Below are 55,942 nucleotides of genomic sequence, written 5' to 3'. Positions count from 1 at the left end.
CCATCTTCGGCTCACGACCACCCAGCGAGGTCAGCACCATCTGACGATTCCGCAGCATACACCGCTCCGTATCGGGACGCTTTCAGCAATTCTCACTGATGTTGCTAGCCACTTTGAACTGACCCGTGATGAATTGCTCGACAAGCTGTTTGCCTGAGGGCTGGTTTTGCTGTAGTACACCGGGAACAACTATTTCAGACAAAAACGGCCTTGGCTCCTTTCGAAGCCAAGGCCGTTTTTGTGAATGCGTTGGTTGCGGGGGCTCGATTCAGCATTTATTTCGCACGCCCCTGCTGCGCGTGCCCCTGCTACCGGGCTCGTCTTCAGGCCCGCAGTAGCGTAGCATAGCACCGTCGGGGCTTGAAGCCGGCTGGCCGGCCGGCTTGACACGTCCACCCTGAGACGTGGCCCCGACTTCCTTCGATTCAGGGGACCGTCTGCAGGGGGCGGATGTCGACGGAGATTCCTCTAGCAACCGGCGCTGTTGTTCATTGGACAACCGATGTCCGGGGCCGAATCCGCGTCGAGAGTCGGCTCCACTGTCTGGGAGACCGGCCGCCCCCATATGGCCGGATCGCGCTCAGCTTCAAGCCGAAGCCCTTCCTTCGTCGTTTTCGGCTCGCGGCGCGATGGGAAGTCCTGTTCGATCTCTGTGCACGAGAACTGCTCGGTCCGCTTTCCGTCCGTGAGCGGACGCTGATCGCACGGTATCGCACCCGGCTGGAACAGACCGGGGCTGTTCCATACCGAACCACACAACTGCTCTCCCTGTGGCAGACACAGGCCATCGCGCTGGTCTGGAGAGATGCTGAGGCGCTCAGTTGCTCTCGGCTGCCGCGGCTCTTTCAATGGCGATCCGCTCCATTGCGACTGCGTCTTCACGGCATCTTTCGTATTCCCGGCGAAAATGAAGTACTCGACTACGACATTGAGGTCCACCGGGAAGATCTCCGTGCCGTGGGGAGACTTCTCGATCGCGGGCACGGTTTGCCGGGTGCGCTTGGAACGCTTGGCATCTATGAGGGTTTGCCGTTAAGCGACACGATGGCTCGCTTCTTTCAGGACGTCAGGTGGCTTTTGCCCGCGGACCTCATTGACTCGGCTGTTCGCGGCATCCCAAGACAGGCCCAGCACAAGCGTCAGGATTGGTTGAAGCCCTTGCTGAGCCGGGCCCTGCTCGCGGCCGAGATTTTGCTGGAGCGAGAAGCGGACTGGCCGCTCGTGCACGAGATAATCACGAAAGATGTAAGCGACGAAGCTAAGCATTTGCGAGAGGAGCTTGACGACCAGACTCGGTGGCCCACCGATGCGGAGCTTCGCCGACACATAGCCCTCTTTCTTGTGGACAGGGCTTTCCGGCCACTACTCGCGCGCTACATGCAGCCGTTGACGCATCTCGATCGTGACATGCATCTAACATACAAAGATCTACTGCCGCCCCAGGCACGATATCACTTTACGATCGAGATGTGCTGCCCATACCTGCCTGACTATCCTGACTGGGGTGCCAGCTGGGTCCGGGCCCTACTCGGGCCGCCAGGCGCCCTTGCCGAATCTATCCCAAGCCCGCCAATTCGTTAGCACTTTCTCGAAATTCCGCGTTTACGGCGTTGTGCTCTTTCCGGGCATGCGTATGCTCCGCAGGTGACGTCAATGGATACCAGGACATTTGAAGGAGAGCACCCATGATGAGGCGTCATGCCGATGATGGCGTACTGGCGGTAAACGAGATCGAGGCCGCACGTCGTCTCGGCCTCTCCCGCAAGACGATACGAAGGTTGGTGGAGGCGGGCGAGCTAAAGGTGATGCGCGTCGGGCGAAGGATTCTCTTCCCAGTCGCGGCGCTTGAGTACTGGGTGCGGTCAAGTTCGGGGCTGGACGACTAAACATTAAGCCTACGATGACCTCATCTCGCCGAATATTCAACTCCGCCCTGCACCATAAGGCGACACTCGACCTGCGTCGCCTCGGCCGTCCGCTGACCGATGAAGAGAAGGATCTCATCAAACTCCTCGCAGCCGTCGCGGTCGACGAGTTCATCCTGGCCGAAACATCCCCCGAGTCGGAGCCGGTCGTGCGTGATCGGCCGGTAATGCCCTTCGGAAAATTCAAACACGTTGACTTTGCTGATCTGCCCGATTGGTATCTCAGATGGTTGGTTGATCGCGAGCACGAGTGGCGCGAGCCGTTGAAGAGTTATGTGCGCGACGAAGCGCAAGCGCGAGGGTGGGATGTCGACGACGAGAACGACATCACGCCGACCTTGCCGCCCCTTCCCGATCGCGGGATGGCCCAGGCCCTCGTCGACATTGGCTTCCGCCGCTTAGCGATGGCGGAACACCCGGATCACGGCGGCGACACCCGCCGGATGCAGACCGTGAACCTCGTCGCGGAATGGCTCAGGCACCTCATCGACGGAGCAAGCACGTAAATGACTAGGGACAACATCGCCGGAGCCTTCGGGTTGCGGGACCGTCGCAGGGTGGCTGCATGATTCATGCGCCGTCCCCGCTGACCATCCCAAGCGCGCTGACCGAGCGGCGGCGTTGGGTCTTGTGGAACCTTGAGCAGCGGAACGGCAAAGCGACGAAGCCGCCGTTTCAGGTCTCAGGGGCCTACGCGAGCACGACAGATCCGTCAACCTGGACTCTCTTTCCAGAAGTTGTCCACGCCTACCAGCGTGGCGGCTGGGCTGGGCTTGGCCTGGTCGTGACGGAGGAGGACGATCTCGTCGCCATTGATCTAGATCACTGCGTGGATCCCGATGGGACGATCCAGCCGTGGGCGCGCGAGATTCTCGACATCCTGGACAGCTATGCCGAGTACTCCCCAACCGACGGCGTGCACGTCTGGTGTCGCGGCTCGCTGCCAGATGCTGCGCCGTGCCGTAAGGGGCGGATCGAGTGCTACCGGACGGCACGCTACCTCACGGTGACTGGTCGGCATGTGCCCGGGGCGCCGTACGAGGTGCACGAGCGGACGGAAGCCTTAGCGCGATTCGCGGAGCGCTATCTTCGCGATGATCCCCCTCCTGCCGCTTCAGCCACTGTCTCCACCGGCGAAGTCTGGCAGGACCTCGATGACGACGTGCTTCTCGAGACAATCCGGCAGGCGCGCAATGGGGGGGACGTGCTGCGGCTTTTTCAAGGCGATACGTCACGCTATCCCTCGCATAGTGAAGCGGACGCAGCCTTCTGTGCGCACCTCGCCTTCTATACCAATCGCAACGAGCAGCAAATGGACCGGATCTTTCGACGCTCCGCCCTGATGCGGCCGAAATGGGATGAGCGCCACTACGCGGATGGCCGGACGTATGGCCAGGCGACCATTCAACGTGCAATCGCCCGGTGCTCGGAGGTTTATCACGGGAACGGACATCACGTGCGTTGCGAGGGGCAGCACGACGAGCCGGCGGGTGATCAGGTGGCGCCGCCGCATGATGAAAATGGAGAGAAGCGATCGGATCCGGGCGAGGCGCAAGCCTCGGGTGGCTCGAGCAGCGCCACGGATCTGCTCGGCGAGGGACTCGGCCAATTTCTTAGCCGTGACTATCCGGAGCCTGAGCCGCTCATCGAAGGCGTCTTGAGCTCGAACGGCGGGGGCTGGATCGGCGGCGAGGAGAAGCTGTTCAAGACGATCTGGGCGCTTGAGGAAGCGCTGTGTCTCGCAATCGGGCAGCCAGTCGCCGGACGCTTCACCGTTCCCTCTCGGCAGCGCGTCTCCTTCATCGAAGAAGAGGACCCGCCCGCTCGGACGCAGGGGAGACTTGCCGCCCTGCTCCGTGCACACGGCCTTGATCCCGACGACCCTGCGATCCGCGAGGACCTCGACCAGTGGTTCCTGGTCGCCAACTGGACGGGCTTCACGCTGGATGACGAGCGCTGGATCGATAAGCTGAAGTACACCCTCGCCGTCTTCCAACCGGCGGTCGTCTACCTCGACGTGCTTCGTAAAGTGACAAAGCGCAACCTCAACAAATCGGAAGACGTGGGGCCTATGCTCGACGTGTTGGATAGCCTGCGTCGGGAGCATGGCACGATCTTCCGCGTCATTCATCACAATCGCAAGGTCCAGGGGACGCATCGGGCCGGACGGGGGTCACAGGAGTTGAACGGATCATATCAACTCGGCGCCTGGGGCGAGAACTCGCTCTTCTTCGAACCGATCGGCCGGAAGCAAGGCGTCGTGAAGATTGAGGTCCAGCGAAAGGATGGTGCCCCGGTTCCGCCCTTCAGCATCCGAGTAGAGTCGGATGGGCCGGAGAATGCCGTAACACACCTCCGCGTGATTGCCGAGGAGCTCAAGCCCACGTCGGCGGCGGAGATGCGTAAGGAGCAAGTGTACGAGGTCATGGCAAAACTGCCCCCTGAAACGGCCACGAACGGAAAGCAGGGAGTCTCGATCAAGGCCATTGCGGAGGCGTTGGAGTGCTCGGACAAGACCGTCCGGAAGGCGGTCGACCTGCTCGAGGACGAGGGGCGGTGCTTGGAAATTGGAAAACTTTCCAAGGGAGCGAAGCTGTACGCGGTAAAGACACCATGAATCGCAAGGTTATGGTTGGAAACGCGGTCATTTTCCAATCTCTTCCAGGCTTTCACCCTCCGATGGTCAGTGGTTGGAAAGGATGGTTGGAAAATGCTCCCTATATAAAGGGAAGCATTTCCAAGCTTCCAACCACGCCATCGTGTCGGCATCAGGCTGCTGTGGTCCGACTTTTGCCGGCGGGCCCCCCAGCCGATGGGGTCGAGCAGAGAGACGCCGGGGTGCCGTTGGGTCGGCGTATGAAAACAAACCGGCGCTTAATGTGGAGAATCAAGACGTTCGGCGATTCCGACAAAATCGGGGACCCGATTTTCGCACCGGCGAGCAGGTTCTAGGCCGGCTCATAGCCTTGGAGGGATAGGGCGAGCATATGGCGGGAAAGCGTGGTGCGAAGCCGAAAGGTCTAACGGAGACGCCGAACCGGTACTCTGAGCGCCCCTTCCTCGACCAGATGGACGGCCGGTTCCTGGCTGCGCGCGTCTTGAAGGGGCGCGTGCGGGCACTCGAGGAGTCGTTGGGCGGCCCGGAGGTCCTGAGCTATCAGCAACGGTCCCTGGTCGCGCGGTTCGTATGCCTTGAAGCGTGGCTTGAGAGACAGGAGGCGGGCTTGGCGACGGGGAAGCCGGTCGATGAAGGAACGTACATGCAGGCGCTGAACGTCTTCGGCGGCCTGCTCACGCGTCTGGGCCTCGCGCGGCGCGCGAAACCGGTCGAGACGACGTTGGCGGCGCGGCTGCACGCCTTGCCCCCGCTATAGCAGGAGGGCATGAACCCATGAAGCTGACGCGGGAGTTAATCCTGTCACGCCTTCCGAACGAACGGGGCAAACCGATCGTCCGTCTGCCCTGGTATGCCGAGGCGCAGCAAGCGATCGATGATCCCGATGTGCTGGCGCTCGTCATCCTGGCCGTGCGCCAGTCCGGCAAGACCGAGTTCCTGAAAAGCGAAGCCGTCGTCCACCTGCTCACGGCGCGGGATGCGTACATCGTCTACTTGTCGGCGTCGAAGGCGCAGGCGGAAGCGATCTTCACGCGCAAGTTCCGCCGGCCGGTCGAGAAGCTGATGGCCCGCCTGGGCCTGCGGGAGGTCGTCCGCTTCACGCGCAACAGCATGGAATGTCCGGAAACCGGCGGCTTCATGGAAGTCGTCGCGCCGAACGAAGCCACGGTGCCGGGCCGGAGCGTGAGCCTGCTGATCGCCGACGAGGGGCGCGACATTCCCGATGAAACCTTCTTGACGGTGGCCCCGAGCGTCATTGCCTCCAAAGGCAAGATGCTCATCGCCTCCTCGGCTGGCGCGCCGCGCGGCTGGTTTTACGAACTGGCCACCAAACCCTCCCCGCAGATGCGCGTGATTCGGGTCGACACCAACGAAAACCCGCACGCCTCCGGCACCACGATTGCCTGGTTGAAGCAGGCGCTCGGCATGCTGAGCCCGTCGCAGATGCAGCGGGACTTGGAAAATATCTTTGCCGAGACGGCCGACCTCTTCCTGCCGACGGCCGTCATTGATACCTGTGTCGACCCGGCGCTGACCGAGATTCCGGCGGACGAGGCCGTTGCCTTCGGGATGTATGACCTCTCCACGCGGCGCGATTTGACCTCGCGGGTCATCGTCCTCCGCCGCCCGACGCGGCGCACCGACGCCCGGGATCATCTCGACGTCGCCTCCATCCGCGTCTGGGATCCTCAGCAGTCGCCGACCGGCGAGGTGAGCTTCGAAGAGGTGCGCGCCGACCTGCTGACGCTCCCGACGCGCTTCCCTGGGTTGCGTCGCGTCCTGATCGACGAAGGTCACGAAGCCGGCGCGCTGCTGCAGTGGGCGCGGGGGCAAGCGAGCCTCACCGGACGCGTGGAAGGCATTCGCCTGACGATGGACCGCAACATGGAACTGTGGAGCGCGTTGCGCAGTCGGCTGTACGGGCAGACGCTCTCGCTGCCGCGCCATCCGCGCCTGCTGGCCGAGCTGAAGAACCTGCGGCAGGAAACCGTCTCGAACACGGCCTGGCGCATCGTCGACGCGAGCAAGAAGCTGCATCGCGATGTCAGCGTGTCGCTCGCGGGTGCGTGCTTTGCTGCCCAGCAGCATCCGATCAACGAAGGCATGTGGTTTTATCGAGGCGGTGTGTTGATCGGTGGGATCGGCGACCAACTGCCAGAAGCGGCGGCGGCGGCATCGGCATCGGAAGAAGATCTCGCCCTCGAACATGCACTCGCGACCCCGCCGTGCGACAGATCGCCCGAAGAGTGGGAGCGTGTGCGCGCGCAGCGGCTCGTTGTGGTCGATCCGGCGATGCAGCGCGGCCTGGAGCAGTTTGGTTGTTTTTTCCCTGAGGATCGTTAAAACGAAGGAGGACGACGATGAGCAACAAGTTACTCGAGCGCATTAAGAAAAGTCAGCCTGAGCAGGAGCCGATCGGGAGCATTGACACCGCAACGCCGCTGCAGGAACGGGCCGCCGTGCGGGCCGCCCGCCAGCCGTTAATGGCTGCGGAGAAGGCCGTGCGGGAAGCCGAGGCGCGGGCCGCCGCGCTCCGCGACATCATCGCACTGCGTGCCGATCCGCTCGCTGTGGTTGATGCGCGCGACGAGCTCGCGCAGCTGACCGAGAAAGAGTTTCCCCGACTGTGGGCAACCGCGCAGAGCGCCCGCGCGCATTTCGAGAGCGTCGTTCAAGCCGAGCGAGCGGCAATGCAGGCGGCCTTCCAATCCCAAATCGACGAGGCCGGCCGCGCCTACTGGAGGGCGCTTGCGGAGTTCCGCCGGGAACATCATGAGCCGTTGGAGCGACTGGAAGCGCTGGCGAGCGTAAAAGCAGAGAGCTCAACGCTCCGACGCGCCAGCCTGTACGAACTGGACAGCGCGAATTTCGCGTTCCGCCGAGATATCGCACAAGGGAACCGCCCGGATGGAACGGTCTAACGGAGACATTCAACCATGGAGCGCCAGTTGCGGGAGGGGCCCTTCTTCGCGTGTCGGGGGCGCCGCGCGACACAAGCCGACCCCTGTCCCCTCCCGCTTTACTCGTCACCAGCGGTCGGCACGCCCCCATTTTTCAAACGATGAGGTGAATCGAATGCGAAACACGAAAGTGAATGTCCGCGCACTCGCGGACCTGGCGCTGCAAGAGGAACGCGTGACAAATAAAGAACGCGTTATGGATTCGAAGGGCATTTGCGTGACAGTGACGACGCAGCGACGGCAGGCGCGGTTTTTGGACGACATGGTGCTGAAATATGGAGGCCCAAAGTGATTTATAAGAATCGCGAGCGCACCCAGATCGTGAAGAGCGGTCCCCGCTCGTTTGAATGTCGACTCTCCGATCAGTCCCCCGATCGAGAGGGCGACAGCATCGATCCGGCCGGGTGGCGGCTCGACAACTACAAAAGAAATCCAATCATCTTATGGGCGCACGACCATAAGCAATTGCCAATCGCGCGAGCGGAGAATATTCGGGTCGAAGGCGGCGCGCTGCGAGCCAGAGCGGTTTTTCCTGATCCAGGTCTTTACCCATTCGCGGATCAGGTGCACGACTTGCTCAAAACCGGATTCCTGAATTCGGTCTCGGTGGGCTTCCGCCCGATTAGTAAGGCGCCCAACGCGCGCGGCGGATACGACTTTTATGAGCAGGAATTGCTCGAATTTTCGATCGTGCCGATCCCCTGCCATCCCGGAGCCGGGTTAGAGCGCTCAGTACGTGAGGCGGCGGCGAATCACGCTGCGGTGCACAAATGGCTGCGCGAGCACGCTCCCGCGGATTATTCCCCTGTGTACCGGTTCCAGACGGACGACGACGTGATCGTGTTTCAAACCGAAGACGAGCAGCCGCACATCGATCGTGCGCTCCTCCGCGCAGTTTTCGCGCAAGAACTGTCGTCGTTCATCCAGCAGCGCGCCGCGTCGGCAGCCAGCAGACTGACCGCACGCATGCGATGATTGAACAAGGAGTCCAACGATGGCCCTCACCATCGGCGATCAGGCGTTCGGGGATGGAATCTGTGGTGGCACGGACTCGTGCGCTAAGTCATTGGCCTCACCGGCGCGTCCGGTAAGCAAAGCGTTGAGAAAGAATCCGCTCGACGCGTCGCTGCACCTCGCGGCACTGAGCGCGGGCCTCAAGACATAGGATTGCGCCCGCCTCTGCCAACATACGGGAGGTTTCAACGTGCACGCGGTGCGCTCGCCGGTCGAGCTCGGCTATTAGGTCAAACGCCATTGATCATCTACAGGGCTGAGAAAGTAAAGGGGGCGCGGAGCAATCGGATTGACGCTATCCTTGCATGGGGCAAGACGGCAATCGCTCCTTCCATGATTTTGGTGTAGCGCGGATGAGGATAGATGACACGTTTAGGACGAGTTGCGCATGAGAAAAATTCGGGAAGAGTCACAGACTGTGCCTTTCGCAAGCGCTTGGAACGGCGGTCTCTAGGAACCGGAGGTCCACCGGGCTCCGAAAAGCGAGGTTGCCTCACCCCGCCTGAGCCGCTATTTAAGGACCAGTCAGCGGGGATCGATCCCCGGGCAGCATGGGAGGCACATGGCGCGATGAAGCATCGCGGAGGTGCTGGAAAACAGGAGGAAGAGGCCATGAGACCGTCGTACCTTCTTATCATTCTTATCATTGCGCTGCTCCCCGGCTGCGCAACGCTGGCCAACGGCCCGACGCAGGAGATCGACATCGAATCGACGCCGCCCGGCGCGCGCGTGCTCATCGATGACCAGGATCGAGGCGTGACGCCGACCAAGGTCGCCCTGGAGCGGCAGCACGACCATCACGTCGTGCTTTCATTGCCCGGCTATCAAACCAAGACCGTACGCTTGGAGGCGACCAATCAGATACTGAGCAGTGTGGTCTTCGGCGGACTTCTCGGTGGTCTGACCGATCTCGGCAGCGGGGCGCACTATGAGCTGTATCCGCAGTGGATCGAGGAGACCCTGGAGCCCGAGCAGCACAGGCGCTGAGCGCGAGGATCGCCTGTCACGTTTCCCTGCCCGAAAGCGCTGGATCATGCCCGGTGCACGGCGCCAGGGCGGTGGGTTGCCCGTGAGCCTTACATTCGCCTTGACTCGGCCGTTTGGGTTTACGTATTATCAGCAAGGCTATTGGTCTATGAGACCAGTGGCGTGCAGTTCAACATACAGGCTCTTTGGTAGGCAAGGTCCTATCGAAGGCAGGAGGGCTTTCAATGGAAACTCATGTCCAAATCCCACCTTCCGTATCCGCTTCCGAATTAATCGAAAATCCTCCAAATCCCAGACGAACAATCGAAGCCCTTCGAGAGATGGGCTACGACAGTTATGCCTCTATTTTGGACCTTGTCGACAACTCTATTGATGCCCAAGCAACAGAAGTAAGGATTACGATCTCCGAATCGAAGAACGACATCCTTATTACAATTTTCGACAATGGCATTGGAATGGACGAGCACACTCTCAGCGAAGCCTTGCGATTGGGTTCCGATACTGAACGAGAATCCGGCGACCTGGGAAAATTTGGAATGGGGCTCGTAACTGCCTCTATCGGACTCTCCAAGCACTTGGCTGTCTTTACAAAAGAGGAGGGAGGTCCGGCAATCTACGGAGGTTTTGACCTCGACTGGATTTCAGAGCAAAACCGATTCGTAAAATGGGTAGGGCCTTACAAAGGTGAAGACGTTGGTTTGGGGGTAAAGGGTACTGTCGTGCGTCTGTCAAAGACCGACAGGATAAGCAATCGAGATCCGAGCACATTCGCCAATACCCTTCGAAAGCGAGTCGGGCAAACGTTTCGGAAATTTTTGAAGGCGGGAATACGCATCATCGTGAATGGCAGAAGCGCAGACCCGATCGACCCATTGATGCTGAACGATCCTCGCACGAAACTGATGTTGGAAACGGAAATTCCCGTTGATGGAGGAGCAGCAACGCTTCGGGTCGTCGATCTGCCTGATCTCGGCCCAGCGGGAAATAAGGCCGCTGGCATCATTCCACAGAACTCAGGTTTTTACATCCTTAGAAACAATCGGGAGATCATCGAGGCAGTCACTTTCGAATTCTACAAGAAACATCCTGACTTTTCGCATTTCCGAGCTGAAATATCGTTCGATGGCACACTGGACGCCACGTTTCATACAGACGTCAAGAAGATGTCGATTAATCCACCTCAAAGCTTCATGGATCGACTTAGGCAAGTCACGCAGAGCCTGATTACTGAATCAGGAAGAGAAGGGCGGAAAAGGGCAAACGTAGATAAAGGCGAGATAGATCATTCACTAGCGGAGGCAAATATTACTCGCCGTGCCCCACTTATTCCAAAGCCTAAGGCATTGGTCGAGAAGCGAGCGCCCGCGAAGGCGAAGGGCTCACATTCCAAGGGGAATGGAGATCGTCCCAGAACCCCGCATCTGACAAACCTCAAAACGATATCCGGTATTAAAGTCGTATTTAATGAGGGAGATTACGGCGATCAGTCTCCCTTCTACCATGTCAAACAGGAAGGTAAGACCATCATTGTTACCTACAACCGCGAGCACCCATTCTGGAGAGAATTGGTTGAGCACGCAACTGATCCAAAATTTGTTGCTACGGTAGATTACCTCGTTTTTGCTCTGGCGAATGCAGAGCTGCTTGTTCCCGAGCAAGCAACAATTGTCAAAGCAAACATAAATTCGACGCTAGTTGGATTGCTCGTTTGAGCCACGGGAGTGCGAGAAATAGTCGCTGAAGGTCAGGCGACACGGCGGGCGCGGTGCCGCTTGAACATGTATTAGAATGCTAATACAATATGGCACGGGACCAGCACGGTAAAGGAAAACGTGAAGCGGCTGCGGATCGCCATCGGACTGACACAGGTGGAGCTGGCGAAAAAGGCTCGGGTCACCCAAGGATTCGTTTCACAAGTCGAATCCGGCCTTATCAAAGACCCCGGCATTCTCGCCATGACCCGAATTGCGAAGGTGCTCGGCGTGGACGTCGAGACGCTCGTGGACGGCCTCCCGCAGAGGAGACGGACCGTCGGCGTGCAGCGCCCTGCGATGCCGAAGACCAAACAACGGTTGAAAGAATGACGCCGAGTAGGCGGATAACACTTGATACCAACGTCATCAATCACATCACAGACACGCCTGGTCTTTTCGATGAAATCCGTCTCGCCATCACCAGGAGAGGCTTTATTTTCGTATGCCCGATGATGGTGCGAATCGAGCTGGAGAAGACCAATGACGCTAGGCGGCGAGCGGCGCTACTAGCTGTCTATGACGCTCTGCCAAAGGAAGAGGCAGTCGATGCCGTTGGCGTCTGGGGGCTCTCTCGATGGGGTCAATCCCGTTGGAGTGATGGCGGCCCGGTTCACGGTCTGACATTCGAGGCAACGAAGACAACGCAACGCGGCGCTGCCGGGGATGGTGTGATTGGAATGACTGCGAATGCCGAGGCCGACGTTTTCGTTACGGGCGATGGGAAGCTCGCCGTCGCGTTACAAGAGCAGTCGGCTCAGTGTGAAATCTGGACGCTGCAACAGTTCACTGGTTTCATCAACCAATGCCTTCGAGAAACAGGCCCACACTGAGGTTGTGACGAACTGGCCGCAGGTGCGCGGACGAGATCGGACGTCACCATAATCGTAAGCCGGGAGCTCGCGGTCTGGCTGCACGATGTCACGGCCTGCGAGTGCTGTCGCCATACCGGCCTACCGATGGTTGAGTTCAAGCGGCATGACGATACACGGCAGCTCCTGTATGGGCATGCCGCAGACGCGTGGGAGTATCGGATGAGCACTCGGGCCTTCCGTAATGCCTGCTGGAGGCGAGACGCCGATGTGACGAGAGGAGGCAGCGGCTGAATCGCGTAAAGGCCGACGAGTGCTGAAGCAGGGCGAACGGTTCGTGACCGCGGCGGTTTTGTAGGGCAGCAGACCCGACCATTGGAGGCAGGCCATCATCGCCGCGTACATGGCCTTGGCGGCAAACGCGCCGGGCGCCGATGAGCGGGCGCAAACTCAACTAGAGGTGTATCGGCTTGGCCAAGCCTATGCCTTGATTCGCGCGTTGGAGCAGCTGGAGCCAACCGAGACGCCCTGGGAGTCCGTGAGGGATATTCCAGCCACCGCGATGCAGGAGGCATTTGCCTCGGTGCGTGGCCCGAGCGGGGACATCGAACCATCGGACGAGGATCTGGCGGCCGCGCGGCGGGACCTGGCCGAAGAGTGAATCGCAAGAGCAAGAGAGTGCGTGGGCTGGGTGCACGAAATGGCCACAAGTGAGTTCTGTTGAGTAAGTCGCCGTGTGATCGAGCAGTATCACGTCGCATGTTTCAGGGCCAACGAGAGCTGGCACATGATGTTGAAAGAGCGCTGCAACGGGAGACCCGCGGGGAGCTCGTCATGAAAGCCGCGCTGCTAAGGCTTGTGCACGCCCTATTAGTCTTTCTCATGGTCATCCTTTTGGTTATTGGGGCGGTGAACATGTTGGGCGGACATTGGCTACCGGCGATCACATACTTCCTAGCGGCAATCATCGTGCAGCTGATTATGATTTATGACAAGGTGGGAGGAGGCAATGGAGGCAAAGGATCATCAGGCGTCAATTGACAAGCGCCGAACCACCGAACGAACGCGCGAGTAAGGAGTACAGCATGCGAGTCGCCATTTACGCCCGCTACAGCAGCGAAGGCCAACGGGAAGCATCGATTGTTGATCAGGTGCGTGTCTGCCAAAAGCGTGCGGAGCAGGAGGGTTGGCCTATCGTGCGGACATTCGCCGATGAGGCAATATCCGGTTCACGGCACGATCGCCCACAGTATCAGGCGCTCCTCCAAGCGGCCGAGGCGCAGCAGCTCGATGTCATCTTGATCGAAGGCCTTGACCGGCTCACCCGCGACCAAGCCGAAACCTTGACCACGCTGCGCAAGCTGCGCTTCTGGGGCGTGCGGGTTATCGGCGTGAGCGACGGCTACGACTCGGCACAGAAGGGGCACAAGGTCATCGCCTCCATGCGCGGCATGATCAATGACATCTTTCTCGACGACTTGCGCGAGAAGACGCATCGGGGTCTGCACGGGCAAGTGCTGCAGGGTTACAGCCCCGGCGGTCGCGCGTTCGGCTACCGGCACGTGCCCGAGTACGACGCGACGGCGCGCGACGAGTACGGGCGCCCGCGCATCATCGGCGTGCGGCTCGCTGTCGACGACGAGCAGGCGCGCTGGGTGCGACAGATATTCGCCTGGTACGCCGAGGGACAGTCGCCGCGCTGGATTTCGCATGAGTTGAATCGACGCGGGGTGAAGTCCGCACGCGGCGGGACATGGTCAATGAGTGCGCTGTACGGCGATCCGCTGCGTGGGACGGGCCTGTTGAACAATCCCCTCTACAACGGGCAGTTGCTCTGGAATCGCTCTGTCTGGGAGCGCCACCCCGAGACGCGCCGACGGTTGCGAAAGCTCCGGCCTGAGAGCGAATGGGTGACGAAACCTGTCCCGCACCTGCGCATCGTGCCCGAGACGCTGTGGGAGCAAGTGCGCGCGCGGCAAGCCGAGCAGCAGCAGCGGGGCGTGGCGATTCGCGAAGTTCTGCATCGGAACGCCCGCACCGGTCGTGGGCCGAAATACCTCTTCAGTGGGCTGCTGACGTGCGGCTGTTGCGGCGCCAATTTCGTCATCGCCGATACGGCGCGCTATGGCTGTGCAGGCTATCTGAACCGGGGTTCAAGCGTCTGCACGAATCCGCTGCGTGTCGCCCGCACAGTCGTCGAGGCACGTTTGCTCGACAGCCTCAAGCACGACTTGTTCACAGAAGAAGGACTCGCGCTGTTCGTGCAGGAGACGGGGCGACTGCTCAAAGCCCGGCGCGAGACGACCGACGCGAAACACGCGCAGGCGCGGCTCGCCCAGATCGATACGGAGATTGGGCACCTCCTCACGTTTATCAAAAGCGGCGGCGCCACCGCCTCGACGCGCACAGAGCTTGAACGGTTGGAGCAGGAGGGCGCGCAGCTCAAGGCGCAGATTGACGGCACGCTCGAGCAGCAACGAAAGATGCTGTCATTCCTGCCAAACGCGGTCGAGTCGTTCCGTCGCCTCGTCATGGACCTTGAGCGCGTGACGCAGCCTCAAGTTGAGCGCGTGCGGCGGATCATCAAGACACTGCTAGGCGGGCCGATTACGCTGTGGCCGCATGCAGAAGGCTATCTAGAGGCGGAATTGTGCGGAAACTACAGCGGCCTGCTGATGCAGGCCGCTGGAATGACCAAAAATAAGTCTGGTTGCGGGGGAAGGATTTGAACCTTCGACCTTTGGGTTATGAGCCCAACGAGCTACCAGACTGCTCCACCCCGCAGGCGGATGCTAACAAACGGGTATCCGGGACGTCAAGGTAAGAGTGGCGCGTTGCTTTCGCCGATGGAGGGGTGCTAAAGCGATAGCATGCGAATTGTCTTCATGGGCACGCCGGCCTTCGCGGTGCCGTCCTTGGAAGCGTTGTTGCGATCGGAAGAGACGGTCGTCGGCGTCGTGACACAGCCTGACAAGCCGAAGGGGCGCGGGCAGGAGCTCGTCTTCTCGCCGATCAAGGATATCGCGCTGCGTGAGAAATTGCCGATTTTGCAGCCGATGAAAATGAAAGACCCGGCGTTCTTGGAGGCCTTGAAAGCCTGGCAGCCGGATCTGATCGCGGTCGCGGCGTTCGGGCGGATCTTGCCGCAAGTCGTCCTGGATCTCCCACCGAACGGCTGTATCAATGTGCATGGATCGTTGCTGCCGAAGTATCGAGGGGCCGGTCCGATTCAGTGGGCGATCATCAACGGTGAGCGTGAGACCGGCATCACGACGATGTTGATGGATGCCGGCATGGACACCGGCGCGATGCTGCTGCAGGAGCGCGTGCAAATCGATCCGGAGGATACGGCCGGAACGTTGTCGGTGAAGCTGGCCGAAGTCGGCGGGCGGCTGCTCGTCGAGACCATTCGGCAATTGAAGGCGGGCAGCTTGAAGCCACAGCCACAAGATCATTCGCAGGCGACCATGGCGCCCATGCTCAAGAAGGAAGATGGACTGATCGATTGGCGGCTGAGTGCCGTTCAAATCGCCAACCGCGTCCGGGGGCTGAGCCCGTGGCCGGGCGCCTACACGTTCGCCGATCAGGAACGCTGGACGATTTGGCGGGCCCGGCCCGGCGAAAGCGCAACGGCGGCCGCAGCGCCGGGCACAGTGATCGGAATCACAAAAGATGCGATCCAGGTGATGACGGGTAATGGTGTGCTGGAAATTTTGGAGCTGCAACCGGCGAACAGCCGGCGGATGACGGCGCAACAGTATCTCGCCGGGCACCGCCTCCGGCCGGGCCTTGTGCTGCATTCGGCGCTCACTTCGACCCCTCCGGCCTGATCCATGCCTCGCCCGACGTCGCCCGGCGCTCGTCGGGTGGCTTTTCTTGCGCTTCAAGAACTCACCCGTCGCGCGCTCCCGGCCGATGACCTGCTTCACGAGGCGCTCACGCGCTCACCGTTGGATGCACGTGATCGGTCGCTCGCGGTTGAGCTCACGTATGGCGTCCTCCGTCGCCGGCTCACGCTCGACTGGCGGTTGGATCACGTGGCGAGCCGGCCGATGTCGCGCCTTCCCGTGCCCGTACAGACCGCGCTGCGCCTCGGCGCCTATCAGCTTCTCTATCTCGACCGCATCCCGCCATCCGCCGCCGTGAACGAATCGGTCGCTCTTGTGAAGGGCTTCCCTGGTCGCGATTGGAGTGCATTCGTCAACGCCGTACTGCGCAGCTTGATCCGACAGCCGGCGCCGCCACTGCCCGAGAGGGATCGCGATCCCGTGGGCGCACTTTCATTGCAGTATGCGTGTCCCCGTTGGTTGGTCGAGCGGTGGGTGGGGCGCCATGGGGTGGAGCAAGCAGAAATTCTCTGTCGGAAGGCGAGCGAGGTACCGCCGTTGACGATACGGGCGAATACGCTTCGGATTACCAGAGAGGAATTGCGGGATCGGCTTCAGGCGGCCGGCATTCTCGTACGACCCACTGACATCAGTCCCGTCGGCCTCGCCCTCGAGAAGCCAGGCGACGTGCGCAGCGTGCCGTTCTTTGACGAAGGCGCGTTCTATGTCGAGGATGAGGCGGCGCAACTGGTGCCCGCGGTCCTAGACCCCAAGCCCCACGAACGCGTGCTCGATGCGTGCGCAGCGCCCGGCGGCAAAGCGACGCACATGGCGGCCCTGATGCACAATGACGGCGAGATCGTCGCGCTCGACGCGAGTCCCCGCCGACTTCGGCTACTGGAAGAGAACGCGCGCCGCCTGGGCGTTTCGATTCTGACGCCGCTCGTGTTCGACGTCGCGCGAGCGTCCGGTGGCGCCGCCCGCCCGCGTGCGATGGACGCACCGTTCGATCGCATCCTCGTCGACGCCCCGTGCAGTGGGCTCGGCGTCCTGCGGCGGCACCCGGAGGCGAAGTGGCGAAAGGTGGAATCGGTGCTCGGTCTGCAGCAGGCCCGACAGGTGGCGATTCTCGCCAATGTCGCCGATCTCTTGCGGCCCGGCGGGATTCTCGTCTATAGTACGTGCTCAACCGAACCAGAAGAAAATGAGCAGGTGATCGAGCGCTTCTGCTCGACGCATCCCGAGTACGCAATCGAATCAGTGGCACCCTGGCTCCCTGCTGCCGCTGTTGATCTCGTCACCCCTCGGGGTTTTCTCTCGACGATGTTCGCGGCTCAATCCATGGATGGATTTTTTGCAGCCAGGCTGCGGAGGGCCGGCTGACCATGCCCAACGATATCCGCATCGCGCCTTCCATCCTCTCCTCGGATTTCGCTCGGCTCGCCGATGAAGTCGCGCGCGTGGAAGCGGGCGGCGCCGATCTGCTGCACGTCGATGTGATGGACGGGCATTTCGTCCCGAACTTGACCGTTGGGCCCCCGATCGTCGAAGCGCTGCGGAAGGTGACGAAACTCCCGCTCGACGTGCATTTGATGATCACCAACCCGGATGCGTTTGTCGGCGAGTTTGCCGATGCCGGCGCTGATTATCTCACGGTTCACGTCGAGACATGCCCGCACTTACATCGCACGGTGCATGCGATCAAGGAGCGTGGAGTGAAAGCCGGCGTGACGCTGAATCCCGCAACGTCCCTGATCACCGTGGAAGAGATCATTCAGGACGTCGACCTACTGCTCGTCATGTCGGTGAATCCGGGATTCGGTGGGCAACACTTCATTGAATTCGTACTCTCCAAAATCGAACGCGCCCGTCGGCTCATCGATGAGAAAGGCAGCCGGGCCGCCCTTGAAGTGGACGGTGGTGTCAAGGTCGACAATGCCGGCCGAATCATTGCCGCGGGTGCAGACATCCTGGTCGCCGGGTCGGCCATCTTCTGTAGCGACGATTACCGCGCCACCATCACCGCGCTCCGGCAGGCCGGGCAGTCGATGGTCACCGCTGGTCGAGCCGCCGGCTCCCGGGACCACTCTCGATCGTAATGAACGATCCCGCCGCGCTGATCGAAAGTCTTCATCCGCTTGAAGTCAAGGTCCTAGGCGCGCTCGGGGGCACGTCGTCTTCTGCTGGCCTCCATGAACCGGATCTCGCCCAGGCGGCCGGTCTCGAACCTTCTCAACTCAGTATGGCGATTGGATGGTTGCTCTCCAAGGGATTGGTCGAGATCAAGGACGAAACGATCCAGACGTTCGTCTCGCTGACCGATATCGGGGAAGAATACTTCGAGAAGTATGCGCCCATCGAGCGCATCCTCTCTACATTGAAGCAGGCCCAGCAAACGGGAAAGCGCGTGACGGTCCAAGACCTGCAAGCGGCTGAGAATCTTGAGCCCACGCAGTTGAGCAACGCGATCGGCGCGTTGAAGAAGGAAGGGGCGATCCGGATCGTGCCGGGCGGCATCGTCGAAGCGACGGGGACGACGAGCCGGACGGCCGAGACGCTTCGCGCGCTGCTGCAGCAACTCCACAAGGGGAAGCGGGAGCTGAGCAGTTTTTCCGAGCCGATGCAGGAGATCCTCAAGCTCTACGCCGTGAAGCGCGGCAACACGCGTGAGCCGTTTCGGCTCGATGAGCGTCCCGACCGGGCATATGCCTTGACCGCTGACGGCGCCTCGATACAGTCGCTCCTGACCTCGGTAGGTGAGGAGGTCTCGCAACTCACCCCCGAATTACTCAAGGACGGATCCTGGCGAACGAAGCGCTTTCGCAAATACTCGATCAGCCTGCGGCCGCCCCGGATCGCCGTTGGGCGCAAACATCCCTACCGGGAGTTTCTCGACAGCGTGAAAGCCAAGCTGGTCAGTATGGGCTTTCAGGAGATGCGTGGACCGCTCGTCGAGACTGAATTCTGGAACATGGACAGCCTGTACATGCCGCAATTCCATCCGGCCCGCGCGATTCACGATGTCTATTTCGTGAAAGAGCCCGCGCACGCGCGCACAGAACCCCAGCCGTTCCTCGACCGCGTGGCGGCCGCGCACGAGCACGGTGGCGATACCGGCTCGACGGGGTGGTCATATCAGTACGATCGCGAACGGGCGCGTCGACTGATCTTGCGGAGCCAGGGCACGGCCGTCTCGGCGCGCACGTTGGCATCAGGACCGGCGGTGCCCGGCAAGTATTTTTCGATCGCCCGCTGCTTTCGCTACGATGCCGTCGATGCGACTCACGCCACCGACTTCTTTCAGGTCGAAGGCATCGTCCTCGGGCCGGACATCAATTTTCGCATCCTCCTGGGACTGCTCGACCTATTTGCGCGAGAAGTGGCGCAGGCCAAGGAGAGCCGATTTCTGCCCGCCTACTTCCCATTCACCGAGCCGTCGGTGGAGTTGCACGTGCGGCATCCGCGGTTGGGGTGGATGGAGCTGGGTGGGGCGGGACTGTTCCGGCCCGAGGTCACGCTGCCACTGGGTGTCGATGTGCCCGTCATCGCCTGGGGGCTGGGCCTCGACCGCATGGCGATGGTGGCGCTCGGCATTCACGACATTCGTGATCTCTTCACCAGCGACCTGGAATTGATCCGAACCATGCGGGGGCGCTTCTGAGAAGAAGTGCTGAGCCATGAGTGCTGAGTTAAGGCGATGAGAAAAAACAGCGTATGAAGCACAGCGGTTCCAGGTTGGCCCTCGGTTTCTTGGACGTCATCCATCAAGACTTAGCAAGACACGGCCGGCTCACGAGACACTGCCGGCTCACCGTCTCGCCGGCGTCCACAAGCGTGACGCGCCTTATTCGGCGCGTCGTGGACCTCGCCGGCGCGCCCAAACGTGGGGTCACTTATTTGTGACGCCGGGCGCCTCAGCACCCAGCACTTATCACTCATCACTGTTTAAGACATGCCCACCATTTCGATCGATCAAAGTGATTTCGAGCGATTGCTGCGGAGGCCGGCTGGGGCGGAACCGCTGACGGAGCGGCTGCTCGAATCCTGGCTGCCGCTGGTCAAAGGCGAGCTGAAAGAGCGCGACGCGGACACCGGGCAGCTTCGCATCGAGTTGCAAGACAGCAATCGTCCCGACCTGTGGTCGTGTGAGGGCATCGCTCGTCAAATCCGAGCCAAGATCGAGCGCCAGCCGCCCGCATATGAGTTCTTCGAGGGCAAGAGCCGCACGCCGCGGCGCATCGCCGTGAGTCCGGGGCTGGATCGGGTACGACCCTACGTCGCCGGTTGCGCCGCCATCGGCTATCAAGTGACGGAGCCGGGGTTGGCGCAATTGATCCAAGTTCAAGAGAAGCTCGCCGACATCTTCGGCCGCAAGCGGCAGACGGTCTCGATCGGGCTTTACCGCTTGCCGGTCATCGTCTTTCCGGTCACCTATACGCTGACGAACGCCGACGCGGCGCGGTTCACGCCGCTTGGTTTTGACGAGAAAATGACGGCGCGCGAAATCCTGACGGTGCACCCCAAAGGTTTGGAGTACGGCCATATCATCGGCGGTTCGGACCGCGTGCCACTGCTGATCGACGACGAGGGTCATGTGTTGTCCCTGCCGCCGATCATCAACAGTCGTGAAATCGGCGAGGTTCGCGTCGGCGACCGAGAGCTGTTCGTAGAAGTCACAGGCACCGACCTCCTCATGGTGCTCCTGACCTTGAACATCATGGCGGTGAATCTGGCGGATCGTGGAGCCGCGATCGAGCCGGTCGAGGTGGAATATCCGTACGACACCAGCATGGGGAAGGCGATCCGGACGCCAACGGATTTTGCAAAAGCGCGTCCGGTCTCGATCAAGGCGATTGAAACGGCCTTGGGGGAAGAGCTGAAAGGGGACGAGATCAAGGAGGCACTGGCGACGTACGGCTACCAGGTGACGACCGGGCGCGAGAAAGTCACGGTCAAATTGCCACCTTATCGCAACGACGTCATGCATCCGGTCGATGTCGCCGAAGATGTGGCGATCAGCCTAGGGTATCAAGTTTTCTCCCCAATCATGCCGTCCCAATTTACGGTTGGTGGGCTGTCCCGATTGGAACAGGCGTCAGATCGGATCCGCGATTTGATGGTGGGGTTCGGCTTTCAGGAGATCATGTCCAATCTCTTGTCGTCGCGCCTTGACCTCATCGAGCGCATGCGGCTCGAGGGGACTGAGTGGGGCCGGGTGGTCGAAGTTGATAATGTGATGACGCAGACGTTCGGCTGTTTGCGGCAGTCCGTCCTTCCCTCGCTGCTGCGAGTCGAGTCCGTATCCACGCGCAGCTTCTACCCGCACCGCCTCTTCGAAGTCGGGGAAATCGCCGTGCCCGATGACGCCGAGGACCATGGCTCACGGACGGTCCTCTCGCTGGCCGCGGTGATTGCCCATGCGACGGCGAATTTTTCCGAGATCCATTCGGTGCTCGATCTGTTGCTCTATTATCTCGGCTATTCGTATGAACTTCAGCCCTTCGACCATCCCGCGTTTCTCGATGGCCGCGCCGGTCGCGTCTCAATTAGCGCTCGGCCGATCGGCGTGATCGGCGAAATGCACCCAGAGGTGCTGGAACGTTGGCAGATCACGATGCCGACGGTGGCCTTTGAGCTGTCGTTGGACGGACTGCTGGGGGGAAGCTGATCTCCTGCCCGTCGATGGTCCCGCTGACGGACAGGAGTAGAGAGCGGTCCTAGGCGGGCTGCTTGGCTATCTCCGCAAGCTGCTTGAAGCCAGCCGGATCCTTAATCGCCATGTCGGAGAGGACCTTGCGATCCAGCCCAATGTTGGCTTTCTTCAGCGCGTTCATGAACCGGCTATAGGTCAGCCCATGCGAGCGGACGGCGGCACTAATCCGCGCCACCCAGAGCCGCCTGAAGTTCCGCTTCCGTTTCTTCCGCTCGATATAGGCATAAACCTGTCCCTTGTCCACCGACTCCGTGGCGGTTCTGAACAGCCGGCTCTTGGCGCCGTACTGACCCTTCGCTAATTTCAACCGCTTCTTTCGTCGTTGCCGGGTCTTCGGACCGCCTTTCACGCGTGGCATGGCTTACTCCTCTCGTAGGTCCCTGAATGACTGATGCTCAATCCGTCAATGCCATTTGTTACGCCTGATACGGCATCTGACGGCTTATCGCATACTGCGCGTTGGCTTCGATCGCGACGGCTCCCTTCAACCGCCGCTTGCGGTCACGCGCTTTGCTGGTGAGCAGGTGCCGACGCCCGGCCTTCCGCCTGACCAGCTTTCCACTCCCCGTCCGCTTAAACCGCTTGCTGACCCCTGAGTGAGACTTCAGTTTCGGCATGGTGTCCTTTCTCGTCGGCCGCGTTCCTAACTTTTAGGCGCGACAATCATGATGAGGCTTCGCCCCTCCATCCGCGGCTGGTACTCGATCGTACCGGCATCCGCCAACTGCTCGATCACGGTGTTCATCACGCCACGGCCCAGTTCGGTATTCGCCATCTCACGGCCGCGGAACGTCACGGTGACTTTGGTTTTGTTACCTTCGGCCAAGAATTCCTTGATCTGGCGGATCTTGATCTCCAGATCATGCTTGTCCGTGCGCGGGCGCAGTTTGATTTCCTTGACCTGGGTCGATTTTTGATGGCGTCGGCTCTGATGTTCCTTCTTGCTGAGTTCGTACTTGTACTTGCCATAATCCATGATGCGGCAAACCGGCGGCTGAGAAGTCGGGGCGACCTCGACAAGGTCATAACCCAGCTCTTGCGCCTTCCGGAAGGCATCCGGCGTCGGGAGAATGCCCAACTGCTCGCCGTCAGGGCCAATGACCCGAACTTCGCGAATACGGATTTCCCGGTTCACCCTCAGCTTGGGAACGATACGACACCTCCTTGGTAAAGATTATGTACCTTCGTCACGACTCCTCCGGACGGAATTTGGCGATATCGGCTTTGATCGTCTCGATGACGGCCGGGACGGTCAGGGTCCCAAGGTTCGCGCCACTGCGCCCACGAACCGCAACCGTTCCACCTTCCATCTCTCGGTCCCCGACCACCAGCATGTAGGGAATCTTCGCCTTTTCCGCCTCGCGGATCTTGAAGCCGATCTTCTCATTGCGAAAGTCGGCTTCGGCGCGCAGGGCGGCGGCCTTCAGTTGCGCGACCACCGATTCTGCGTACTCGCGCTGCTTATCGGTGATCGACAGCACCCGAGCCTGAACCGGCGCGAGCCAGGTGGGAAACGCGCCGGCGTAGTGTTCCAACAAGATCCCAAAGAAGCGCTCGATCGAACCGAGCAGCGCGCGGTGGATCATGATCGGCTGGTGCGCTTTGCCGTCCTCGCCGGTGTAGCCGAGCTCGAAACGTTCAGGGTTGTTGAAATCCACCTGCACGGTCGAACACTGCCACGCGCGTCCCAACACGTCTTTGATTTTGATGTCGATCTTGGGTCCGTAGAACACGCCTTCGCCCGGATCGACTTGATAGGCGATGCCACGGCTCTTGAGCGCCGCTTCCAAGGCGCCGGTGGCCTGCTCCCAACGTTCGAGCGAGCCCACGGCCTTCTCGGGCCGGGTCGAGAGATACACCTCGAAGTCTTGAAAACCGAACGTCTTCAGCATGAAGAACGTGAAGTCGAGGACATGGCTGACTTCGCTCTGGATCTGATCGGGGCGGCAGAACAAGTGCGCGTCGTCCTGCGTGAAGCCACGGACCCGCAATAAGCCGTGCAGCACGCCGGTCCGCTCGTAACGGTACACCGTCCCCAACTCCCCGTAACGGATCGGCAGATCGCGATAGCTGCGGAGATGCGACTTATAGATCATGATATGGAAGGGGCAGTTCATCGGCTTGAGCTGATACTCGCTCGCTTCCACCTTCATTGGGATGAACATATTCTCGCGGTAGTAGTCCACGTGACCGCTCGTGCGCCACAGGTCGAGTCGCGCGACGTGCGGAGAGTAGACGAGCTCGTATCCGTGGCGGAGATGCTGCTCGCGCCAAAAATTCTCGATCAACAAGCGCACCAGCGCCCCCTTGGGGTGCCAGAGCACCAGACCGGGGCCGATCTCATCTTGAATCGTAAAGAGGTCCAATTCCTTGCCGAGCTTCCGATGGTCCCGGCGCTTGATCTCTTCGATCCGCTTCAGGTAGGCGTCGAGCTCGGCCTGCGTGGGGAACGAGATGCCGTAGATGCGTTGCAGCATTGGATTACGCTCGTCGCCACGCCAGTACGCCCCGCCGGTGCTGAGGAGCTTGAAGGCTCCAACCCGCCCGGTGCTCGGGAGATGAGGGCCACGGCAGAGGTCGACGAAGCCGCATCCCTGGTCGTAGAGTGAGACCGTCTGATCCTCGAAGCCTTGGATCAGCTCGACCTTGTACTGCTCCCCCCGCTCGCGGAAAAACTCGAGGCCCTTCTCGCGCGGCAATTCCATCCGCTTGAACGGCCGATTGGCCTTGATGATGTCCAGCGCCCGCGCCTCAATTTTCTCGAGATCCTCGGGTGTGAAGGGCCGCTCGAACGCGAAGTCGTAATAGAAGCCATCCTCGAGCGCCGGCCCGATGGTTAGTTGCGCGGACGGGAACAATTCCTTGACGGCCTGAGCCATGATATGGGTGCTGCTGTGGCGGTAGACCTCGCGCCCCTCCGGTGAAGCGAAGGTCAACGGCTCGACAGCGGCATCCATCGTGAGCGGCGCGCTGAGATCGGTCGGGACGCCGTTCACTTTGGCGGCAATGATCTCTGGAGGAAGCGGCTTGGTGTCTTCGCTAAGTGCCGCGGCGAGGGTAGTCCCTGAAGGGACACGACGGACATTGCCGTTCGGCAACGTCACTTGAATCTCACTGGCGGTGGGCATTGATTCGAAATGTCTTGCTATGGCCGGCCCGACGACTGCCTTCCTGCTTTCGACCATCCCAGGGACCGGCAGAACGGGCTTGCGTTTCTGCTCGCCTCAGGAGAAAGAAAAGGCATCACACCGCAAGGCGGTCCGATGCCTGTGGCGGGATGGTAGGCGCGGACGGTCTTGAACCGTCGACCTCTACCGTGTCAAGGTAGCGCTCTCCCCCTGAGCTACGCGCCTAATGTCGGCACATGCTAATATAGGCGTTCGCGATCTGTCAACATTTCCAACCCTTACGAGAAGTTCCGACATGCTGATGATCGGGTTCACGCTAGGTCGGGTTCAATCTATGGACGACTAGGCAGGAGTGGCCGCTCGTCGCGACCGCTCGCGTTTCACCGCGATCCGAAGCTCACCGATCTTTTTCCTGAGCGTGTTCCGATTCATGCCGAGCAGATGGGCCGCCTTGAGCTGATTCCCGTTCGTTTCTTTTAGGGCGAACGTGATCAACGGACGTTCCACGGCTGCCATCAGGATGGCGTAGAGATCGCGGCCCGCCGTGCTCTTCATCCCTTTGACGAACTCTGCCAGTTTCGATTCGATGTAATGCTCCAGGCACACCTTGTCGGCCGCTCCCGGAAGGTGACCGTTGGAGTGGATGGTGTTCACGACGACGGCCGCTTGCCGCAACATTTCGCCGGAACCGGCAATGATGACCGTTTGAGACAGGTCTACGGAGCGCTGCACGTCCGCCCACTCATTCGACGCTGCCCGTTTGGCATCCAGTAACACGGCATCAAATGCTCGCTTGGGTCGTGGTAAGGATGCCACATCCTTGGCCACGATCACCGTCGCGTCCTTAAGGTCGTGTTTTAGTTGCCCTTGAAGGTCGGAACTCTGAGTGAGGAGGAGGACGGTAAAGGCGGAAGACCGGGTCATCATCAGTACCAGGAAGAGGGGCGGATTATCTCCCAACCCTTTATCGAAGTCAATGCACGAACTGCTCTGTACTGAGGGACACCAAACATAGACCCTGGAGACCGACACCTTGACAGATGGCTAGTTTCACGTGTAGTTATATGGTTCTCTATTTCCCATCGGAATAGTCGTAAATGCGGGTCTCTCTGAAGGCAACCTATGGCATTATGGCGGCACTCGATATGGCGTTACGTGAACCACGCGACATCCCGGTGCAATCGAAAGCCATTGCCCGACGACAAGGCATTCCGGTCCGCTTCCTGGAACAGGTTCTTCATACGATGAAACAGGCAGGACTCGTGGAAAGTGTGCGCGGTGCGCAAGGTGGGTATGTGCTTCAAAGGAAGCCTGCGGAGATTACATTGGCCGAGATGCTCAATGCGCTTGATGGCACGTTGGGCAGCTCCCGCGAGGCTGCTGGAAATGGAGATGGCCACCGATCGGTGCGGACCAGCAAGGCCGATGACCTCCTCGGCGACGTGTGGGACCGCGTGCGGCAAGCCGAGGTCGCGGTGCTGTCGGCCGTGTCTCTTCAGGACCTCGTTGATCGCTACCACAAACTCGAACAGAAGCGCGCCTTGATGTACCACATTTAGGCCGCACCACATTCGTCAGACGGAGCAGGAGAACGATCATGGGACCGGTCCAGACGACATATCACATCAAGGCGGCTCCGATTCCCCCAGCGATCGAGGAGGAAATCGAGGCCTTCGAAACCGAGGTCCGGCGACTGCAAGCGGGCGAGGTCAACGCGGACATCTTCAAACCCTTCCGGCTTCAGCACGGCATCTACGGGCAGCGGCAGCCCGGCGTGCAAATGTTCAGGATCAAAATCCCGTTCGGGGGGTTAACCGGCAATCAGTTGCGCCGCGTGGCGGAACTCGCTGATCGGTATGCCACCGGAGTAGCGCATGTGACGACCCGTCAAGATATCCAGCTGCATTTTGTGTTGCTGGATCACGTGCCCACGATGATGCGCTTGCTCGCCGAGGTTGGGCTTACGACCCGGGAGGCGTGTGCCAATACGGTCCGGAATGTCACGGCCTGTCACCTGGCCGGAGTCTGTCCCGGCGAGGTGTTCGATGTGACCCCGTATGCCAAGACGGTGGCGTTGCACTTGTTACGGAATCCGCTGAACCAGAGCCTGCCACGCAAATTCAAAATTGCGTTCTCGGGATGCCGCCATGATTGCGCGCTGACGCCCATCCATGACATTGGTCTGCTGGCGGTCCGCGATGCGAACGGCGCGATCGGCTTTCGAATGTCGGCTGGTGGCGGTCTCGGCTCAACACCCCGCATCGCTCAAGTCTTGCGCGAGTTCGTCCCGATCGAGGAACTCATCCCAAGCGTCGAGGCGGTCATCAAGGTCTTCGATGCGCTGGGTAACCGAAAAAACCGGCACAAGGCGCGAATGAAGTTCGTCATCGACAAGCTCGGGTTCGACGAGTTCAAGCGCCGGTGGCAAGACGCCTATGCCGCGCTCACCGCGGGTCGTCCTGCGACCCCACGACCCATCGTCGAGCATGATGATCCCCCAACGCCGCTCGTCATGCCGATCTCCTTGAAGGCGACAAACGGCAACGGCGCCGGGCACGGCGACCGACCGGGCAATGGCGATGCCGCCATTGAATCTCGGTATCGCATGTGGGAGCGGACCAATGTGATTCGTCAAAAGCAGCATGGCTATGCGGCCGCGATCGTCAAGCTGCCGATGGGCGACATGACCGCGATGCAGATGAATGTGCTCGCAGATGTGGCGGAAACCTTTTCGAATGGTAACCTCCGGACGACGATCAATCAGAACATCATCGTCCGATGGATTCTCGAAGCCCGGCTTCACGATCTGTATGCGACCCTGTGCGACCATGGGCTGGCAGATCCGGGTGCTGAATTGACGGAGGATATCATCGCGTGTCCAGGCACTGACACCTGCGGCCTCGGTATCACCTCTTCTAAAGGACTGGCGCGTGCGATGGCGGAAGTGTTTCCCGCGGGCCAAGTCCCCGATGACCTCAAAGACGTGCGAGTGAAGATCAGCGGCTGCCACAATTCGTGTGCGCAACACCATATCGCGACGATCGGGTTGCACGGCGTTGGCAAGCGAATCGGGGACCACGTGGCACCGCACTACGAGTTGCATCTGGGCGGTCAGGTGAACGGCACGGCAAAAATCGCGCAGATGACGGTGAAGCTTCCGGCCAAGAACGTCCCGGCCGCGATTTCCCATCTCGTCTCGGTTTACCGACGTGACCGCCGGGATGGCGAAACGATGCCCGCGTTTCTGGACCGCACGCGGAAGGCGGTGCTCAAGGAGGAGTTGATTCCCTTTACGATCGTACCGCCATTCGAACAGGACCGGAGCTACTACTACGATTGGGAAGGTGAACAGGAGTTCGTGCTGGAGGACCTGGGGCCGGGCGAGTGCGCCGGCGGTGCGCTGGAGATGATCGATAACCGCATGCTCGAAGCCGAGCAGGAGTTCTATCAGGCGCGTCTCCTCTTGGAGAAGCATCAATATGCAGTCTCCGTGAACAAGTCATACCGAGCCGTGCTGGCGGCGGTGAAAGCGCTGTTGGTGACCGAGGGGCTCGATCCGGCGACCGACGCCGAGACGTTTGCCGAGTTCGAGCAACGGCTGGCTGGCAAAGGAATGATCAGTCCTTCCTATCGCAACCTGGCTGGGCAGATTGGCGACCTCGGCCCGAAGGAGACGACGCCCGAGTTCGCGCGCGCGAAGCTCAGCTTCGCCCAAGGTTTCATCGAACTCTGCCGCACGGCGACCGAGCAGATCGGAAAGGACCTGAAGCTGAAGGCCGATGCGACGCCGGCAGAGCCGAAGCCTTCGCCCTCGTCGGCTCTTGCATTGACCGCGCCGGCCGAGACGACTGCTGCGTCCGTCTATGATCTACGGGGCGTCGCGTGCCCCCTGAATTACGTGAAGACCAAATTGAAGCTGGAAATGATGGAGGCGGGCGAACGGCTGGAAGTGTGGTTGGACGCCGGCGAGCCCATCAAGAATGTACCAATGAGTTTGCGCAATGACGGCCACAAGATCCTGGCGCAGGAGCCGTTGGAGCCGGACGCGGCGCACTACAAGGTACTCGTCGAAAAAGTGGAAGGATAGGGAAGCCACGACGCTGAGGCCTTTGTGCTCGCAAAGCGCGGCGAAAAGCTAGTGCTCGCTGGACGCGCGCAGTATCGGCCTCAGCGTCGTGGCTCTGGATAAAGTAAGAAATGAAAGAGCAGAACTTGTCGAACCGGCCGCCGGAGGAGACGCTGAAGGCGCTCAGTGCATCGTTTGAAGGGCGGCCGCCGTGGGACGTGTTGCGCTATGCGCTCGAGCAGTATTCGGGACGCATCATCCTGGCGTGCAGTTTCGGCGCGGAAGACGTGGCCTTGGTCGACATGATTCAGAAGATCGATCGGTCGGTGCCGCTCTTCTATCTCGACACGGGCTTTCTCTTCCCTGAGACGATCGACGTTCGCGACCGCATCGTCGCACGCTATAGCTTGCAAGCGGATCACGTCATTCAGGTGACGCCTGAGCTCACGCCCGACGCACAGGCCGAGCGCTATGGGGATGGACTGTGGCTCCGTGAGCCTGATCGTTGCTGCAATCTTCGCAAGGTGGAGCCGTTGACGCGTGTGTTGCAACGGTATGCGGCCTGGATTACCGGCATTCGCCGCGATCAGGCGTCCTCCCGCGCGCAGGCCGGACTCATCGAGTGGGACCAGAAGTTTGCTCTCGTCAAGGTCAACCCACTGGCCACCTGGACCGCGGACGATGTGTGGACGTACATCCGCCTACACGAAGTGCCCTACAACGCGCTGCACGATCGGGGCTATCCGAGCATCGGATGTACCCATTGCACCTCGTCGGTCGTGCCCGGCGAAGATCCGCGGGCCGGCCGCTGGCGCAATTTCGGGAAGACTGAGTGTGGACTGCACAAGTCGTGATATCGAACTAAACGAACCAATGAGTTGAGGACGGAGAGACACGGGTATGAAGAAGATCGCGATCATCGTGACAAGGGGTGCGTACAACAATCTGTTGCAGGCCTGCCAGTGGGCACTCTTCGCGGTGGAATCCGGTTGGCAGGTCAGCCTACTCTTCCGCGATGAGGCCGCACCGAAAGTGACGATCGAGAAAGTTCAGGAGCTGAGGTTTTCGGATGCGTATCGCGGGCGGGAGGTGAAGGTCCGAACGCTCTTGAAGGACCGCAAGCTTCATGATTTGCCGATGCTGCTGCGGGACATCAAGGAAAAGGGCGACGCCAAGTTTTCCGTGTGTCGGGAGTCGCTCGAGTATTTCGAGATACCCGTCGAGAAGTTGATTCCTGAACTTGATGAAGTCCAACGGGCGGAGGCCTTTTGGAAGGAAGCCGTGCTGCCGGCGGATCAGGTGCTGACGTTCTGATGCAAGCCTTCATCGCGAAAGTCGGCAAGGGTCCCCGCGCGTCCAAGGACCTGACGTGGGATGAAGCGAAGCAGGCCATGCGCCTGTTGATCGAAGGAAAGGCGTCACCCGCGCAGGTCGGCGCTTTTGTCCTCGCCATGAGGGTGAAGCTCGAGTCCGTGAGCGAGCTCGCCGCATTCACCTCTGCGGCGCGCGAGTATGTCGCGCCGATACGTATCACAACGAAACGTCCGCTCGTCGACGTGGGGACGTATGCCGGAAAGCAGGACACGTTTCATGCGTTGATCGGCGGCGCCATCATTGCGGCGGCCACAGGCGCGGCCGTGCTGCTGCACGGGATCGACGGAACCCCCGGGCGCGTGACCACTGGCGCGGTGCTCGCCGCCCTCGGCATCCCGCATGACCGCGTTCCGGATCGCGTGGCTGCGGACGTGCAAACGCAAGACTTCGGATACTTGGACCTCGCGCTGTACCATCCGCCTTTGGCCAAGTTCCTTCAGCTTCGCGACGAGCTGGGTGTGCGGACGCTGTTTCATCCTGTCGCGAAAATGCTCAATCCGGCGCGCGCGCCGGCGCAGGTCATCGGCATCACACACCCGCCCTATTTTGAGAAGACCGCCGAAGCGCTGCGAATGCTGGGGAGCCGCCGTGCCCTCGTCGTTCGCGGTGTGGAAGGAGAGCCCGAACTGTCCATTGCGGCGGCGACCCGTGTGTTGGATTTGACCGGCGAGCAGGTGCTGCCCCTCACGCTCAATCCGACCGACATCGGCCTCCCGCGAGGCTCGTTTCGCGATATGGCGGGCCCGCCCGGGCAGGTGAGTCAAGAGGCGGTGCTGCTGCGGCGAATTATGCGGAACGAGGTTCGAGGGGCTCAACGGGACTGGGTTGTGCAAAATGGCGCGTTGTTGTTGTATGCCGCCGGGGTGAGCTCGTCGATCTCAGGGGCCGTCCGGATCGCACAGCAGGCGGTGGAGTCCGGAGGCGCGGCGCAGAAACTCGCCGATCTCACGGTGAGTACAGGGAAAAAGGAGTCGGCGGCGTGAAGCACTTGCGGCAACTGGAAGATCAGAGCGTCTACATCATGCGCGAGGCGTACAAGCATTTCGACAACCTCGCCATGCTGTGGTCGATGGGCAAAGATTCGACGGTCTTGCTCTGGCTGGCGCGGAAAGCCTTCTTCGGTCATGTGCCGTTCCCATTGCTCCACGTCGATACGAGTTACAAGATCCCGGCAATGATCGAATACCGTGATCGACTCGCCCGTGAATGGCGGCTCAATCTCGTCGTGGGCCAGAACAAGGAAGCGTTGGCCGCCGGGATGAATCATACGATGGGCCGCGTGACCTGTTGCACTGCGCTCAAAACGAATGCGCTCAAACAGCTCATCGAAGACAAAGGCTACACCGGGATCATCCTGGGTGTCCGCGCGGATGAAGAAGGCACGCGGGCGAAGGAACGGTACTTTTCTCCGCGCGACAAGCACGGCGATTGGGACTTTCGTGATCAGCCGCCGGAGCTGTGGGATCAATTCAAGACGACGTTTCCGCCCGGCACGCACATTCGGATCCATCCGCTCCTGGACTGGACCGAGATCAACATTTGGGAATACATCAAGCTCGAAAACATCCCGTTCATCGACCTCTATTTGGACAAAGGAGACGGCACGCGGTACCGCAGCCTCGGCTGTGCGCCGTGCACGTTTCCGATCAAGTCAACCGCCAAGACCGTGGATGATATCATTGCCGAACTCCGTCAAACGACCGTCGCGGAGCGTGCGGGCCGGGCTCAGGATGAGGGGCGGGGGATGGAGTTGCTACGCAAAGAAGGCTACATGTGACGAAGAATGCTGAAACGGGCATCCAGCTTCGTTCTTGGGTCGAAAAAATCCCGGCCGCCTCACCATCTCGGCGGCGCGCACAAACTTGGCGCGACATATTCGTCGCGCCGTGCGCCCTCAACGTAGCCCACACGGGGAGAGCCTGTCTTGGCAGGCTGGGGTGGGAAGGTGTAAGCGTACGCCTGCGGTTTTTTCTCCCCTGCGGCCCTCAACGGGAAGGGGCGCGTCTTGGCGCGCCTGGGGCGGGTGGGTGGAATAGATTGCCGTTTGAGCATTCTTCTGTATGAGAACGGACATGCGGGCGATAGACACCAAACCTTCCGAGACGATGAACATCGTGATCGTCGGGCACGTCGATCATGGGAAGTCGACGCTCCTGGGCCGGCTGTACGCCGACACGGGGTCGTTGCCGGAGGGCAAGCTTGAGAAAGTCCAGGCGATTTGCCGACAGCAAGGCAAGGAGTTCGAGTATGCGTTCCTGTTCGACGCATTCCTCGAGGAGCAGGAACAAGGCATCACGATCGATACCGCGCGGACGTTCTTTATCTGGAATGGTCGGCAGTACATCATCATCGATGCTCCCGGGCATAAGGAGTTTCTTAAAAACATGGTGTCGGGGGCCGCGCAGGCCGAGGCGGCCCTGCTCGTCATCGATGCCTTGGAAGGCGTGAAAGAACAATCGAAGAAGCACGGGTACCTCCTGTCGATGCTGGGGGTGAAACAAGTGTCGGTCGTCGTCAACAAGATGGACCTCGTCGGCTATCGACAAGACGTCTTTGAGGCAATCGAAAAGGAGTATCGGGAGTTCCTGTCGCAGTTGAAGGTGGTACCGCAGCACTTCATCCCCGTCAGTGCGAAGCTGGGAGAAAATATCGTTCGCCGGAGCCCGCGAATGTCGTGGTATGCCGGTCCGGCCGTCTTGGATGCCTTGGCGCTCTTTCAGAAGGAGAGCGCTCGCGCGCAGCAGTCGCTCCGGCTGCCGGTGCAGGACGTCTACAAGTTCGATGCACGACGCATCGTGGCCGGACGCGTGGCGGCGGGCCGGCTCAAAGTCGGCGATCGCCTGGTGTTCTCCCCCTCGAATAAGAGCGCCAACGTCAAAACCATTGAAGCCTTCAATATCGAGCCGCCGCTGACCGAGGTTTCGGCCGGGCAGTCCGTCGGAATCACGCTCGATGAACAGATTTTTATCGAACGCGGAGAAATCGCCTCGCATGCCGAGGATGTGCCCTTCGTGTCCACGACGTTCCGCGCCAATATCTTTTGGCTGGGCCACCGGCCGTTGCAGCGTGGGAAAAAATATCTCCTTCGTCTCGCCACACGGGAGGTCGGCTGCGAGGTCGGCTCGATCGAACGGATCGTCGATACCACCGCGCTGGATCTTCAACAGGGCGGCCATGTCGTCGAGAAGAACCAAGTCGCCGAGGTCACCATTCGTAGCAAGGCCCCCATTGCCTTCGACCTCTCGCGAGCGTTCGAGATCACCGGGCGATTCGTTCTGGTGGACGAGTACGATATCGCGGGCGGCGGCATCATCACCGAAGCCGTGCGCGATGAGCAGGAAGATCTTCGGGACGAAGCCAGACGACGCGATTTTGCCTGGATCAAAGGCGAGGTGAGTCCGGAGGCGCGGGCCCAGCATTATGGGCATCGGGCGGCGATCGTGCTGCTGACCGGCGGGCGGCACACCGGGAAGTCATTTCTTGCGCGCAAATTGGAAGCCATGCTCGTGGCGGAAGGGCGGCATGCCTATTTGTTGGATGCCGAGAACCTGCGGCACGGTCTCGACGCCGATCTTTCCGAAACCGATGCGGCACACGCGCAGGAGATGGTGCGGCGCTATGGGGAGGTGGCCCGGCTACTCGTTGATACCGGGCTCATTGTCGTCTCCACCACGAACCCGTTCGGCCTTCCCGGGCAAGCCGTGGTCGAGTCGATTCGGACGCTCGTGCATCCGACGCCGGTGCTCGCCGTTCACATGAGCAAGACCGAGGAGGACGCCCCGCCTCACGCCGACCTGCATTTCGGTGGGCCAAAGAATTTTGATGAGGCCGGACAGCGGATTATCGAGGAACTGAAGCGCAAGGGCGTGTTAGCCCAAGCGATCGGCGCGAAGCCGACATTCCAGTATTCCATCTAAGTAACCGAACGACAACTCTCCCGCGACTTGAGCCAATCTCACACGAGTTCCGGCCGTTTGACTCGTCAGAAACCGCTATGCTACCGTGGCTTCCATGGCTGAGAAGGACCTGAAATCCATACTGAGGAAACTTCAGTACAGCGACGATGCCAAGGTCGTCCAGCAGATCACCGAACAGATGCGGCAGGTGCAACGCCGTATGGCGGGGATTCAGCAGAAGCTCGTGGTGATGAGCGGGAAGGGCGGCGTCGGTAAGAGCATGACCACGGTGAATCTCACCCTCGCGTTTGCTCGCCAGGGTGCGAAGGTCGGCTTGCTGGATGTCGATCTCAACGGTCCATGTGTCCCCCGAATGCTCGGTATGACCGGGCAGGCACTCACAATGACGGGAGACGGGGCGTTGCCGCCGGTCGGGCCGCTTGGCATCAAAGTCGCTTCCATGGATTTTTTTCTCGATCCAGCCTCACCGGTCCGATGGAAAGGACCGATGGACTTGAGTCCCGTCTGGCTCGGCGTGATGGAGATGAACGTTATCCGCGAGTTTCTGGCCGACGTGATCTGGGGTGAGCTGGACTACTTGCTCACCGATCTCCCGCCCGGGGCCGCCGCCGATAAGCCCCCGGTCATCGCCGGTTTCATTCCCGACCTCGCGGGGGCCATTGTCGTCACCACGCCCTCCGAAGTCGCCTCTGATGTGGTCCAAAAATCGGTGACGTATGCACGCGACATGGGTATCCGAGTCCTCGGGATGATCGAAAACATGAGCGAATACCGGTGCCCATCATGCGGGGCAGAGCACGAACTCTTCGAGGGCAACACCGAGGCGTTGTGCCAGGCGCTCGACGTCCCGTTGTTGGGCCGGATTCCGTTCGATCGCACGCTCGCACGAACCTTCGATAAAGGTGCGCCACTGCTGGACGAGCACTATCCGACGATTCGGCGATATCAAGAGATTGCCGGCCGCATCCGGGCCTTATTGGATTATAAGAAGGTGCTGGCCGAGAAGTTATAGTCGGCCAAGAGGAGCCGTCATGAAATTTGTGTGCTTGAATTGTGAAACCTACATGACCTTCGAGAAGGTTGAGAAGCCGGGGGAAGGGTCCCTGGGCGTCTTCTTTGGGTGCCCCTCCTGCGGCGCGAAGTTTTCGATGGTGACGAATCCGGGCGAGACGCAAATGGTCAGCTCCCTAGGCGTGAAGCTTGGCGGGAGGACCGTCGCAGCCGAGCCGTTTGAAATGACACGCGGGACGCTCAAAGATGAAGCGCTCGCCGGCTCAGGGCAAATGGCGTCGTACCTCAATGAGAAAATCCAGGGCGGCCAGCCGGCTTCTGCCGCGGCGCCCAAGAAAGAAGGGGAAAAGTCCGGCGGGTGTCCGTTCTCGGCTATGGTGGCCGAAATGGGATTGACGTCGGGGGGGAAACCGGCTGCACTGTCCTCGGAGTTTACGTGGACGGCTGACGCCAAGACAAAGCTCGAAGCGCTGCCTTCGTTCGTGCGACCGATGGTGCAGAGCAGCGTCGAGACCTATGCCCGCAAGCACGGATACACGACGATCAATCTCCAGGTGATGGACGACTCGAAGAACGAGTCCAACGGCGTGGCGTGGACGGCGGAAGCCGAGAAGCGGTTGGAGAACATTCCGGATTTCATCCGGCCGATGGCTCGCCGGGAGATTGAACGCTTGGCCAAAGAGCGGGGCGCGACGACGATCACGGCGCAGGTCATGGACGAGGCGAAAGAGAAGTTCATGAAGTTCATGTAGCGAGTGTTGGGGCGTCTTGTCCCAAGAAAGGCCCATCCGGTATAACGCCGGATGGGCCTTTTACTGTCACGAACGAGGACGTGCATGAGTTCGATTCGTTGGTTCTGCTGCCTACTGGTCGTAGCGCCGCTCGTGCTTGCCGACCTGCTTGTTCTCAATGCTCACGAAAGGGACGTTGGTGCGGACGGCCATGGCCACCACGGGGTGCATCATGCGGGAAGCGCCGATCTTCAATGGGAGGGCTCAGCCGAGGGGCGTGCCTACTCCGAATTCAATCACCACCTGGCCGGCATGTTCGTTATCCTGATTGCGCTGAGCGAATGGCCGGGCGTAGTCGTCGGACGCGCCAGGAGTCTGGTACGCCTGATCCTCCCACTCTCAATGGCCGCCGCAGGCCTCTTTCTGCTGGTCTGGAGTGATCATGACGGGTGGCCGATCGGCACCATGACCGTTGCCCAGACGTTCCTCACCGGAGAGTGGGAGACGATTCAGCACAAGTGGTTCGGGATCTTTCTGCTGGCGATCGGCACTGTCGAATGGCTTCGGCGTACGAACGGACTGAACCATCGGTGGGCAAGCTTCCCCCTACCCGCCTTGGCAATTCTCGGGGGCGTGTCCCTCTTCCTGCATAGCCATGGCTCTCATCCGGCGGCCCATAAGATTGCGCTGCACCATGCTGCGATGGGGGTGATCGCGATCACAGCCGGGTCATCCAAAATATTGGCCAATGGGGATACGGAGTCGCGATGGGACAAGATCTGGACGATCCTCGTCTTGCTGATTGGCATCGAGCTTCTGATGTATTCGGAATAATTATGGCCGCTCACTCTTCAACGCTTGCGGCGCTTCTCTCCGCTGTCTTGCCCGGGCTGGGTCAGCTCTATCACCGTGAGTGGCGAAAGGGCGCGGCCTTCCTCACCGCCACCGTCGCACTCGATTCCGCACTGGGCGTTACGGCACGAACAGCCGACGTCCTGCACGCCGCGATGCACGGCTCGGGCGTCGAGAACCTCGCCTCGCTCACGATCCGTAGTCTCCCGCTTCTGGCTCTTGCGCTGTGGAGCGTGGTCGATGCCCGGCGACCGCGAAGCATGCCCGGCACGATGCCGGCTCCTCCGTTGCGTTGACACGTCTCTTTCGACTGTGTTAGACCACTTTGGACCTCGCAAATTGCAGGCCCATCCGAAAAATTGATAATCGCGATAGCAGGCGTGCAGGAGGACCATATGGGCGGCCATAGTCATTGGGCCACCGTCAAGCGCCATAAAGCGGCACAAGATGCCAAGCGCGGAAAGATTTTCACGCGTCTGATCCGCGAACTCACGATCGCCGCACGAAGCGGAGGTGATCCCGACGGCAACCCGCGTCTGCGGCTCGCGATCGCGAAGGCCAAAGACGCCAATATGCCGGGCGATACGCTGAAAAAAGCGATTCAACGGGGAACCGGTGAGTTGCCCGGCGTCAGTTACGAGGAATTCACGCTCGAAGGCTATGGACCGGGTGGTACCGCTCTGTTACTCGAAATCACGACCGACAATCGCAACCGCACGGTCGCCGAAGTCCGAAGCCTGCTCACCAAGAACGGCGGCAACATGGCAGAGGCCGGGGCGGTCGCCTGGCAATTCCAGAAGAAGGGCTTGCTCACCGTCGAAAAAGGCAAGGTGGATGAGGACCGGCTGTTGTCGCTTGCCCTCGATGCCGGTGCAGAGGATGTAAAGATTGACGAGAAGGCCTTCGAGATCATCACGGCTCCGAACGATTTCGAAGCCGTGAAGAAGGCCCTTGCCGACGCCAAGATCGAGCCGCTGGTAGCGGAAGTGACGTTCGTTCCTCAGAACTATGTGAACCTCGAGGAAAAGGCTGCCGAGCAGATGTTGAAGCTGATGGAAATCCTCGATGAGCATGACGACGTCCAGAAGGTCCACGCGAACTTCGATATTCCGGACGCCATCATGGAAAAGGTTGCGGCGGGATGATTCGTATGGACCGGCGGACACGATCGACCAAGCGCTTCGCGGTTTGTCGAAGGTTTGTCATTCATCCCCCACTCAGGTTGAGATGATTGCCGCGCTCAGCGGGCGGCTCACCTTCAAATCGCCTTCCTCGATTACACTGGACGTTCACGGTGTCGGTTACGAAGTCTTCGTGCCGCTGAGCACGTTCTACGCCCTGCCCGACGTTAATGAAAGCTCCTCGCTCCGCATCTATACGCATCTCCGTGAGGACGCCATTCAACTCTATGGATTTCTGACCTCTGCCGAAAAGGAGGCGTTCGTCCTGTTAACGTCGATCTCCGGTATCGGGCCAAAACTTGCGCTCAGCGTGCTCTCCACATTGCCCATTTCGGACCTGGCGTCCGCTGTTGAAAGCGGTCACGTCGAAAAATTGACGACGGTGCCGGGAGTCGGCGCGAAATCCGCCGGGCGGATCGTACTCGAGCTCAAGGACAAGATTGGCCGATTGCGTCAAGGAACGCCTGCGCCAGCGTCCGCTCCGGCTCAGGAGAAGACGGTGGAGGACGATGCGCTGTCCGCACTCGTCAATCTCGGCTATCGCAGCCAAGATGTGAAGGCGGCTCTCAAGACCGTCGTGGCGACGCATGGAGCGGCGGCACCGCTCACCGAGGTGATCCGACTGGCACTTAAGGAACTTGCAAGGGGGTGAGGTGATGGAACGGCGGAACCGACCTGTACGGTGGAACATGTGTTCAGCATGGCAGGTCCCCGGGGAACGGCGGTTGCCGGCAATGATGATCATGGTGGCCATGCTTGCAATGCCGGCTCTCCTCAGCGCGGAGGAATCGACAGAGCCCAAGAGTCGGCGGATGGTGTGTGGCTCCTGCCCGGAGGGCTATGCGACGACGGGCATGACGACCGATGCGAAAATTTGTAAGGACGGTGATCCGACGCTCGTTCAGTGCGTGCCGCTCGGGGCGAATTTATTGCCGGTCTGTGGTTCCTGTCCCGAGGGGTATCGGGAGATCGGCTCGTCGGTCGTCCCGTCAATGTGCGGGACGTTGAACGGCGGCCGCGTGTCCCAATGTCAGTTGCAAAAGATGGAGTCCAACCTGCCCGATCCGTCCCAGGGCGGAGTGAGCTGCCCTCCGAATTGCGGCACTACCGGGCAGCCTGGGCAAGGCTCAACGCCTCCGCCGCCAAAGTACCGGACGGTGCCGGAGAAGAAGAGCGAGTAGCCGCAGTCACGATGAAAGAACGCATCGTCGGCATGCAAGCGACCGAAGATGAGCGCGGGCTCGACGCCGCGCTTCGCCCCCAGCGGCTCGATGACTATATCGGACAAGCGGCGATGAAAGATTCGCTTCGTATTTGTATCGAGGCGGCGAGGCGACGCGGTGAGGCGCTCGATCACGCGATCTTCTACGGCCCGCCCGGCCTCGGCAAGACAACCATCGCCCATATTATCGCGCGGGAGATGGGCGTCGCCATTCGCTCGACGTCCGGTCTCGTCCTGACTCATGCCGGCGATCTCGCCGCAATCCTCACGAACCTCCAGCAGGGGGACGTCCTGTTCATCGATGAGATCCATCGCCTGCCGGCCTCCGTCGAAGAAGCGTTGTATCCCGCGATGGAAGACTACCAGCTCGATCTCGTCGTCGGCCAGGGGCCGGCGATGCGGACGATCAAGCTCGATCTGCCGCACTTTACCTTGATCGGTGCGACGACGCGAGCTGGCGCGCTGACGTCGCCGTTGCGGGATCGCTTCGGCTTGGTCCACCGGCTCGATTTCTACTCGCCCGAGGAGTTGCAGACGATCATTATCCGATCCGCGGGGCTGCTACAGGTCCCGATCGATTCGGAAGGCGCGGCTGAAATCGGGCGCCGAGCGAGAGGCACCCCGCGCATTGCCAATCGTTTGGTCAAGCGGGTGCGGGATTTCGCCGAGGTCAAGGCGGAAGGGGCGATCAGCCGAGCGGTCGCGCAGGAGGCGTTGGAGTGGCTCGGCATCGACGGCGCGGGCTTCGATGAGATGGACCGGAAGATCCTGCTCACGATCATCGAAAAGTTCCGGGGAGGTCCAGTGGGTGTCGAATCACTGGCGGCGGCCGTCAATGAGGAGCGGGCGACGCTGGAAGACGTCTACGAGCCGTTCCTAATTCAGTCGGGGTATTTGGAGCGTACGGCCCGAGGCCGACACGCGACACGGCTGGCATTCGAACACTTTGGAAAGAAGAAGGATTTGCTGAGCTAACCCGCCTATCTCTTGCGCACCGTCAATCGCCTCCTGTCCCGGCTGTCGCCTGCGCCTGACGTTGATCTCCTTGAAACTTCGCGTGGCGCTTCTGTATGATCGTACTTTCCTATCGGTAGCCGGAAGTCAGCATCAGGCCGACAAAAGTTACGAATCCCATGGCGAACGAGAAAGATATTAGTGCGCATCGGCAGGAGATCGACCGAATCGATGATGAGATCTTGCGGCTGCTGAACGACCGCTCGAAAAACGTCATTGAAATCGGCCGGCTGAAGAAACAGAACGATACCGAGGCGCATCTCCATACGCCACGGCGGGAGGCGGAAATCGTTGAGCGCTTGATGCGCAACAACAAAGGGCCGTTCCCGAACGAGGCCATCCGCTCGGTGTACCGAGAAATCATGTCGGCTTCCCTATCGCTCGAGGGGCCACAAAGGGTGGCATACCTCGGGCCGCGTGCCACGTTTACGCACCTCGCGTGTATTCAAAAATTCGGAAACTCGGCACAATACCTTCCGGTCAACAGCATCAAAGACGTGTTCAACGAAGTGGAACGGGGCCGCGTGCATTTTGGGATCGTGCCGATCGAGAACTCGACCGAGGGTGTCGTCAATCACACCCTGGACATGTTTATCGATTCAAATCTCGTCATTTACGGCGAGGTCCTGCAGGAGGTCTCGCACCATCTGCTGTCGAAGAGCGGACGCATGGAGGATATCGATACCATCTACTCGCACCCCCATGCGATCGCGCAGTGCCGGAATTGGCTGGAGGCGAACGCGCCGAAGATCCCCGTGTCGGAAGTGCCGAGTACCGCCCGGGCTGCCGAGCGGTGTACCGATGATCCCAAGGCCGCCGCGATTGCCTCCGAACTCGCCGCCGACCTGTACGGCCTCAAGGTCGTGCGGGCCAGGATCGAGGACAACGTCAACAACTTCACGCGCTTTCTCGTCCTCTCGCAGAAGCCGCCGGAGCGCACCGGCAAGGACAAGACCTCGATCATGCTGTCCGTCAAGGATAAGGTCGGCGCGCTCTATGATCTGCTGCGGCCGTTCGCCTCCTACGGCATCAACATGACGAAGATTGAGTCGCGGCCGTCGCGGCGCAAGGCCTGGGAGTACATCTTTTTCGTCGATGTTGAGGGGCATATCGAGGAGGATCGGGTGAAGAAGGCCTTGGACGAAGTCAAAGGTCGCTGCCTGTTTTTGAAAATCCTCGGCTCCTACCCCATCCACAGCTGATCTCATGCCGCTCCGCGTCCATCCAGATATCGCCGGGCTTTCCGCGTACATTCCCGGAAAGCCGGTTGACGAGCTCGAACGCGATCTTGGCATCCCGCGCGCCATCAAATTGGCCTCGAACGAAAACCCCCTCGGGCCTTCCCCTCGTGCGCTCGGCGTATTGGCGGGAGCCTTGCCGACGCTCCATCAATATCCCGATGGCGGCGCCTATCGGCTTCGCGCGGCCTTGGCCGATCGCTTCAAACTGACGCCCGATCACTTCATCCTGGGCAACGGGAGTGACGAGATCATCGGCCTGCTGGCACGGGCCTTCCTTTCGCCCGGTGATGAAGCCGTCATGGCTGACGAGACGTTCGTGATTTACAAGATGGAGGTCTCCGCGGCGCACGGCAAGCCGGTGATCGTGCCGCTTGTGTCCTGGCGCCACGATCTTCCGACGATGGCGGCCGCTGTCACGACCGCGACGCGGCTGGTCTTCATCTGCAATCCGAACAACCCCACCGGCACGATGGTGTCTGCGCGAGAGGTGGCGGAGTTCATGGCGCGTGTCCCGCCGGACGTCATCGTCGTCTTCGACGAGGCCTACTTTGAGTACGTTCGTGATCGCACCTACCCGGATTCCGTTCAGTTCGTGAGAGACGCCCGAAACGTCGTTGTCTTGCGGACCTTCTCGAAAATCTATGGGCTGGCTGGGTTGCGGATCGGGTATGGGATCACGACGCCTGAGATTACCGGGTATTTGAACCGTATCCGGCCGCCCTTCAATGCCAACACCCTGGCGCAGCGCGCGGCCCTCGCGGCGTTGAGCGACGAGGAACACGTCGCGAAAAGTCGGGCGTTGAACGAAGCGGAAATGGACATCGTACGCGCCGGCCTCGTTGCGCTGGGATTCCATCCGGTGCCGAGCGAGACAAACTTCCTCTACTTCGATGTGGGCCGGGACGGGAAAGCGGTCTTCGAAGCATTGCTCCGGCGCGGCATCATTATTCGTCATATACAAGGTCCCATGCTCCGGGTGACAATCGGGCTACCGGAGGAAAACCGTCAATTTTTAGATGCGCTCAAGCAGGTTCTCGCCTGAGCACAGGGAGCGAGAGGAAGAAACATGATTATCGTGCTGAAGCCTGATGCCACCGAACGTGAGATCGATCACATTCTCGACCGGCTGCGGGAACTCGGGCTCAAGAGCCACATCTCAACCGGCGAGGAACGCACGATCATCGGGGTCATCGGGGACGATCGGATTCTCCAGAATCAGCCGCTGACCGCCTTCCCGGGCGTCGAGAGCGTGACGCCAATCCTTGCGCCGTGGAAACTCGTCAGCCGGGAGTTCAGGCGCGAGAACACGGTCATCGACGTCAACGGAGTCAAGATCGGCGGCAAGAAACTGAGCATCATGGCCGGGCCGTGTGCGGTGGAGAAATTGGAACTGACGGTCGGGATCGCGCACGAGGTGAAGGCGGGCGGAGCCAGCGTGCTGCGCGGTGGAGCCTACAAGCCACGGACGTCGCCCTACTCGTTTCAAGGCGTGGGACGCGAGGGGCTCGACTATCTGCAGGAGGCCAAGCGACAGACGGGATTGCCGATCGTCAGCGAGATCCTCGACACGCGGGACATCGAGCTGTTCCTCCAGAAGGTCGACATCATTCAAATCGGCGCGCGCAACATGCAGAACTTCGAACTGCTGAAGGAGGTCGGCGCCTACGATAAGCCCGTGCTGCTCAAGCGCGGCCTGTCCTCCACGATCAAAGAGTTTTTGTTGTCGGCCGAGTACATCATGTCGCGCGGAAACCGGAATGTGCTGCTCTGCGAGCGCGGGATCCGGACGTTCGAGACGCAATACCGGAACACGCTCGACCTCGCGGCGATTCCTTCGTTAAAAGAACTTTCGCATTTGCCGGTGATCGTCGATCCGAGCCATGCCACCGGCAAGTGGCATCTGGTGGCTCCCATGGCCAAGGCCGCCGTCGCGGCGGGCGCCGACGGCCTGCTGATCGAAGTGCACTCCAACCCGGAATGCGCGCTGTGTGATGGAGAAGAGTCGATCAAGCCGGCCAAGTTCAAAGAGCTGATGCATGACGTCAAGAAGATCGCCGACGCCGTCGGCCGAGAACTGTAGCCGCTGTTTCCTGGGCGGCGGGCCTGCACGGTCGGTTCATGGCGCCTCACTTCAAACACGTCGTTATTGTCGGAGTCGGCCTGATTGGCGGCTCCCTCGGCATGGTGCTCAAGCACAAGCATCTGGCCGATGTCGTCACGGGCGTGGGCCGTCGCATGGAGAACCTGCGTGCGGCGGTCGAGCTAGAGGCCATCGATCGCTATGTCGCTCACCCCGCCGAGGCGGTGCGCGAGGCCGATCTTGTCGTGCTCGCGACGCCGGTGGATACCTATGAACGCCATCTCAACGAGTGGGGGCGGGTACTGCCTGACACGGCGATCGTGACCGATGTTGGGAGTGTCAAAGGGCCGTTGGTAGAACGCGCCGAGGCGCTGCTTGCCGATCGCGCCCGTTTCGTCGGCGCCCATCCGATTGCCGGTCGAGAGAAGACCGGCGTCGCAGCCGGCTCACGCGATCTTTTCCGCGGCGCTCGGTGCATCCTGACGCCGACGTCCCGAACCGATGCCGACGCCTTGGCTATCGTCCGCTCGATCTGGGAAGCGGCGGGCTCGGCGATTCACGTGATGGACCCGTTTCTGCACGACCGGGTTCTCGGCGCGGTCAGTCACTTGCCGCACGTCGCCGCCTTTGCCCTCATCAACGCGTTGGTGGACCTGCGTGAAGAATCGCTCTCGGAACTGGATCTCTTGTCCTATGCCGGCGGGGGATTACGGGATACCACCCGGATCGCCGCGAGCTCACCCGAAATGTGGCGGGATATTTTCTTGTGGAATCGGGACAACATCGTCCAAATGATCGATCGCTACGTCGGACAGATCGAGGAGTTGAAGCGGCTGATCGCAGCGGGCGACGGCCCCGGCATCGAAAAAAATCTCGAGCGGGCCAAGCAAGCAAGAGAGCAGCTTAATAGCAAACCCAATTAGGCATAGACGAACCGTGTCAGTATTGCTCATCAGACCCGCGCGCGGTCCTCTGTCTGGGATCATCACCGTCCCGGGCGATAAATCCATCACGCACCGAGCGATCATGCTGAGCGCGCTCGCGAACGGTGAGACGACGATCATCGGCCATTGCCCAGGCGAAGACTGCCTCAACACGGCTCGTGCCTTTCGAGCCATGGGCGTTCGGATCGACGAGGCGCCGGGGCAGTTGCATGTGTATGGAAAGGGGCAGTGGGGACTGACCGAACCGGAGAATGCTCTCGATCTCGGCAATTCGGGGACGGGGATTCGGCTCATGGCCGGGTTGCTGGCGGGTCAGGATTTCTTCTCCGTGCTCACCGGCGATGCATCCATTCGTCGGCGTCCGATGGGACGCGTCGTCAAGCCGCTGCGCACGATGGGGGCCACGATTGCGGGGCGCAAAGGCGGGGAACTGGCTCCCCTCGCTCTCGCCGGCACACGGTTGCACGGTGTGGAGTACGCCTCACCTGTCGCGAGCGCGCAAATCAAGTCGGCGCTCTTGCTCGCCGCTCTCTACGCTGAGGGCAGAACGCGCCTCACCGAGCCGACCCGCTCGCGCGACCACACCGAACGAATGTTCCGATTTTTCGGCATCCCGATCCAGCAAGATGCCGAGGGAATCTCCGTCGAGGGTAGGCCGGCGACCGGCTGGGCGAGCCCTGGGCGACTCCATGTTCCTGCCGATCTCTCGTCGGCTGCGTTTTTTCTGGTCGCGGCCAGCATCATCCCAGGGTCCGATGTGACAATTCGGAACGTGGGCGTGAATCCAACCCGGACCGGCATCCTCGATATTCTCGTTCAGATGGGTGCCGATATCCAGCGTTTGAATGAACGCGAGCAGGGCGGAGAGCCGGTTGCCGACCTTCGTGTTCGCTCGGCCCCGCTGCGCGGCGTTCGGATCGGCCGCGCCGTCATCCCGCAAACGATCGATGAGTTTCCGATCCTGTGCGTGGCGGCGGCCCTGGCCGAAGGACCCACCGACATCTCGGGGGCGGAGGAGTTGCGGGTCAAGGAAAGCGATCGGATCGCGACGATGGCCGGCGAGTTGCGCAAGATGGGCGTGACGATCGAGGAGAAACCGGATGGCATGGTGGTGCAGGGCCTTGCGGACCGGACGCTGCGAGCCGCCTGGTGCAGCAGCCACGGCGATCACCGTGTGGCGATGTCGCTCGCGATCGCCGGCATGCGGGCCGATGGGGAGACGCGTGTCGATGACAGCGACTGCATCGAGACGTCGTTCCCCGGGTTCGATGCGGCGCGGCGGTCATTGTTGACTGCACCCGCTTGAGGTCTATAATGATCGCTTCCCAGAACGGCGGCGAGACGCAAGCGATCATCGCGATCGATGGACCGGCGGGCGTGGGAAAAAGTACTGTCGCCAAGCGACTGGCGAAGCGATTGGGCTATCGCTATCTGGATACGGGTGCATTGTATCGAGCCGTCGGCTGGAAAGTGAGACAGGCCCAGATTGATCCCTCTGACTGCGACCGTGTTGCGGCTCTGCTTGGCACCTTTCAGATCAAGGTCGATCAGAATCCAGACATGTTTCGCGTCGAAGTCGATGAGGTCGACGTGACGCGGGAGATCCGGACACCGGCCATGAGTGAGGTCGCCTCGATCGTCTCGGCCATTCCGGCTGTTCGAGCGTGGCTGCTCCCGGTCCAACGAGAACTCGGTGGCGCGGGCGGTGTGGTCGTCGAGGGCCGCGATATCGGGACGAAGATTTTCCCCGACGCGGCAGCGAAATTTTTCTTGGATGCCAGTAGCGATATCCGAGCCCAGCGACGTCAGCATCAGTTGATCGCGGCTGGTCACGGCACGTCGTTCGATGGCACGCAGGCGGCGATCGAGGCACGCGATCGGCAGGATCGGACGCGTCTTGTCTCGCCGTTGACCGCGGCCACCGACGCGATTGTGATCGACACCTCGTCGCTTGATGCCGATCAGGTTGTCGAGCGCATGATGGCGGTGATCGCATCCAAGCGGTGAACAGCCTGATTTACTGGTCCCTGTGGCTGATCTTTCGGATCATCGGCCGGACCTGCTTTCGGCTCCGCATTGAAGGGCAGGAGCATATCCCGGAAACGGGCGGGCTACTGATTGCAGCCAATCACGCGAGCTTTTTGGACATCCCGTTACTTGGGTCCTCCATTTCCCGACGGGTGGCGTTCCTCGGTCGGCAGGACCTGTTTCCGATTCCTGGCGTGCGACAGCTCCTTCGGTGGTTGGGGTGGATTCCGATCAGGTCGGATCGGTTGGACCGGAGTGGCTTTCGGCGGGCGATGCGATTAATTAAGGAAGGCAAAGTCGTCGTGATCTACCCGGAAGGCGCACGGACGAGGACCGGGCAGTTGGGGCCGGGCAAGCCCGGCCTCGGCACGATTGTGAGTGCGACTGGCTGTCCTGTGCTCCCGGCCTATATCTCAGGCACCTTCGAGGCCTTGCCGATAGGATCGTGGCGCTTGCGCCGTCACCCGGTCCGCGTGACATTTGGAAAGCCATTGGACTTCCGTGTGGAGGCAGCCCATCTCCACCGAAAAGAATTGTATCGATATATCAGCCGGACGGTGATGGAGCGTATTGCCGAATTGGGCAGCGTTTCGCCACCCGCCGCGTAAGGCGCCGGCCGCTGCGTCCTTTCACGCTGAAAAGGACGACGGCGTTTTTCATCATCAGCATACCGACGTTGTCGGCAGAATGGATAGAGCAGGCATGACTATGGGGTCGAAACAGACAGACGAGCAGTTGGACCGCGGGGCCCTGGCCGCCCTCTACGAGGAGACGTTCAGAAATTTCGAAGAAGGCACGATCATCGAAGGCCGCGTCGTCGCGATCAGTAAGGACAAGGTCGTCGTGGACATCGGCTATAAATCGGAAGGCATGATTCCAGCCGATCAGTTCTCGCCGGAGGATCTTGAGACCTTGAAAGTCGGCGACCGGATCCAGGTCTACATCGAGGACCGCGAAGACGCCGAGGGGAACCTCGTCTTGTCGAAGGAAAAAGCGGACAAGATGAAGGTGTGGGAGGAATTGGAAAAGGCCCACAAGGACGAGAAGGTGGTCGACGGCAAGATCATCTCGCGCATCAAGGGCGGGATGATGGTCGACATCGGCGTGAAGGCCTTTCTGCCCGGCTCCCAGATCGATTTGCACCCCGTCCGCGACCTCGACAGCCTGATCGGGAAGACGTTTCCGTTCAAGATCATCAAAATCAATCATCGACGCGGTAACGTGGTCGTCTCGCGTCGCGTGCTGCTCGAAGAGACCCGAGACCGCAAGCGCCAGAGCACGCTCTCGACGCTCAAGGAAGGGCAGCTCATCCAAGGTACGGTCAAGAATATCACCGAGTACGGCGCCTTCATCGATCTGGGCGGCATCGACGGCTTGCTGCACATCACCGATATGTCGTGGGGGCGTGTAGGGCATCCGTCCGAAATGTTCGTCGTGGGGGACAAGGTCGAGGTCATGGTCTTGAAGTATGACCGTGAGACGGGCCGGATTTCCCTGGGCCTCAAGCAGAAGAGCGCCGATCCGTGGACGCACGTCGCTGCGAAATATCAGGTCGGCTCCCGGGTCCGGGGTAAGGTCGTGAGCCTCACCGATTACGGCGCCTTCGTGGAATTGGAACCGGGCGTTGAAGGGTTGGTACACGTATCGGAAATGTCGTGGACCCACGAAGTCCGACACCCATCGCGGCTTGTGAGCATCGGTGATCAAGTCGAAGCCGCCGTGCTCAATGTAGACATCGCCAACCGGAAGATCTCCCTCGGGATGAAGCAGACTGCGCCCAATCCCTGGGACATGGTTGAGGCGAAATATCCGATCGGCACACGGATCGAGGGGAAGGTCAAGAGCCTCACGGATTTCGGCGCCTTCGTCGGTCTGGAAGAGGGCATCGACGGCCTGATCCACATCTCCGATATGTCGTGGACCAAGCACATCAAGCATCCGTCCGAGCTGTTCAAGAAAGGCCAGAAGGTTGAGGCCGTCGTGTTGAAGATCGACCGAGAGAAAGAGCGCCTGTCGCTGGGCTACAAGCAACTGACCCGAGATCCGTGGGAAGATGAGATTCCTCAGCGCTATCGCGTGGGCACGACGGTATCGGGAAAGGTCACGAAGCTTACCGATTTTGGCGTCTTCGTCGAGCTCGAGGGCGGCGTCGAAGGGTTGATTCATATCAGCGAAACCGGGCTTGACTCAGCGGCGAAGCTCGAAGAGCGGTTCAAACTCGGTGACGATGTGTCGGCGAAGATCATCAAGGTGGATCGCGATGAGCGCAAGATTGCACTCAGCCTTCGCGAATACCGAATGGATTCGGAGCGGCGACAGATGGACGAGTACCACGCGGCGCAAGGCGCGATCGATCAGAGCCTCGGACGAACCGCGAAGAAAACGAAGAAGCGCGCGGACTCGGATGAATAGCGTGGCGGATGCTTCAGGGACCAATTGCTATGGCGTCTGACGGTCCTCCCTCACCGCCCCCAAGGCGGAGCCTGTTTCGCCGGCTCGTCTGGGGCGTCGTCATTGGCCTCGCCGTGTTGATGGTCGTCTCGGCCCTCTTCCCCGATCTCGATTTTTCCACCGAGGACCGCGTCGGTCTGATTCGGGTCGAGGGCGTCATTCTGGATGCGCAGCAGACCACGAGCGAGCTCAAGAAATATGGAGAGAGCCCGCTGGTTAAAGCGATCGTGCTGCGCATCGACAGCCCGGGGGGCGGGGTGGTCCCGTCACAGGAAATTCACGATGCCGTCAAGCGGGTGCGCGAGAAACATCATAAGTTCGTCGTGGCGTCCATGGGCACAGTGGCCGCGTCGGGCGGGTACTACATCGCGGCCGCGACGGATCGCATCGTCGCGAATCCCGGGACACTGACCGGCAGCATCGGCGTGATCATGGAGATGGCGAACGTCGAAGGGCTGATGAAGAAAATCGGTGTCGAGAGCGTCGTCGTCAAGAGCGGGGAACATAAAGACATCGGGTCGCCGTTTCGTGCCATGAACGCGGAAGACCGCCGGATTCTCCAGCGTGTCATGGATGACGTACACAATCAATTCATCGAAGCGGTCGCCGAAGGGCGCTCGCTCGATGTCAAAGACGTGCGCGCGGTCGCTGACGGCCGGATTTTCACCGGTCGCCAAGCAAAAGACGCAAAACTCATCGATGACCTGGGCGATCTGAATGACGCGATCAAATTGGCCGCCGAAATGGCCGGCATCGAAGGGGAGCCGCGGGTCGTCGAACCGCGACGCCGGTTCTCGATCCGTGAGCTGATCGAGGGGAAGGTGGCGGCTCTCTTGCCGCGGCTTCAGTTCGAAACGGGCATTCGGCTCAAGTATCTGATGGCGTATTGACGCCGTCTCCTCCCCTGTCTGCGCACGCACGTTGCTGAAGAAAGGAAGGCCGGTCATGTTCAATTCAAAACCGGAGACCGCCGAAGTGGATATTGTGTGGACCAAGGAGGCGCTCGATCGGATGGAGCGCGCCCCTGTGTTCTTGCGCGGGATGGTGAAGCGTCTTGCGGAACGCAAGGCTCGTGAGTTGGGCATTCCCGAGATTTCGGCCGAGGTGCTGGATCGGTTCAAGAGTCAGATGATGGGACAAATGGGCGGAACCGCGGGGATGGCGGCTGCGGCCGAGCAGGTGGCGGCGGGGAAGGTGGCGTGGACGGCAGCCGCGAAAGCAAGGCTCGAGACCGTTCCCGAGTTCATGCGCGGCATGATCCGGCAAATTGCCGAGGACATCGCGTTGGAGAGGGGCCATCTGGAAGTCAATGTCGAGCTCTTTGAGAAGGTGGAGGCGCTGGGAGACCTCCAGGAGCCGGCCGGGCAGCCGCTTCCATGGACAGACGGGGCATTGGCCAAGTTGAAGGAGAAGATCCGTCACTCCCCCCCGATCGCGATGGAATTCGTCTCCGACATGCTCAAACGCGACACGGAGGACCTTGCACGAGAAAAGGGTTTGACCCGGATCGATGAGGCCGTGCTGACCGAGTTGTGGGACGCGCCGCAAGAGCGGATCATGTGGAGTGATGAGGCGTGGAAGCGGTTGATGACCTCACCGGACTTCGTCCGCAGCGGAATTCGAAAAGCCGCTGAACGACGCGCCCGAAAGTTAGGGCTGAAAGAAATCGATTCGGACCATCTGACGAAGTTCCGGAACGAAGCCATGATGAAGGCCGTCAAACGCATCCGTTCGTTCGGCTACAACCAACTCACGTTCGACGCCTTCGAGACCGCCCTTGAGAAAACGAAACGCCTTCAGGGGAATGAACAAGCTGAAAAGCGGTTAGAGGAAATCCGCGAGCACTTCAAGGATCCGGCCACGAAGAAGCCCGAAGGCGGGACGCTGGGCGCCGAGCTGATGGAGCGCTTTCGACGATATTTGAAGGGCGAAGGATCGCTCTGATCCTTCCTATCCCGGTGGCTGCCGGTGCACGTGTTGTCCGTGCTGCTCGTGTCGGCCTTGCTCGCGGGTTGCGCGACTGGGGCGAAGCATGACGGGCTCTGTCTGGCGAGCATTACCGCTGACTATCTGGCAGCCGAACAGGACCTCCGCACCAACGCCCAATCTCCTGCCCCGACACTTCGCGCATGGAACGAATACCGAACACTTGCGCACTGGCAAGAGAAGGTGTATCAACGGCTCATCACGCGACTTGAAGAACGGCAGATTCTCACCGAGACGTTTTTTGCGCTCCTGGCCGGCGGGCCGAGCATACTCTTGTACCCGGTCGTTCACTGGAACGTGCACACCGTATTGTGGGACGGTCAGGACCCGGATGCTGAATCGAACGAGATCACGCTCTATTGTCGGGAACGACTGTTGAGAACGCCATAGGGAGATTCGAATCTGGCCGAGCGGAAGGGCTAGAGGGTGGAGGAGACATCTCTACAGGAGGATGAGAGACGTCGAACTTTGGGGCACGACCAAAGCCCCCCCACCCTGCTCAATTAACCATAGCCCTTGGCGGTCGTGCAAGGGAGGGTGTGTCACTAGATGAACACGCTAGGTTTCACTGATCGACCCCCTAGTTATCGGGCCCCCACCTCCTGTTGTGGCCAGAACTTGTGGCGGATCTGGGGTAACGGCACATTCTCAAGGTTCGGGATATCGTAGAGACAGCGATCAATTGTTTCGACCTCTGACCGTGTCAGGTCAAGGACGACGCGCTTCTTCCAGAATTGGTCGAGTGTTTGATAATCGCTGGACTGAGGACGTTCTGCCAGCAGCGCCTGCATCTTCTTGAACCCCGGTGTATCGACGCCGGCGATCCGGCCCTTGTTTCTGTCGATGCACCACTTCAACACCTCGGCAATTCCATACATCGTCAATTCAATCTTCATCGTGTCCTCGGCCATAATTCCTCCTCGTTGGTGGAGGGATTCTAGCGCAAGTCTCAAGTCGTCTGCCAGGGAAAAGGGCGGGGCGTCCGCGGGTCGTCCGATGGGTGCCAAGCTGGAAACCGCCTCTTTCTGTTGCGAATGTTCCGGCCCGCTCGGTATACTCCCCTCCACCGAGTGATGATCGGCCGGTACCTCATTGCTTCGTCCTGATCCTCCCCCACCATGAACTATCCGTCCTGCCGTCTTCTCCTTGGCCTGGCTCTCCTGATCGGATGGCTGGGTGCATGCTCCAGCCGCGACACCTACACTCCCCCCGATCTCTTCTATTTGTTCGCGACGTATCCGGTCGGGAAGAACCCAACGGCCTTGGTCACTGCTGATTTCAATGGGGACGGGACGACCGATATCATCACGACCAATATTGGGAACGACTCGATGTCCGTACTCTTCGGGAATGGCGATGGGACGTTCAAAGAGCAAGTTTCCCTTCCGGTCGCGAAGGAACCTCGTGCCCTTGCGCTCGAGGATTTCAACGCCGACGGCCGCCTTGACCTTGCCATCGCGTGCTCGGGTAGCGATCAGATTGCCGTCTTCTTTGGACTCGAGGGCGGAAATTTCAGTGCCGGACAACGTTACAGCGTGCACAAGACGCCCGTCTCGATTGGAAGCGGGGACTTTAACCGAGACGGTCGTCCGGACGTGGCTGTGGCGCTGAGGAACGACAAGATCAAGATTCTCTTGGGACAAGGGGACGGGACGTTTGTTGACGGTGTGCAATACGAATATGGCGACACGCCCACTTCCCTCGCGGTGTCCGACTTCAACCGCGACGGGAAACTCGACCTTGCCGTCACCAACGGCGGCCCAATGAGTAGTGCGGTCTCGATTTGGCTTGGCAAGGGGGATGGCACGTTTTCCGGTCCCACAGATTATCGGACCGGGAAACGGCCGCTGGTCGTCACCTTCGCCGATTTCAACAGCGACGGCATGACGGATTTGCTGGTCATGAACGGGGAAATGGACACGTTCACGATTTTCCTCGGAAACGGCGACGGCACCTTCAAGGCGGGCAAGGAATCCGGCGCCGACGCCGGCCCGGTCAACGGACTTGGGCGCGACTTTGACGGTGATGGGCAGACCGACGTGGCGATTGTGAACGTGCAATCCAACAATCTGTCAATCCTGTTTGGACGCGGCGACGGCACGTTTCATTATCCACCCATGAACTATCGAACCAGAGGCGGCCCGTTTGCGCTCGCGTCCCTCACGTTGACGACCAAATCAACGGAAGAGCCGGGCCTCGTCATGGCAAACAATGGCGCGGCAAGCGTGTCCATCTTTCTCCACCGCGGACTCAAACATCGGGGAACGGTCGCTGGGAGCGGCGTTTCATAGGCGCCCATTTCTTGACAGGCCCCCCGCCCTCGGATAGAGTCAGCCTCAGGCTGGGTGGTGGTCGGACAGTGAGGACGTTTGCGTGGTGGTTCACGATGGGTTCCCTCACGACCTTGTCAGTCCTCATGGTGCAGGGTGGTTTACACGACCTCATCTATCAAACACGGCCAGCCGGAGTGAGTGCCTACTTGACCTTCGGGATGACGATTCTGGGTGGCGGTCTCCTCGCAGGATGCTTGGCTTTGATCCTCAATCGGCTTCGATAGGGCGACAGCCGTATTGGCGTATGCCAGCCCTGGCTTCCTGCGCGTAGGTCATGAGAACAACGGAAGGCAGGTCACGGAGGCGGGTTCGCATTCTGCCCAGGACGACGAGCCAGTTCGATGCATTGTCTGAAATGCAAAGGCTATATGATGGTGGAGCGCCATTACACGCTGCTCAACCGGCGGTTGTATGCGCGATGCCTCAACTGCGGCTTCTGGCTCGATTTGGCCGATCTTCTACGCTTCTTCCATCGGGTGATCGACAACGGCTTCCGAGGCGCAAAGGTCCGTGAAACGATCATCCTCTGAGTCGGTTCCCGCCATCGCCCCAATTAAGGCTCATCAGTATCAGACCGCATCCTTTCTACCGCTTGCATCGATACTGCTTGCGGTCCTCGCGCTCCAAGCCGCCGGACCGTTCGACGCCCAAGCCAAACGTCACAGTCGTCAGTCCACCGTTCAATCTGCTTCTTATGGAGGTTCGTTCGCACCACTCCCCTCAGTACGCCGGTATCGAATTCCCGCGGACAGCGTGCTGCTGAAAGACCTGACTACCGGCAACATCTTGTACGCGGTCGAGCCGGAGCGAACGGTGTCACCGGCGAGTTTGACGAAAATCATGACGGCGCTCGTCATTCTCGATCACGGTCATCTCGACGATGAAGTGACGGTGACTCGCGACGCGGCAGCGGCACCGAAGACCCATCTTCGGTTACGTCCCGGTCAGGTGTTTCGTCTCGAGGACCTCGTGAAGGCGATGCTCATCACCTCGGCCAACGACGCATGCCTGGCGGCCGCCATTCACGTCGGGAGGACGGAAGAGCAGTTCGTGGAGATGATGAACGCCAAGGCGCATGCTCTCGGGATGGCGCAGACGCATTTCAGCAACGCGTGCGGGTTCGATGGGCCTGCGCACTACTCAACGGCACAAGACTTGGCGTCGCTGACGGAAATCGCGCTCCAGCATCCGCTGTTTCGGAGTTACGTCAAGGAGGAGCGGTATGTGATGACCGCGCTCAACGGCAACCGGAGCTATTTGTTGCGGACGACGAATCGATTGCTCGGGAGGATGCCAGGGGTCGAAGGGGTCAAGACCGGGTTTACGTCAAAGGCCGGACGATGTGTGATCGTCAAGGTGTCTCAAAACGGTCGCGATCTGCTGCTCGTGTTGCTCCACGCCTCTCAACGATGGAACATTGCCACTCGTCTGATCAACTATGGCTTGCAGGCGCCGTATGAGGCTCAGGCCACTCCTGTCGCACTTCACTCCCACACGCGCCTTCGCTAAGTACCGGTTGCCACTCGATTCGCTCGTGCCGCGGTCATCTACTGGGGAATGCTAAACTCGATGTTGACATCCTTCCCGAGGTAATTGACCAGGAACCCCTGCTTCTCGTAGTTCAGCACGGCGCCCATCACGTTCTCATCTCCATAGTCCTCCTTCCCCAGGATCTTGCGGATGTCGTCGGGACTCTCGCTGTTGAGGACGTTCCGAAATACGCCGCGCGCCTTGTAGGCGAACCGATTATTGATAAAGATCATGTCGACCTTGCCATCCATCACGCGCACGCCAGCCATCGGGCCCGTCGGCTTGCGTTGATCGAGCAGGAGAATAAACGTTCCTTCCTGTTCCGCTTTGACCCCGGGGATCTTCTCATTCACAAGGACATCGTACGCCTTGCTCTCGGGATCACCGAGTTTCACCCCGAACAGCGAAATGTCACTGCTCTTGAATGATTTCGGATCCATGACGTCGTTCTTGCTCAATTCGTAGGAGTCTGCGCGGGCAACATTGAGGCTACCGGTGAGCGCAATGAGGCAGAACGAATGGAGCAAGAAAGCCCAAGGCCTCCCTCTCATCACAGTCCTCCTTTTCGGCGACCGAGGTCAGGTGGGGGTTGCTGTACTGTAAGCAGCGAAAAACAGGGGCATTGTATCCGACGCATCGAGCAACTTCAAGAAATTGTGGTCCTACTCTGCTCGCTCATCGGCTGAACGACGCAACGAGTGACAGCGTGGTAGTGCCCTTCCTCTATCATGAGAAATGCTGATCGCCGAGATCAAAGGCACGAGCACGCGAAACGTGCCAGCCACAATGACGTTACAAAGCGGTCGTTGAATTCTATCCGCGTTACTGAAACGTAGCACCTCCAATATCTCGACATATTTATTATTGAGTTGCCATGAAAAAATTGATTCCCTCAAACGGGGAGTCTTGCGCGCGCTACGATTCAGAAACCACCCGGCACCGCTGCTTCTCTAGCCATAGCTAGACACGTTTGTAAATCCGGTAGGTTCTGTAACGTCCCAGGTTGGCGCCTTTATTGCTCGATACCTTTCAGCCGGTTTCATGGGCAACCGCGCAACAGCTCCATCATATCGCTAATGACTCATCAAAAAACTTCTCGCTACGAAGCTGACCGGCTAAAAGGAGGTGATTGCGTTCAGTTGGGTCGTCTGCCGTTCGTGAAGGAAGTCTGCACTCAATAGGAGGTGTTTGGATGTTCTTATCAAGGCGACAATTTTTGAAGGTTTCAGCGGGGACGGTGGCGGCGG

General features: G+C 60.3%; 60 protein-coding genes and 2 tRNA genes (1 of these 62 cut by a window edge). 53 read left to right on the top strand and 9 right to left on the bottom strand.

Annotation, left to right across the window (positions count from 1 at the left end):
* The 18 genes from AC1U7K_RS07475 to AC1U7K_RS07390 all read left to right on the top strand — a co-directional run.
* A protein-coding gene (locus AC1U7K_RS07475; protein WP_480250420.1) for a type II toxin-antitoxin system HicA family toxin crosses the window boundary here: on the top strand, positions 1–157 show its 3' portion. Its footprint begins 86 nt before the window's first position; only the last 157 of its 243 coding nucleotides appear in the window; the start codon falls outside the window, past its left edge; it ends in the stop codon at positions 155–157.
* A gap of 293 nt (positions 158–450) precedes the next feature.
* Positions 451–1,581, top strand: coding sequence for a hypothetical protein (locus AC1U7K_RS07470; protein WP_480250419.1), 1,131 nt, complete (start codon positions 451–453; stop codon positions 1,579–1,581).
* Between the two features lie 104 nt (positions 1,582–1,685).
* Positions 1,686–1,886, top strand: a complete 201-nt coding sequence (locus tag AC1U7K_RS07465; RefSeq protein WP_480250417.1) for a helix-turn-helix domain-containing protein — start codon at positions 1,686–1,688, stop codon at positions 1,884–1,886.
* A gap of 14 nt (positions 1,887–1,900) precedes the next feature.
* The gene (locus tag AC1U7K_RS07460; RefSeq protein ID WP_480250416.1) at positions 1,901–2,431 is read left to right on the top strand and encodes a putative quorum-sensing-regulated virulence factor; all 531 of its coding nucleotides are present in this window, start codon (positions 1,901–1,903) and stop codon (positions 2,429–2,431) included.
* Between the two features lie 59 nt (positions 2,432–2,490).
* On the top strand, positions 2,491–4,542 hold the full coding sequence (locus AC1U7K_RS07455) for a phage NrS-1 polymerase family protein (protein ID WP_480250415.1): 2,052 nt from the start codon (positions 2,491–2,493) through the stop codon (positions 4,540–4,542).
* Positions 4,543–4,912: 370 nt separating this feature from the next.
* Positions 4,913–5,299: a hypothetical protein gene (locus AC1U7K_RS07450; RefSeq protein WP_480250413.1), complete on the top strand. Its 387-nt coding sequence runs from the start codon at positions 4,913–4,915 to the stop codon at positions 5,297–5,299.
* Between the two features lie 17 nt (positions 5,300–5,316).
* Positions 5,317–6,885 (top strand): terminase large subunit domain-containing protein, encoded by a 1,569-nt coding sequence (locus AC1U7K_RS07445; RefSeq protein ID WP_480250412.1) that lies wholly within the window; start codon positions 5,317–5,319, stop codon positions 6,883–6,885.
* Positions 6,886–6,902: 17 nt separating this feature from the next.
* Positions 6,903–7,463: a hypothetical protein gene (locus AC1U7K_RS07440; RefSeq protein WP_480250411.1), complete on the top strand. Its 561-nt coding sequence runs from the start codon at positions 6,903–6,905 to the stop codon at positions 7,461–7,463.
* A gap of 154 nt (positions 7,464–7,617) precedes the next feature.
* On the top strand, positions 7,618–7,794 hold the full coding sequence (locus tag AC1U7K_RS07435) for a hypothetical protein (protein WP_480250409.1): 177 nt from the start codon (positions 7,618–7,620) through the stop codon (positions 7,792–7,794).
* Positions 7,791–8,477 (top strand): HK97 family phage prohead protease, encoded by a 687-nt coding sequence (locus AC1U7K_RS07430; protein ID WP_480250408.1) that lies wholly within the window; start codon positions 7,791–7,793, stop codon positions 8,475–8,477. The genes AC1U7K_RS07435 and AC1U7K_RS07430 overlap by 4 nt, the downstream gene beginning before the upstream one ends.
* Before the next feature lie 19 nt (positions 8,478–8,496).
* A complete protein-coding gene (locus AC1U7K_RS07425) occupies positions 8,497–8,667 on the top strand; it encodes a hypothetical protein (protein WP_480250407.1) in 171 nt (56 codons plus the stop codon).
* 461 nt (positions 8,668–9,128) lie between these two features.
* Positions 9,129–9,503 carry a PEGA domain-containing protein gene (locus AC1U7K_RS07420; protein ID WP_480250406.1) on the top strand — a complete coding sequence of 125 codons (375 nt, stop codon included), beginning with the start codon at positions 9,129–9,131 and terminating at the stop codon, positions 9,501–9,503.
* Between the two features lie 224 nt (positions 9,504–9,727).
* A complete protein-coding gene (locus tag AC1U7K_RS07415) occupies positions 9,728–11,215 on the top strand; it encodes an ATP-binding protein (protein ID WP_480250404.1) in 1,488 nt (495 codons plus the stop codon).
* Between the two features lie 120 nt (positions 11,216–11,335).
* Entirely contained in the window at positions 11,336–11,587 is a 252-nt protein-coding gene (locus tag AC1U7K_RS07410) for a helix-turn-helix domain-containing protein (RefSeq protein ID WP_480250403.1), read from the top strand.
* Positions 11,584–12,087 (top strand): hypothetical protein, encoded by a 504-nt coding sequence (locus AC1U7K_RS07405; protein WP_480250402.1) that lies wholly within the window; start codon positions 11,584–11,586, stop codon positions 12,085–12,087. Before AC1U7K_RS07410 ends, AC1U7K_RS07405 begins: the two co-directional genes overlap by 4 nt.
* 382 nt (positions 12,088–12,469) lie before the next feature.
* Positions 12,470–12,727: a hypothetical protein gene (locus tag AC1U7K_RS07400; RefSeq protein ID WP_480250401.1), complete on the top strand. Its 258-nt coding sequence runs from the start codon at positions 12,470–12,472 to the stop codon at positions 12,725–12,727.
* A 173-nt stretch (positions 12,728–12,900) separates the two neighbouring features.
* A complete protein-coding gene (locus AC1U7K_RS07395) occupies positions 12,901–13,107 on the top strand; it encodes a hypothetical protein (protein WP_480250400.1) in 207 nt (68 codons plus the stop codon).
* Between the two features lie 44 nt (positions 13,108–13,151).
* Positions 13,152–14,795, top strand: a complete 1,644-nt coding sequence (locus AC1U7K_RS07390; protein WP_480250399.1) for a recombinase family protein — start codon at positions 13,152–13,154, stop codon at positions 14,793–14,795.
* On the opposite strand, the gene AC1U7K_RS07385 is transcribed toward AC1U7K_RS07390, so the two are convergent.
* A tRNA-Met gene (locus AC1U7K_RS07385) sits at positions 14,774–14,850 on the bottom strand. The genes AC1U7K_RS07390 and AC1U7K_RS07385 overlap by 22 nt on opposite strands.
* A gap of 86 nt (positions 14,851–14,936) precedes the next feature.
* Here AC1U7K_RS07385 and fmt point away from each other — a divergent pair.
* From fmt to pheT, 5 genes are all read left to right on the top strand, one after another.
* Positions 14,937–15,896 carry a methionyl-tRNA formyltransferase gene (gene fmt, locus AC1U7K_RS07380; protein WP_480250398.1) on the top strand — a complete coding sequence of 320 codons (960 nt, stop codon included), beginning with the start codon at positions 14,937–14,939 and terminating at the stop codon, positions 15,894–15,896.
* A gap of 3 nt (positions 15,897–15,899) precedes the next feature.
* Positions 15,900–17,276, top strand: a complete 1,377-nt coding sequence (gene rsmB, locus AC1U7K_RS07375) for a 16S rRNA (cytosine(967)-C(5))-methyltransferase RsmB (protein WP_480250397.1) — start codon at positions 15,900–15,902, stop codon at positions 17,274–17,276.
* A gap of 2 nt (positions 17,277–17,278) precedes the next feature.
* Positions 17,279–17,992, top strand: a complete 714-nt coding sequence (gene rpe, locus AC1U7K_RS07370; protein WP_480250396.1) for a ribulose-phosphate 3-epimerase — start codon at positions 17,279–17,281, stop codon at positions 17,990–17,992.
* Positions 17,992–19,554, top strand: a complete 1,563-nt coding sequence (pheS, locus tag AC1U7K_RS07365) for a phenylalanine--tRNA ligase subunit alpha (protein WP_480250395.1) — start codon at positions 17,992–17,994, stop codon at positions 19,552–19,554. Before rpe ends, pheS begins: the two co-directional genes overlap by 1 nt.
* A gap of 291 nt (positions 19,555–19,845) precedes the next feature.
* Positions 19,846–21,561, top strand: a complete 1,716-nt coding sequence (pheT, locus tag AC1U7K_RS07360; RefSeq protein WP_480250394.1) for a phenylalanine--tRNA ligase subunit beta — start codon at positions 19,846–19,848, stop codon at positions 21,559–21,561.
* 49 nt (positions 21,562–21,610) lie between these two features.
* On the opposite strand, the gene rplT is transcribed toward pheT, so the two are convergent.
* The 6 genes from rplT to AC1U7K_RS07330 all read right to left on the bottom strand — a co-directional run bounded on the left by rplT (position 21,611) and on the right by AC1U7K_RS07330 (position 25,661).
* Entirely contained in the window at positions 21,611–21,964 is a 354-nt protein-coding gene (gene rplT, locus AC1U7K_RS07355) for a 50S ribosomal protein L20 (protein ID WP_480250393.1), read from the bottom strand.
* Positions 21,965–22,022: 58 nt separating this feature from the next.
* The gene (rpmI, locus tag AC1U7K_RS07350; protein WP_480250392.1) at positions 22,023–22,223 is read right to left on the bottom strand and encodes a 50S ribosomal protein L35; all 201 of its coding nucleotides are present in this window, start codon (positions 22,221–22,223) and stop codon (positions 22,023–22,025) included.
* Between the two features lie 26 nt (positions 22,224–22,249).
* Positions 22,250–22,741, bottom strand: a complete 492-nt coding sequence (gene infC / locus AC1U7K_RS07345) for a translation initiation factor IF-3 (protein ID WP_480250391.1) — start codon at positions 22,739–22,741, stop codon at positions 22,250–22,252.
* A 52-nt stretch (positions 22,742–22,793) separates the two neighbouring features.
* Positions 22,794–24,734, bottom strand: coding sequence for a threonine--tRNA ligase (gene thrS, locus AC1U7K_RS07340; RefSeq protein ID WP_480250390.1), 1,941 nt, complete (start codon positions 24,732–24,734; stop codon positions 22,794–22,796).
* 150 nt (positions 24,735–24,884) lie between these two features.
* A tRNA-Val gene (locus AC1U7K_RS07335) sits at positions 24,885–24,959 on the bottom strand.
* Positions 24,960–25,076: 117 nt separating this feature from the next.
* Positions 25,077–25,661: a helix-turn-helix domain-containing protein gene (locus AC1U7K_RS07330; protein ID WP_480250389.1), complete on the bottom strand. Its 585-nt coding sequence runs from the start codon at positions 25,659–25,661 to the stop codon at positions 25,077–25,079.
* Positions 25,662–25,831: 170 nt separating this feature from the next.
* On the opposite strand from AC1U7K_RS07330, the gene AC1U7K_RS07325 reads away from it, so the two are divergent.
* The 26 genes from AC1U7K_RS07325 to AC1U7K_RS07200 all read left to right on the top strand — a co-directional run bounded on the left by AC1U7K_RS07325 (position 25,832) and on the right by AC1U7K_RS07200 (position 51,222).
* A complete protein-coding gene (locus AC1U7K_RS07325) occupies positions 25,832–26,293 on the top strand; it encodes an RrF2 family transcriptional regulator (protein WP_480250388.1) in 462 nt (153 codons plus the stop codon).
* A gap of 38 nt (positions 26,294–26,331) precedes the next feature.
* Positions 26,332–28,821, top strand: a complete 2,490-nt coding sequence (locus tag AC1U7K_RS07320) for a sulfurtransferase TusA family protein (RefSeq protein WP_480250386.1) — start codon at positions 26,332–26,334, stop codon at positions 28,819–28,821.
* 110 nt (positions 28,822–28,931) lie between these two features.
* Positions 28,932–29,654 (top strand): phosphoadenylyl-sulfate reductase, encoded by a 723-nt coding sequence (locus AC1U7K_RS07315; protein WP_480250385.1) that lies wholly within the window; start codon positions 28,932–28,934, stop codon positions 29,652–29,654.
* Positions 29,655–29,700: 46 nt separating this feature from the next.
* The gene (locus AC1U7K_RS07310; protein ID WP_480250384.1) at positions 29,701–30,114 is read left to right on the top strand and encodes a hypothetical protein; all 414 of its coding nucleotides are present in this window, start codon (positions 29,701–29,703) and stop codon (positions 30,112–30,114) included.
* Positions 30,114–31,157: an anthranilate phosphoribosyltransferase gene (gene trpD, locus AC1U7K_RS07305; RefSeq protein ID WP_480250383.1), complete on the top strand. Its 1,044-nt coding sequence runs from the start codon at positions 30,114–30,116 to the stop codon at positions 31,155–31,157. The genes AC1U7K_RS07310 and trpD overlap by 1 nt, the downstream gene beginning before the upstream one ends.
* Complete coding sequence (cysD, locus tag AC1U7K_RS07300; RefSeq protein WP_480250381.1) at positions 31,154–31,951, top strand: sulfate adenylyltransferase subunit CysD; 798 nt, start codon at positions 31,154–31,156, stop codon at positions 31,949–31,951. The genes trpD and cysD overlap by 4 nt, the downstream gene beginning before the upstream one ends.
* 295 nt (positions 31,952–32,246) lie before the next feature.
* Positions 32,247–34,091, top strand: a complete 1,845-nt coding sequence (locus AC1U7K_RS07295) for a GTP-binding protein (RefSeq protein WP_480250380.1) — start codon at positions 32,247–32,249, stop codon at positions 34,089–34,091.
* Between the two features lie 94 nt (positions 34,092–34,185).
* Positions 34,186–35,103 (top strand): Mrp/NBP35 family ATP-binding protein, encoded by a 918-nt coding sequence (locus tag AC1U7K_RS07290; RefSeq protein WP_480250379.1) that lies wholly within the window; start codon positions 34,186–34,188, stop codon positions 35,101–35,103.
* 19 nt (positions 35,104–35,122) lie between these two features.
* Positions 35,123–35,854, top strand: coding sequence for a PCP reductase family protein (locus AC1U7K_RS07285; RefSeq protein ID WP_480250377.1), 732 nt, complete (start codon positions 35,123–35,125; stop codon positions 35,852–35,854).
* An 84-nt stretch (positions 35,855–35,938) separates the two neighbouring features.
* Positions 35,939–36,667 carry a hypothetical protein gene (locus AC1U7K_RS07280; protein ID WP_480250376.1) on the top strand — a complete coding sequence of 243 codons (729 nt, stop codon included), beginning with the start codon at positions 35,939–35,941 and terminating at the stop codon, positions 36,665–36,667.
* A 2-nt stretch (positions 36,668–36,669) separates the two neighbouring features.
* Positions 36,670–36,981 carry a hypothetical protein gene (locus AC1U7K_RS07275; RefSeq protein WP_480250375.1) on the top strand — a complete coding sequence of 104 codons (312 nt, stop codon included), beginning with the start codon at positions 36,670–36,672 and terminating at the stop codon, positions 36,979–36,981.
* A 99-nt stretch (positions 36,982–37,080) separates the two neighbouring features.
* The gene (locus AC1U7K_RS07270) at positions 37,081–37,830 is read left to right on the top strand and encodes a YebC/PmpR family DNA-binding transcriptional regulator (RefSeq protein WP_480250374.1); all 750 of its coding nucleotides are present in this window, start codon (positions 37,081–37,083) and stop codon (positions 37,828–37,830) included.
* Positions 37,831–37,912: 82 nt separating this feature from the next.
* A complete protein-coding gene (ruvA, locus tag AC1U7K_RS07265) occupies positions 37,913–38,518 on the top strand; it encodes a Holliday junction branch migration protein RuvA (RefSeq protein ID WP_480250373.1) in 606 nt (201 codons plus the stop codon).
* 37 nt (positions 38,519–38,555) lie between these two features.
* Entirely contained in the window at positions 38,556–39,047 is a 492-nt protein-coding gene (locus tag AC1U7K_RS07260) for a hypothetical protein (protein WP_480250372.1), read from the top strand.
* Positions 39,048–39,058: 11 nt separating this feature from the next.
* Positions 39,059–40,063 carry a Holliday junction branch migration DNA helicase RuvB gene (ruvB, locus tag AC1U7K_RS07255; RefSeq protein WP_480250370.1) on the top strand — a complete coding sequence of 335 codons (1,005 nt, stop codon included), beginning with the start codon at positions 39,059–39,061 and terminating at the stop codon, positions 40,061–40,063.
* A gap of 158 nt (positions 40,064–40,221) precedes the next feature.
* Complete coding sequence (gene pheA, locus AC1U7K_RS07250; RefSeq protein ID WP_480250369.1) at positions 40,222–41,304, top strand: prephenate dehydratase; 1,083 nt, start codon at positions 40,222–40,224, stop codon at positions 41,302–41,304.
* A 4-nt stretch (positions 41,305–41,308) separates the two neighbouring features.
* The gene (hisC, locus tag AC1U7K_RS07245) at positions 41,309–42,385 is read left to right on the top strand and encodes a histidinol-phosphate transaminase (protein WP_480250367.1); all 1,077 of its coding nucleotides are present in this window, start codon (positions 41,309–41,311) and stop codon (positions 42,383–42,385) included.
* Positions 42,386–42,409: 24 nt separating this feature from the next.
* On the top strand, positions 42,410–43,423 hold the full coding sequence (gene aroF / locus AC1U7K_RS07240) for a 3-deoxy-7-phosphoheptulonate synthase (RefSeq protein WP_480250366.1): 1,014 nt from the start codon (positions 42,410–42,412) through the stop codon (positions 43,421–43,423).
* Positions 43,424–43,461: 38 nt separating this feature from the next.
* Positions 43,462–44,346, top strand: coding sequence for a prephenate dehydrogenase (locus tag AC1U7K_RS07235; RefSeq protein WP_480250365.1), 885 nt, complete (start codon positions 43,462–43,464; stop codon positions 44,344–44,346).
* Between the two features lie 13 nt (positions 44,347–44,359).
* Complete coding sequence (aroA, locus tag AC1U7K_RS07230) at positions 44,360–45,673, top strand: 3-phosphoshikimate 1-carboxyvinyltransferase (protein WP_480250364.1); 1,314 nt, start codon at positions 44,360–44,362, stop codon at positions 45,671–45,673.
* 8 nt (positions 45,674–45,681) lie between these two features.
* Entirely contained in the window at positions 45,682–46,374 is a 693-nt protein-coding gene (gene cmk / locus AC1U7K_RS07225; RefSeq protein ID WP_480250363.1) for a (d)CMP kinase, read from the top strand.
* The gene (locus AC1U7K_RS07220) at positions 46,371–47,003 is read left to right on the top strand and encodes a lysophospholipid acyltransferase family protein (protein ID WP_480250362.1); all 633 of its coding nucleotides are present in this window, start codon (positions 46,371–46,373) and stop codon (positions 47,001–47,003) included. Before cmk ends, AC1U7K_RS07220 begins: the two co-directional genes overlap by 4 nt.
* Positions 47,004–47,097: 94 nt before the next feature.
* Positions 47,098–48,807, top strand: coding sequence for a 30S ribosomal protein S1 (locus AC1U7K_RS07215; protein WP_480250361.1), 1,710 nt, complete (start codon positions 47,098–47,100; stop codon positions 48,805–48,807).
* Positions 48,808–48,836: 29 nt separating this feature from the next.
* Positions 48,837–49,736: a signal peptide peptidase SppA gene (gene sppA, locus AC1U7K_RS07210; RefSeq protein WP_480250360.1), complete on the top strand. Its 900-nt coding sequence runs from the start codon at positions 48,837–48,839 to the stop codon at positions 49,734–49,736.
* Positions 49,737–49,791: 55 nt separating this feature from the next.
* Positions 49,792–50,790 (top strand): PCP reductase family protein, encoded by a 999-nt coding sequence (locus tag AC1U7K_RS07205; RefSeq protein WP_480250359.1) that lies wholly within the window; start codon positions 49,792–49,794, stop codon positions 50,788–50,790.
* A gap of 24 nt (positions 50,791–50,814) precedes the next feature.
* On the top strand, positions 50,815–51,222 hold the full coding sequence (locus AC1U7K_RS07200; protein WP_480250358.1) for a hypothetical protein: 408 nt from the start codon (positions 50,815–50,817) through the stop codon (positions 51,220–51,222).
* Between the two features lie 194 nt (positions 51,223–51,416).
* Here AC1U7K_RS07200 and AC1U7K_RS07195 read toward each other — a convergent pair whose 3' ends face one another.
* Entirely contained in the window at positions 51,417–51,743 is a 327-nt protein-coding gene (locus AC1U7K_RS07195) for a hypothetical protein (protein ID WP_480250357.1), read from the bottom strand.
* A 207-nt stretch (positions 51,744–51,950) separates the two neighbouring features.
* Here AC1U7K_RS07195 and AC1U7K_RS07190 point away from each other — a divergent pair, with 207 nt between their 5' ends.
* From AC1U7K_RS07190 to AC1U7K_RS07180, 3 genes are all read left to right on the top strand, one after another.
* Complete coding sequence (locus AC1U7K_RS07190; RefSeq protein WP_480250356.1) at positions 51,951–53,123, top strand: FG-GAP repeat domain-containing protein; 1,173 nt, start codon at positions 51,951–51,953, stop codon at positions 53,121–53,123.
* Positions 53,124–53,506: 383 nt separating this feature from the next.
* Positions 53,507–53,695 (top strand): hypothetical protein, encoded by a 189-nt coding sequence (locus AC1U7K_RS07185; protein ID WP_480250355.1) that lies wholly within the window; start codon positions 53,507–53,509, stop codon positions 53,693–53,695.
* Entirely contained in the window at positions 53,676–54,674 is a 999-nt protein-coding gene (locus AC1U7K_RS07180; protein WP_480250354.1) for a D-alanyl-D-alanine carboxypeptidase family protein, read from the top strand. Before AC1U7K_RS07185 ends, AC1U7K_RS07180 begins: the two co-directional genes overlap by 20 nt.
* A gap of 38 nt (positions 54,675–54,712) precedes the next feature.
* On the opposite strand, the gene AC1U7K_RS07175 is transcribed toward AC1U7K_RS07180, so the two are convergent.
* Complete coding sequence (locus tag AC1U7K_RS07175; RefSeq protein ID WP_480250353.1) at positions 54,713–55,246, bottom strand: hypothetical protein; 534 nt, start codon at positions 55,244–55,246, stop codon at positions 54,713–54,715.
* Between the two features lie 641 nt (positions 55,247–55,887).
* Here AC1U7K_RS07175 and AC1U7K_RS07170 point away from each other — a divergent pair.
* Positions 55,888–55,942, top strand: a 55-nt coding sequence (locus AC1U7K_RS07170) for a twin-arginine translocation signal domain-containing protein (RefSeq protein WP_455388856.1), incomplete at its 3' end; no start/stop codon positions are given.

It is taken from the genome of Nitrospira sp. Vd2 (assembly GCF_979581665.1).
Note: the sequence above shows the minus strand (reverse complement) of the source record. Positions and strands in the feature narration are given on the sequence as shown.

Bases quoted from the DNA above. Each gene is read 5' to 3' on its own strand.
- AC1U7K_RS07405 (WP_480250402.1), top strand. From the start codon at position 11,584: ATGACGCCGAGTAGGCGGATAACACTTGATACCAACGTCATCAATCAC.
- pheT (WP_480250394.1), top strand. From the start codon at position 19,846: ATGCCCACCATTTCGATCGATCAAAGTGATTTCGAGCGATTGCTGCGG.
- cmk (WP_480250363.1), top strand. From the start codon at position 45,682: ATGATCGCTTCCCAGAACGGCGGCGAGACGCAAGCGATCATCGCGATC.
- AC1U7K_RS07425 (WP_480250407.1), top strand. From the start codon at position 8,497: ATGGCCCTCACCATCGGCGATCAGGCGTTCGGGGATGGAATCTGTGGT.
- rpe (WP_480250396.1), top strand. From the start codon at position 17,279: ATGCCCAACGATATCCGCATCGCGCCTTCCATCCTCTCCTCGGATTTC.
- pheS (WP_480250395.1), top strand. From the start codon at position 17,992: ATGAACGATCCCGCCGCGCTGATCGAAAGTCTTCATCCGCTTGAAGTC.
- AC1U7K_RS07175 (WP_480250353.1), bottom strand. From the start codon at position 55,246: ATGAGAGGGAGGCCTTGGGCTTTCTTGCTCCATTCGTTCTGCCTCATT.
- rsmB (WP_480250397.1), top strand. From the start codon at position 15,900: ATGCCTCGCCCGACGTCGCCCGGCGCTCGTCGGGTGGCTTTTCTTGCG.
- AC1U7K_RS07325 (WP_480250388.1), top strand. From the start codon at position 25,832: ATGCGGGTCTCTCTGAAGGCAACCTATGGCATTATGGCGGCACTCGAT.
- AC1U7K_RS07415 (WP_480250404.1), top strand. From the start codon at position 9,728: ATGGAAACTCATGTCCAAATCCCACCTTCCGTATCCGCTTCCGAATTA.
- ruvA (WP_480250373.1), top strand. From the start codon at position 37,913: ATGATTGCCGCGCTCAGCGGGCGGCTCACCTTCAAATCGCCTTCCTCG.
- AC1U7K_RS07195 (WP_480250357.1), bottom strand. From the start codon at position 51,743: ATGGCCGAGGACACGATGAAGATTGAATTGACGATGTATGGAATTGCC.
- ruvB (WP_480250370.1), top strand. From the start codon at position 39,059: ATGAAAGAACGCATCGTCGGCATGCAAGCGACCGAAGATGAGCGCGGG.
- AC1U7K_RS07390 (WP_480250399.1), top strand. From the start codon at position 13,152: ATGCGAGTCGCCATTTACGCCCGCTACAGCAGCGAAGGCCAACGGGAA.
- AC1U7K_RS07270 (WP_480250374.1), top strand. From the start codon at position 37,081: ATGGGCGGCCATAGTCATTGGGCCACCGTCAAGCGCCATAAAGCGGCA.
- AC1U7K_RS07455 (WP_480250415.1), top strand. From the start codon at position 2,491: ATGATTCATGCGCCGTCCCCGCTGACCATCCCAAGCGCGCTGACCGAG.
- AC1U7K_RS07395 (WP_480250400.1), top strand. From the start codon at position 12,901: ATGAAAGCCGCGCTGCTAAGGCTTGTGCACGCCCTATTAGTCTTTCTC.
- AC1U7K_RS07450 (WP_480250413.1), top strand. From the start codon at position 4,913: ATGGCGGGAAAGCGTGGTGCGAAGCCGAAAGGTCTAACGGAGACGCCG.
- AC1U7K_RS07235 (WP_480250365.1), top strand. From the start codon at position 43,462: ATGGCGCCTCACTTCAAACACGTCGTTATTGTCGGAGTCGGCCTGATT.
- AC1U7K_RS07275 (WP_480250375.1), top strand. From the start codon at position 36,670: ATGGCCGCTCACTCTTCAACGCTTGCGGCGCTTCTCTCCGCTGTCTTG.
- AC1U7K_RS07280 (WP_480250376.1), top strand. From the start codon at position 35,939: ATGAGTTCGATTCGTTGGTTCTGCTGCCTACTGGTCGTAGCGCCGCTC.
- AC1U7K_RS07290 (WP_480250379.1), top strand. From the start codon at position 34,186: ATGGCTGAGAAGGACCTGAAATCCATACTGAGGAAACTTCAGTACAGC.
- AC1U7K_RS07400 (WP_480250401.1), top strand. From the start codon at position 12,470: ATGGCCTTGGCGGCAAACGCGCCGGGCGCCGATGAGCGGGCGCAAACT.
- AC1U7K_RS07215 (WP_480250361.1), top strand. From the start codon at position 47,098: ATGACTATGGGGTCGAAACAGACAGACGAGCAGTTGGACCGCGGGGCC.
- thrS (WP_480250390.1), bottom strand. From the start codon at position 24,734: ATGCCCACCGCCAGTGAGATTCAAGTGACGTTGCCGAACGGCAATGTC.
- AC1U7K_RS07320 (WP_480250386.1), top strand. From the start codon at position 26,332: ATGGGACCGGTCCAGACGACATATCACATCAAGGCGGCTCCGATTCCC.
- AC1U7K_RS07445 (WP_480250412.1), top strand. From the start codon at position 5,317: ATGAAGCTGACGCGGGAGTTAATCCTGTCACGCCTTCCGAACGAACGG.
- hisC (WP_480250367.1), top strand. From the start codon at position 41,309: ATGCCGCTCCGCGTCCATCCAGATATCGCCGGGCTTTCCGCGTACATT.
- aroF (WP_480250366.1), top strand. From the start codon at position 42,410: ATGATTATCGTGCTGAAGCCTGATGCCACCGAACGTGAGATCGATCAC.
- AC1U7K_RS07465 (WP_480250417.1), top strand. From the start codon at position 1,686: ATGATGAGGCGTCATGCCGATGATGGCGTACTGGCGGTAAACGAGATC.
- AC1U7K_RS07205 (WP_480250359.1), top strand. From the start codon at position 49,792: ATGTTCAATTCAAAACCGGAGACCGCCGAAGTGGATATTGTGTGGACC.
- AC1U7K_RS07285 (WP_480250377.1), top strand. From the start codon at position 35,123: ATGAAATTTGTGTGCTTGAATTGTGAAACCTACATGACCTTCGAGAAG.
- AC1U7K_RS07460 (WP_480250416.1), top strand. From the start codon at position 1,901: ATGACCTCATCTCGCCGAATATTCAACTCCGCCCTGCACCATAAGGCG.
- AC1U7K_RS07310 (WP_480250384.1), top strand. From the start codon at position 29,701: ATGAAGAAGATCGCGATCATCGTGACAAGGGGTGCGTACAACAATCTG.
- AC1U7K_RS07435 (WP_480250409.1), top strand. From the start codon at position 7,618: ATGCGAAACACGAAAGTGAATGTCCGCGCACTCGCGGACCTGGCGCTG.
- AC1U7K_RS07260 (WP_480250372.1), top strand. From the start codon at position 38,556: ATGTGTTCAGCATGGCAGGTCCCCGGGGAACGGCGGTTGCCGGCAATG.
- AC1U7K_RS07185 (WP_480250355.1), top strand. From the start codon at position 53,507: ATGCATTGTCTGAAATGCAAAGGCTATATGATGGTGGAGCGCCATTAC.
- trpD (WP_480250383.1), top strand. From the start codon at position 30,114: ATGCAAGCCTTCATCGCGAAAGTCGGCAAGGGTCCCCGCGCGTCCAAG.
- AC1U7K_RS07190 (WP_480250356.1), top strand. From the start codon at position 51,951: ATGAACTATCCGTCCTGCCGTCTTCTCCTTGGCCTGGCTCTCCTGATC.
- AC1U7K_RS07440 (WP_480250411.1), top strand. From the start codon at position 6,903: ATGAGCAACAAGTTACTCGAGCGCATTAAGAAAAGTCAGCCTGAGCAG.
- rplT (WP_480250393.1), bottom strand. From the start codon at position 21,964: ATGCCACGCGTGAAAGGCGGTCCGAAGACCCGGCAACGACGAAAGAAG.
- pheA (WP_480250369.1), top strand. From the start codon at position 40,222: ATGGCGAACGAGAAAGATATTAGTGCGCATCGGCAGGAGATCGACCGA.
- rpmI (WP_480250392.1), bottom strand. From the start codon at position 22,223: ATGCCGAAACTGAAGTCTCACTCAGGGGTCAGCAAGCGGTTTAAGCGG.
- fmt (WP_480250398.1), top strand. From the start codon at position 14,937: ATGCGAATTGTCTTCATGGGCACGCCGGCCTTCGCGGTGCCGTCCTTG.
- AC1U7K_RS07470 (WP_480250419.1), top strand. From the start codon at position 451: ATGTCGACGGAGATTCCTCTAGCAACCGGCGCTGTTGTTCATTGGACA.
- sppA (WP_480250360.1), top strand. From the start codon at position 48,837: ATGGCGTCTGACGGTCCTCCCTCACCGCCCCCAAGGCGGAGCCTGTTT.
- AC1U7K_RS07295 (WP_480250380.1), top strand. From the start codon at position 32,247: ATGCGGGCGATAGACACCAAACCTTCCGAGACGATGAACATCGTGATC.
- AC1U7K_RS07330 (WP_480250389.1), bottom strand. From the start codon at position 25,661: ATGATGACCCGGTCTTCCGCCTTTACCGTCCTCCTCCTCACTCAGAGT.
- AC1U7K_RS07420 (WP_480250406.1), top strand. From the start codon at position 9,129: ATGAGACCGTCGTACCTTCTTATCATTCTTATCATTGCGCTGCTCCCC.
- AC1U7K_RS07315 (WP_480250385.1), top strand. From the start codon at position 28,932: ATGAAAGAGCAGAACTTGTCGAACCGGCCGCCGGAGGAGACGCTGAAG.